This is a genomic window from Xenorhabdus sp. TH1 (genome assembly GCF_037260955.1).
Classification (GTDB): Bacteria; Pseudomonadota; Gammaproteobacteria; order Enterobacterales; family Enterobacteriaceae; genus Xenorhabdus; species Xenorhabdus griffiniae.
Genome location: NZ_CP147734.1, coordinates 1,246,544 through 1,304,214 on the forward strand (window position 1 = coordinate 1,246,544; position 57,671 = coordinate 1,304,214).

The 57,671-nt window shown below is 43.7% G+C and carries 45 protein-coding genes and 2 tRNA genes (2 of these 47 running past the window's edge); 27 read left to right on the forward strand and 20 right to left on the reverse strand.

Annotated features, from left to right (window positions below; translation table 11 throughout):
- Nucleotides 1–364 carry the 5' portion of a phosphate acetyltransferase gene (pta, locus tag WDV74_RS05470; RefSeq protein ID WP_338885050.1) on the reverse strand. It extends 1,781 nt beyond the left edge of the window, so 364 of the gene's 2,145 nt are visible here — the first part of the coding sequence; it begins with the start codon at nucleotides 362–364; the stop codon falls past the left edge of the window.
- A gap of 101 nt (nucleotides 365–465) precedes the next feature.
- Nucleotides 466–1,668: an acetate kinase gene (gene ackA / locus WDV74_RS05475; RefSeq protein WP_338885051.1), complete on the reverse strand. Its 1,203-nt coding sequence runs from the start codon at nucleotides 1,666–1,668 to the stop codon at nucleotides 466–468.
- A gap of 263 nt (nucleotides 1,669–1,931) precedes the next feature.
- Here ackA and yfbV point away from each other — a divergent pair, with 263 nt between their 5' ends.
- The 3 genes from yfbV to WDV74_RS05490 all read left to right on the forward strand — a co-directional run bounded on the left by yfbV (nucleotide 1,932) and on the right by WDV74_RS05490 (nucleotide 5,190).
- Nucleotides 1,932–2,387 (forward strand): terminus macrodomain insulation protein YfbV, encoded by a 456-nt coding sequence (yfbV, locus tag WDV74_RS05480; protein ID WP_338885544.1) that lies wholly within the window; start codon nucleotides 1,932–1,934, stop codon nucleotides 2,385–2,387.
- A gap of 137 nt (nucleotides 2,388–2,524) precedes the next feature.
- A complete protein-coding gene (locus WDV74_RS05485) occupies nucleotides 2,525–3,184 on the forward strand; it encodes a sugar phosphatase (protein ID WP_338885052.1) in 660 nt (219 codons plus the stop codon).
- A 176-nt stretch (nucleotides 3,185–3,360) separates the two neighbouring features.
- Nucleotides 3,361–5,190, forward strand: coding sequence for an SLC13 family permease (locus WDV74_RS05490; protein ID WP_338885053.1), 1,830 nt, complete (start codon nucleotides 3,361–3,363; stop codon nucleotides 5,188–5,190).
- Nucleotides 5,191–5,348: 158 nt separating this feature from the next.
- Here the strand turns inward: WDV74_RS05490 and yfbR are convergent, their stop codons facing one another.
- The gene (gene yfbR, locus WDV74_RS05495; protein WP_338885054.1) at nucleotides 5,349–5,930 is read right to left on the reverse strand and encodes a 5'-deoxynucleotidase; all 582 of its coding nucleotides are present in this window, start codon (nucleotides 5,928–5,930) and stop codon (nucleotides 5,349–5,351) included.
- 228 nt (nucleotides 5,931–6,158) lie between these two features.
- Nucleotides 6,159–7,373 (reverse strand): pyridoxal phosphate-dependent aminotransferase, encoded by a 1,215-nt coding sequence (locus WDV74_RS05500; protein ID WP_338885055.1) that lies wholly within the window; start codon nucleotides 7,371–7,373, stop codon nucleotides 6,159–6,161.
- An 802-nt stretch (nucleotides 7,374–8,175) separates the two neighbouring features.
- On the opposite strand from WDV74_RS05500, the gene hexA reads away from it, so the two are divergent.
- The 14 genes from hexA to nuoN all read left to right on the forward strand — a co-directional run bounded on the left by hexA (nucleotide 8,176) and on the right by nuoN (nucleotide 24,844).
- The gene (hexA, locus tag WDV74_RS05505) at nucleotides 8,176–9,168 is read left to right on the forward strand and encodes a transcriptional regulator HexA (RefSeq protein WP_338885056.1); all 993 of its coding nucleotides are present in this window, start codon (nucleotides 8,176–8,178) and stop codon (nucleotides 9,166–9,168) included.
- Between the two features lie 708 nt (nucleotides 9,169–9,876).
- Nucleotides 9,877–10,341: an NADH-quinone oxidoreductase subunit A gene (locus tag WDV74_RS05510; RefSeq protein ID WP_047769421.1), complete on the forward strand. Its 465-nt coding sequence runs from the start codon at nucleotides 9,877–9,879 to the stop codon at nucleotides 10,339–10,341.
- A 15-nt stretch (nucleotides 10,342–10,356) separates the two neighbouring features.
- Nucleotides 10,357–11,031, forward strand: a complete 675-nt coding sequence (locus tag WDV74_RS05515; protein ID WP_047769419.1) for an NADH-quinone oxidoreductase subunit B — start codon at nucleotides 10,357–10,359, stop codon at nucleotides 11,029–11,031.
- 75 nt (nucleotides 11,032–11,106) lie between these two features.
- Complete coding sequence (nuoC, locus tag WDV74_RS05520; RefSeq protein ID WP_338885057.1) at nucleotides 11,107–12,906, forward strand: NADH-quinone oxidoreductase subunit C/D; 1,800 nt, start codon at nucleotides 11,107–11,109, stop codon at nucleotides 12,904–12,906.
- A 2-nt stretch (nucleotides 12,907–12,908) separates the two neighbouring features.
- Nucleotides 12,909–13,454, forward strand: coding sequence for an NADH-quinone oxidoreductase subunit NuoE (gene nuoE / locus WDV74_RS05525; RefSeq protein ID WP_338885058.1), 546 nt, complete (start codon nucleotides 12,909–12,911; stop codon nucleotides 13,452–13,454).
- The gene (gene nuoF, locus WDV74_RS05530; protein WP_338804919.1) at nucleotides 13,451–14,815 is read left to right on the forward strand and encodes an NADH-quinone oxidoreductase subunit NuoF; all 1,365 of its coding nucleotides are present in this window, start codon (nucleotides 13,451–13,453) and stop codon (nucleotides 14,813–14,815) included. The genes nuoE and nuoF overlap by 4 nt, the downstream gene beginning before the upstream one ends.
- 61 nt (nucleotides 14,816–14,876) lie before the next feature.
- A complete protein-coding gene (gene nuoG, locus WDV74_RS05535; RefSeq protein WP_338885059.1) occupies nucleotides 14,877–17,600 on the forward strand; it encodes an NADH-quinone oxidoreductase subunit NuoG in 2,724 nt (907 codons plus the stop codon).
- Complete coding sequence (gene nuoH / locus WDV74_RS05540; protein ID WP_189759297.1) at nucleotides 17,600–18,577, forward strand: NADH-quinone oxidoreductase subunit NuoH; 978 nt, start codon at nucleotides 17,600–17,602, stop codon at nucleotides 18,575–18,577. The genes nuoG and nuoH overlap by 1 nt, the downstream gene beginning before the upstream one ends.
- 16 nt (nucleotides 18,578–18,593) lie before the next feature.
- On the forward strand, nucleotides 18,594–19,136 hold the full coding sequence (gene nuoI, locus WDV74_RS05545) for an NADH-quinone oxidoreductase subunit NuoI (protein ID WP_189759296.1): 543 nt from the start codon (nucleotides 18,594–18,596) through the stop codon (nucleotides 19,134–19,136).
- A 12-nt stretch (nucleotides 19,137–19,148) separates the two neighbouring features.
- Nucleotides 19,149–19,679, forward strand: a complete 531-nt coding sequence (gene nuoJ / locus WDV74_RS05550) for an NADH-quinone oxidoreductase subunit J (protein ID WP_189759295.1) — start codon at nucleotides 19,149–19,151, stop codon at nucleotides 19,677–19,679.
- Nucleotides 19,679–19,981: an NADH-quinone oxidoreductase subunit NuoK gene (gene nuoK, locus WDV74_RS05555; RefSeq protein ID WP_189759294.1), complete on the forward strand. Its 303-nt coding sequence runs from the start codon at nucleotides 19,679–19,681 to the stop codon at nucleotides 19,979–19,981. Before nuoJ ends, nuoK begins: the two co-directional genes overlap by 1 nt.
- Nucleotides 19,978–21,840, forward strand: a complete 1,863-nt coding sequence (gene nuoL / locus WDV74_RS05560) for an NADH-quinone oxidoreductase subunit L (protein WP_338885060.1) — start codon at nucleotides 19,978–19,980, stop codon at nucleotides 21,838–21,840. Before nuoK ends, nuoL begins: the two co-directional genes overlap by 4 nt.
- 19 nt (nucleotides 21,841–21,859) lie before the next feature.
- A complete protein-coding gene (gene nuoM / locus WDV74_RS05565) occupies nucleotides 21,860–23,380 on the forward strand; it encodes an NADH-quinone oxidoreductase subunit M (protein WP_189759292.1) in 1,521 nt (506 codons plus the stop codon).
- Between the two features lie 6 nt (nucleotides 23,381–23,386).
- A complete protein-coding gene (gene nuoN / locus WDV74_RS05570; protein WP_189759291.1) occupies nucleotides 23,387–24,844 on the forward strand; it encodes an NADH-quinone oxidoreductase subunit NuoN in 1,458 nt (485 codons plus the stop codon).
- Between the two features lie 237 nt (nucleotides 24,845–25,081).
- Here the strand turns inward: nuoN and WDV74_RS05575 are convergent, their stop codons facing one another.
- The 3 genes from WDV74_RS05575 to WDV74_RS05585 are packed head-to-tail and all read right to left on the reverse strand — an operon-like array spanning nucleotide 25,082 to nucleotide 26,284.
- Complete coding sequence (locus WDV74_RS05575; protein WP_338885061.1) at nucleotides 25,082–25,513, reverse strand: YeeE/YedE family protein; 432 nt, start codon at nucleotides 25,511–25,513, stop codon at nucleotides 25,082–25,084.
- Nucleotides 25,514–25,521: 8 nt separating this feature from the next.
- Entirely contained in the window at nucleotides 25,522–25,953 is a 432-nt protein-coding gene (locus tag WDV74_RS05580; protein WP_338885062.1) for a YeeE/YedE family protein, read from the reverse strand.
- 1 nt (nucleotide 25,954) lies between these two features.
- Complete coding sequence (locus WDV74_RS05585; protein ID WP_338885063.1) at nucleotides 25,955–26,284, reverse strand: metalloregulator ArsR/SmtB family transcription factor; 330 nt, start codon at nucleotides 26,282–26,284, stop codon at nucleotides 25,955–25,957.
- Nucleotides 26,285–26,897: 613 nt separating this feature from the next.
- Here WDV74_RS05585 and WDV74_RS05590 point away from each other — a divergent pair.
- Nucleotides 26,898–27,647 carry a glucose 1-dehydrogenase gene (locus WDV74_RS05590; RefSeq protein WP_338885064.1) on the forward strand — a complete coding sequence of 250 codons (750 nt, stop codon included), beginning with the start codon at nucleotides 26,898–26,900 and terminating at the stop codon, nucleotides 27,645–27,647.
- Nucleotides 27,648–27,880: 233 nt separating this feature from the next.
- On the opposite strand, the gene WDV74_RS05595 is transcribed toward WDV74_RS05590, so the two are convergent.
- From WDV74_RS05595 to pgaA, 8 genes are all read right to left on the reverse strand, one after another.
- The gene (locus tag WDV74_RS05595; protein ID WP_338885065.1) at nucleotides 27,881–28,804 is read right to left on the reverse strand and encodes an EAL domain-containing protein; all 924 of its coding nucleotides are present in this window, start codon (nucleotides 28,802–28,804) and stop codon (nucleotides 27,881–27,883) included.
- Nucleotides 28,805–29,192: 388 nt separating this feature from the next.
- Nucleotides 29,193–29,678, reverse strand: a complete 486-nt coding sequence (locus WDV74_RS05600; protein ID WP_338885066.1) for an OmpA family protein — start codon at nucleotides 29,676–29,678, stop codon at nucleotides 29,193–29,195.
- A complete protein-coding gene (locus WDV74_RS05605) occupies nucleotides 29,675–30,937 on the reverse strand; it encodes a diguanylate cyclase (protein WP_338885067.1) in 1,263 nt (420 codons plus the stop codon). Before WDV74_RS05605 ends, WDV74_RS05600 begins: the two co-directional genes overlap by 4 nt.
- Nucleotides 30,938–30,942: 5 nt before the next feature.
- A complete protein-coding gene (locus WDV74_RS05610; protein ID WP_338885068.1) occupies nucleotides 30,943–31,557 on the reverse strand; it encodes a YfiR family protein in 615 nt (204 codons plus the stop codon).
- Nucleotides 31,558–31,793: 236 nt separating this feature from the next.
- Nucleotides 31,794–32,216: a poly-beta-1,6-N-acetyl-D-glucosamine biosynthesis protein PgaD gene (gene pgaD, locus WDV74_RS05615; protein ID WP_338885069.1), complete on the reverse strand. Its 423-nt coding sequence runs from the start codon at nucleotides 32,214–32,216 to the stop codon at nucleotides 31,794–31,796.
- Complete coding sequence (gene pgaC / locus WDV74_RS05620) at nucleotides 32,213–33,544, reverse strand: poly-beta-1,6-N-acetyl-D-glucosamine synthase (protein ID WP_338885070.1); 1,332 nt, start codon at nucleotides 33,542–33,544, stop codon at nucleotides 32,213–32,215. Before pgaC ends, pgaD begins: the two co-directional genes overlap by 4 nt.
- Complete coding sequence (gene pgaB, locus WDV74_RS05625) at nucleotides 33,537–35,573, reverse strand: poly-beta-1,6-N-acetyl-D-glucosamine N-deacetylase PgaB (protein WP_338885071.1); 2,037 nt, start codon at nucleotides 35,571–35,573, stop codon at nucleotides 33,537–33,539. Before pgaB ends, pgaC begins: the two co-directional genes overlap by 8 nt.
- 10 nt (nucleotides 35,574–35,583) lie before the next feature.
- Nucleotides 35,584–38,067 (reverse strand): poly-beta-1,6 N-acetyl-D-glucosamine export porin PgaA, encoded by a 2,484-nt coding sequence (gene pgaA, locus WDV74_RS05630; protein WP_338885072.1) that lies wholly within the window; start codon nucleotides 38,065–38,067, stop codon nucleotides 35,584–35,586.
- A gap of 879 nt (nucleotides 38,068–38,946) precedes the next feature.
- Here pgaA and menD point away from each other — a divergent pair.
- From menD to WDV74_RS05660, 6 genes are all read left to right on the forward strand, one after another.
- Nucleotides 38,947–40,620 carry a 2-succinyl-5-enolpyruvyl-6-hydroxy-3-cyclohexene-1-carboxylic-acid synthase gene (gene menD, locus WDV74_RS05635; RefSeq protein ID WP_338885073.1) on the forward strand — a complete coding sequence of 558 codons (1,674 nt, stop codon included), beginning with the start codon at nucleotides 38,947–38,949 and terminating at the stop codon, nucleotides 40,618–40,620.
- The gene (gene menH / locus WDV74_RS05640) at nucleotides 40,581–41,387 is read left to right on the forward strand and encodes a 2-succinyl-6-hydroxy-2,4-cyclohexadiene-1-carboxylate synthase (RefSeq protein WP_338885074.1); all 807 of its coding nucleotides are present in this window, start codon (nucleotides 40,581–40,583) and stop codon (nucleotides 41,385–41,387) included. Before menD ends, menH begins: the two co-directional genes overlap by 40 nt.
- A 12-nt stretch (nucleotides 41,388–41,399) precedes the next feature.
- Entirely contained in the window at nucleotides 41,400–42,257 is an 858-nt protein-coding gene (menB, locus tag WDV74_RS05645) for a 1,4-dihydroxy-2-naphthoyl-CoA synthase (RefSeq protein ID WP_338885075.1), read from the forward strand.
- A 16-nt stretch (nucleotides 42,258–42,273) separates the two neighbouring features.
- A complete protein-coding gene (gene menC, locus WDV74_RS05650; protein ID WP_338885545.1) occupies nucleotides 42,274–43,254 on the forward strand; it encodes an o-succinylbenzoate synthase in 981 nt (326 codons plus the stop codon).
- On the forward strand, nucleotides 43,245–44,684 hold the full coding sequence (menE, locus tag WDV74_RS05655; protein ID WP_338885076.1) for an o-succinylbenzoate--CoA ligase: 1,440 nt from the start codon (nucleotides 43,245–43,247) through the stop codon (nucleotides 44,682–44,684). Before menC ends, menE begins: the two co-directional genes overlap by 10 nt.
- Nucleotides 44,685–44,809: 125 nt before the next feature.
- Nucleotides 44,810–45,352 (forward strand): YfaZ family outer membrane protein, encoded by a 543-nt coding sequence (locus WDV74_RS05660; protein ID WP_338885077.1) that lies wholly within the window; start codon nucleotides 44,810–44,812, stop codon nucleotides 45,350–45,352.
- A 65-nt stretch (nucleotides 45,353–45,417) separates the two neighbouring features.
- On the opposite strand, the gene tyrP is transcribed toward WDV74_RS05660, so the two are convergent.
- The gene (gene tyrP, locus WDV74_RS05665) at nucleotides 45,418–46,623 is read right to left on the reverse strand and encodes a tyrosine transporter TyrP (protein WP_338885078.1); all 1,206 of its coding nucleotides are present in this window, start codon (nucleotides 46,621–46,623) and stop codon (nucleotides 45,418–45,420) included.
- 452 nt (nucleotides 46,624–47,075) lie between these two features.
- Here tyrP and WDV74_RS05670 point away from each other — a divergent pair, with 452 nt between their 5' ends.
- On the forward strand, nucleotides 47,076–48,173 hold the full coding sequence (locus WDV74_RS05670; protein WP_338885079.1) for an acyltransferase: 1,098 nt from the start codon (nucleotides 47,076–47,078) through the stop codon (nucleotides 48,171–48,173).
- Between the two features lie 179 nt (nucleotides 48,174–48,352).
- Here WDV74_RS05670 and WDV74_RS05675 read toward each other — a convergent pair.
- A tRNA-Thr gene (locus WDV74_RS05675) sits at nucleotides 48,353–48,428 on the reverse strand.
- A 6-nt stretch (nucleotides 48,429–48,434) separates the two neighbouring features.
- Nucleotides 48,435–48,522, reverse strand: a tRNA-Ser gene (locus tag WDV74_RS05680).
- Nucleotides 48,523–48,735: 213 nt separating this feature from the next.
- On the opposite strand from WDV74_RS05680, the gene rcsD reads away from it, so the two are divergent.
- Nucleotides 48,736–51,477 (forward strand): phosphotransferase RcsD, encoded by a 2,742-nt coding sequence (gene rcsD / locus WDV74_RS05685; protein WP_338885080.1) that lies wholly within the window; start codon nucleotides 48,736–48,738, stop codon nucleotides 51,475–51,477.
- 1 nt (nucleotide 51,478) lies between these two features.
- Nucleotides 51,479–52,129, forward strand: a complete 651-nt coding sequence (gene rcsB, locus WDV74_RS05690) for a response regulator transcription factor RcsB (protein WP_338885081.1) — start codon at nucleotides 51,479–51,481, stop codon at nucleotides 52,127–52,129.
- Between the two features lie 87 nt (nucleotides 52,130–52,216).
- Here rcsB and rcsC read toward each other — a convergent pair whose 3' ends face one another.
- Nucleotides 52,217–55,108, reverse strand: coding sequence for a two-component system sensor histidine kinase RcsC (rcsC, locus tag WDV74_RS05695; RefSeq protein WP_338885082.1), 2,892 nt, complete (start codon nucleotides 55,106–55,108; stop codon nucleotides 52,217–52,219).
- Between the two features lie 165 nt (nucleotides 55,109–55,273).
- Nucleotides 55,274–57,671, reverse strand: partial view of a DNA topoisomerase (ATP-hydrolyzing) subunit A gene (gyrA, locus tag WDV74_RS05700; protein WP_338885083.1) — the 3' portion only. It continues 221 nt past the right edge of the window; the window shows 2,398 of its 2,619 coding nt (coding positions 222–2,619); its start codon lies beyond the right edge, outside the window — the gene reads right to left on this strand; its stop codon occupies nucleotides 55,274–55,276.

Sequence of the window (57,671 nt, forward strand, 5' to 3'; positions counted from 1 at the left end):
AGTTCAGGGACTGGGCAAACGGATGTTTGCGAGTCGGAACCAAACCTTCGAGCAGAACCACTTCCGCATCTTTGGTGTTTTCGTGGTAACGCGCCACGATCTCTTCCATTAATACGTCTTTTTTGTTAGTACTTAACAGTGACTCCACATACGCCATATCCAGAGGTTCAGCAGCATGGATGCTGGAGTGTGAACGGATAATGGAAGTGATTTGATCCTGAGAACCAGTGTGACGTGGTTGTGCGATAGGTTTAAAAACGCTCAGGCGAACGCCTTTTTGCTCCATAGAGCGAATAACACCTAGGCTGACACTGGTTAAACCAACGCTAGTGTCAGTAGGGATTAACATAATTGTACGGGACACGGAAACCTCTTTAACGGTTGCTCGTCAGTCAATAAATGTGACTCAGTTCGATATCTTCGTGAAAACCGCCAGCATTGCTGGCGGTTATAAAATCATGCTGATTATGCGGTCAGACGTGCTGAATCCTGAGCAATAACCAATTCTTCATTGGTTGGAATAACCAGAGCTGGGCGGCTATTATCTGTCGTGATAACGCCTGATTTGCCGAAGCGAGCAGCAAGGTTACGCTCATGATCATATTCAAAGCCCAGCAGAGCCACTTTCTTCATGGTCAGTTCACGAACCAGGGCGGAATTTTCACCAATGCCACCAGTGAAAATAATGGCGTCCAGACGGCCTTCCATCAATGCGCTGTATGCGCCGATGTATTTAGCCAGACGGTGGCAGTAAACATCCATAGCCCGTTTAGCGTCAGCTTTAGTTTCGTAGTTGTCTTCTACATAACGGCAATCGCTGGTGACTTCGGTCAAACCTAAGAAACCAGACTCTTTAGTCAGCAGGGTGTTGATCTGAGCAATGCTCATACCCATTGCATCGTGCAGATGGAATACGATAGCGGGATCGATATCACCACTGCGGGTTCCCATGACCAGGCCTTCCAGTGGAGTCAGACCCATGGAAGTATCAACACACTGACCGTTGACAATGGCAGAAACAGAACCACCGTTGCCCAGGTGGCAAGTGATGACATTCAGTTCTTCAACGGATTTGTTCAGCATCTTGGCTGCTTCACGGGAAACATAGAAATGGCTGGTACCATGTGCACCATAACGACGGATGCCATGCTCTTTGTACAGGTTGTAAGGCAGTGCGTACAGGTATGCTTCTTCAGGCATAGTCTGGTGGAATGCGGTGTCAAATACGGCAATGTTTTTCTCAAGCAGATGAGGGAAGGCTTTTTTCGCTTCAGCAATACCGATCAGGTGAGCCGGGTTGTGCAGAGGGGCGAATGGAATAGCCGCTTCAATGCCTGCGATAACTTCATCGGTGATAACCACGGAAGAAGTGAACTTCTCACCACCATGAACAATGCGGTGACCGATGGCTGAGATTTGTGCAGAAAGTTCTGGCTTTTCAGCTAGGATAGTATTAACAATGAAGTTCAGTGCTTCGCTGTGTGCTGCGCCGGCACCTAAAGCAGCTTCGTTTTTCGCGCCATCCATTTTCCATTTAATACGGGCTTCTGGCAGGCCAAAGCACTCTGCTAAACCAGAAAGATATTCTTCACCATTGGCAGGATCGATGATAGCGAATTTCAGGGAGGAGCTACCGCAATTAAGAACCAGTACCAGCTTACTTGACATGGAAATACCTATTATCTTGTTGTGATCTAATCTTAAATAAGAATAATGTTAAAAATAAAACAATTTATTAACAAACCGAACCCAATTGTTGCGAAAAAGGGCAAAATTCCTGTTTTGCTACTGCAACAACATAAAAGTCTGTGTAGGATACCGTTTGCTAGCAATAAAGACAAAATATACTTAATAGCATTAATACTACAAAAAAGATTTTATCTTTTGTAGAGATTTTTTAAAAACTATACCTTTAATTGATTGAGGTCATGATGAACACGACACCGCCTGTTAGCCAAGGTTGGTTCAAGCGTATGCAATTAGGACAGCAATATTTGAAAACCTGGCCACTGGAAAAGCAACTTGCGCCTGTTTTTCCTGAAAATCGTGTAATTAAGGCGACTCGCTTTGGTATTCGGTTTATGCCGCCATTGGCCATTTTCACTTTGACATGGCAAATCGCGCTGGGTGGTCAATTGGGGCCATCGGTAGCAACAGCACTGTTTGCCTGTAGTTTGCCGTTGCAGGGATTATGGTGGTTGGGAAAACGTGCGGCGACGCCATTACCGGAAAAATTATTGCATTGGTTTTATGACATTCGGGAAAAATTTGCCCAGGCCGGCATTGCAATGGCACCAGTAGAAAATGTCCCGACCTACTTTTCATTGGCTGAATTGCTTAAACGGGCTTTTAAGCAATTAGACGATGCTTTTCTTGATGATATTTAATCCCAGGTGTTATACCAATCTAACTTCAAGATGCGTCTCCCCACGAAGAGGGGGAGATAGAAGACGCATCTTGAAAGGCGATTGGTATAGGGAATAAGTATCTGATTAACACATAATGACATTTGAAGGAGTCGGGTTTGGTTTTGAAATGTAGAGGTTTTTTATTCGATTTGGATGGTACGCTAATTGATTCATTGCCTGCGGTTGAGCGAGCATGGATTCAGTTTGCCGATAAGATGGGTATCGATAGGGATGAAGTTCTGAACTATGTTCATGGCACGCCGGCGATATTATCGCTCCGGCATTTTATGCCAGATGCGAGTGAAGAAGAGATCGCCGATACTTTCAAATGGATTGAAAAAATTGAAACAGAAGATACGGAAGGCATTACAGCTTTGCCTGGTGCCATCGCCTTGATTGATAAGTTGAATGCACTGGATATTCCGTGGGCCATTGTGACATCAGGAACGGTTCCTCTCGCTTCTGCACGTCATAAAGTGGCGGAATTACCGGAACCTGCTCATTGGGTGACGGCCGAGTCGGTAACAAATGGAAAACCAAACCCTGAACCCTATTTATTGGGGGCTAAAAAGCTGGGATTATTGCCGGAGGAGTGTGTCGTGTTTGAAGATGCTGCTGCGGGAATAAATGCTGGCTTGGATGCGGGTTGTCAGGTTATTGTTGTCCACGATTCACCGGATATTCCACGCCGCAATGAGATTCATTTGACGATTAATAATCTGGAAGATATTGAGATTGTCAAATCTGGCAGTTACGTATCGATTTATACCGATTGACGCATCCCAAATCAGAAGGTTCCTTGATCATAACGAGGGATTTTCTCTAAGAAACATGGTCTACTGACTTTGTTAACGTATGTACCTGTAGGCTTTTGATATATAGCCAATCTGCTAATTGGCAGATTGGTCGTGCGGATAGTCATATTTGAAAGGTATCGTTGATAGAGGCCAAATTGAGTAGCGAACTGTTGTGGGTATTAACCCTGCTATTGATAGCCATTGTGCTTTTCACCACCAATAAAGTCAGAATGGATGTTGTGGCTTTATTGCTGATCATCGCATTTGTCTTGAGTGGTACACTGACGTTAAGTGAAGCCACTGTCGGTTTTAGTGATCCCAATGTGTTGTTGATTGCCGCCCTATTTGTCATTGGCGAAGGGTTGGTGAGAACTGGGGTTGCTTATCAGATGGGAGACTGGTTGGTCCGTGTCGCGGGTAATAATGAAACCAAGATGTTGGTTTGGTTAATGTTATCTGTTGCCGGATTGGGGGCTTTCATGAGTTCTACGGGAGTCGTGGCAATCTTTATACCTGTTGTCCTGAGCGTGGCTGCCAGAATGAAAACCTCTCCGGGGCGATTGATGATGCCATTAGGATTTGCCGGTTTGATCAGCGGCATGATGACCTTGGTCGCAACGCCACCTAATATGGTCGTCAATAGTGAGCTGGTGCGCGAAGGTCTGCGGGGTTTTAATTTCTTCTCCATTACACCGATCGGCATATTAGTGTTGATGGCGGGCGTAATTTACATGCTCGTTGCTCGTCGTTGGCTAGGGGGAATAAACCATCAGACAGCGGACGAGCGTTATCATCGAACATTTCGTGGTTTGATACGCGATTATAAATTGTCGGGCCGTGCTCGCCGTCTGACTATCCGTCCAGGTTCACCTTTGGTTGGGCACACGTTGGATGAATTAGGGCTGCGCGCCCGTTATGGTGCCAATGTCATTGGTATTGAGCGTTGGCGTAAATTCCGTCGAGTGATGGTGGCTGCCACTGGGGATATGGAATTGCAGAGGCAGGATGTCTTGCTGGTGGATATGTCGGATAGTGATATTGATTTGCGGGAGTTTTGCCGTGAGCAGCAGCTAGAACCGATGGTATTGCGTGGGGAATATTTTTCCGATCACTCGCGTAATGTGGGTATGGCTGAGGTTTCGGTGCTCCCTGAATCTGAACTTTTGGGGCAATCATTACGTGATATGAAATTTCGTACACGCTATGGTCTCAATGTAGTAGGGATACGTCGCGGGGGAAAAGCGTTAGAAGGGAAGTTAGTGGATGAACCTGTGTTGCTTGGTGATACCCTGCTGTTGATTGGCGATTGGAAATTGATCCACGCGTTAAAAACAAAAACGCCGGATTTTATTGTACTAAATCTGCCTGTTGAGGTGGAAAGCGCGGCTCCTGCTGCCTCACAAGCTCCCCATGCCTTATTCTGCCTTGCCCTGATGGTTGCTATGATGCTGACCAATGAAATTCCCAATTTTATTGCCGCGTTAATCGCCTGCCTGTTAATGGGGAAGTTCCGCTGTATTGATATGGAAAGTGCTTATCGTTCCATTCACTGGCCAAGCATTATTTTGATTGTTGGTATGATGCCTTTTGCGCTGGCATTGCAGAAGACGGGAGGCATTGATCTCATTGTCAAGGGATTGATGGATATCGCAGGTAATATGGGGCCACGGGTGATGTTGGTGTGCCTGTTTGTGCTTTGCGCCATGATAGGATTGTTTATTTCCAACACGGCGACGGCTGTGCTAATGGCTCCGATTGCGATTGCGGCGGCGAATGAGATGGCTGTTTCTCCTTTGCCCTTTGCGATGATTATTGGTGTGGCGGCTTCGGCAGCATTTATGACACCCGTTTCATCTCCTGTTAATACATTAGTACTGGGGCCGGGGGGATATCAGTTTGCCGATTTCGTGAAACTTGGCGTACCTTTTACGTTAATTGTGATGGGGATTAGTGTCGCGGTGATCCCAATACTTTTCCCATTCTAATATTTTTATCAGGCAGCTCCGTATGAAAGGGAGCTGCGTTATGATTATAGTTTAATATTATTGAATAATTTTATAAAAAATAGTTACAAATCTTAATGATTATAACCGGATAATTGCGATCAGATATCAGTAATCGAATAGCTGTAGTAGTGCATTATCTATAAGCTGATTTCATCGAGCGAGAGATTGAAACTCGGTACAAATACATCCATAAAATACGCCATTTCTTCACTACGACGTTCTGCCAGTGTCTTATCCAATCGATTTTTAGCTTGATTGAATTCAGTATTGCCTGCTGAGAGTTCTTCCAGGCATTTCAAGTAAGCGCATAATGCATCAGCTTGCTTGATAATACTGATTTCTTCTTCACTATGGTGATGCTCATCCAGGATGGTGCGAAAATCATCCTGTAATTCAGTCGGCAACATAGCCAATAATTTTTGTTGGGCTATTTTTTCTATTTTCTTATATTCATGGGCAATTTGGGGATTGTAGTACTTAATGGGTGTTGGCAAATCACCGGTAATGACTTCGCTGGCATCGTGATACATTGCCAACAGGGCGATCCGTTCAGGATTGACATTGCCGTTAAATTTACGGTTTTTGATGATTGCCAAAGCGTGAGCGACAAAAGCAACCTGTAAACTGTGCTCTGAAACATTTTCTGTACGCACATTTCGCATAAGAGGCCAACGGCTAATTAATTTTAGGCGGGATAATTGGGCGAAAAAATGACTCATAATTTCCTCTGGTAGCCGATTAATTTGTAGCAAAATTGTAGCGGAATAACATGATTAATTGTGAGCGGGGTATCGATAACTTGAAAAATGGCGGGAATATTTACGTGCGGAAAATTCATTTATGGAAAAAATAGCGGTAAGTAAGAAACAAATATTTACCTCAGCGAAGAGCCATCCCATTAATTTATTAATATTTAATGGGATTGGCCTTAATGACAAAGATTATGGTTATTGGCGATAGTTACCGATAAACCGGGCAAATTTTTCAATTGCCATTTGTAAGTCAGTGACATGTGGCAATGTAACAATGCGGAAATGGTCAGGATCTGGCCAGTTAAATGCGGTGCCTTGAACCAGTAAGACTTTTTCCTGTAGTAAGAGATCGAGTACCATTTTTTGGTCATCGTAAACATTGAAACGTTTGGTGTCTATTTTCGGGAACATATAGAGGGCACCCATCGGTTTCACACAGGAAACTCCAGGGATCTGGTTAATCAGTTCCCATGCATGGTTGCGTTGTTCATAGAGCCTGCCACCTGGGAAAATGAATTCACTGATGCTTTGATAACCACCTAATGCTGTTTGGATTGCGTGTTGCATTGGCACATTGGCACAAAGGCGCATTGATGCCAGCATTTCTAATCCTTCAATATAATCCTTAGCCTGTTTTTTAGGGCCGTTGAGGACCATCCAGCCTTGACGGAAACCAGCAACGCGATAGGTTTTGGACAGCCCATTAAAAGTTATAGTAAAGAGATCAGGCGCTAATGCTGCAATGGAGTGGTGCTGGGCATCATCGTACAGGATCTTGTCATAGATTTCGTCAGCAAAGATAATCAGATTATGTTGGCGGGCGATTTCTACGATTTCCAGCAACAACTCTTTGCTATATACCGCGCCGGTTGGGTTATTCGGGTTGATAATAACGATACCACGGGTACGTGGGGTAATTTTACGGCGTATGTCATCTAAGTCAGGAAACCAACCTTGTTGCTCATCACATAGGTAGTGGACGGCATTGCCGCTGGAAAGTGATACTGCCGCAGTCCAAAGAGGATAATCAGGCGCAGGAACCAACATTTCGTCCCCGGTATTCAACAGAGCCTGCATGGATTGAACGATAAGTTCAGAAACACCATTCCCAATAAAGATATCTTCAACGGTAACATCCAGCATATTTCTGGCCTGATAATGCTGCATGATTGCCTTACGTGCTGAATACAACCCTTTTGAATCAGAGTAACCCTGGGCTGTTGGCAGATTTCGGATAACATCGACTAAAATTTCATCAGGCGCTTCAAATCCGAATGGTGCCGGATTACCAATGTTTAATTTCAGTATCTTATTACCTTCTTCTTCGAGTCGCTTGGCTTCTTTGAGGGTATTCCCTCGAATGTCATAGCAGACATTATCTAATTTACTGGATTTATTAATGGAAAACATAGGGTGCCTTGACCTCTTTGGCAAAATGGATACTACCCGGCATAAAAAGTGTGATGATCAATGTACTCTTCTCAATCTGTATTTTGAAGAGGCTTTGATATCTTTGGTTAAAATGGTTGTTTTAAGAATAAATGAACAAGGTTGCTCTCTGAATTATTGCCTTTTGTTGGCGTATTGTTTTGAATGTATTTGATAAATTGGAATTTAATTTTGCATAATGGCGGGTTTTTAGTTGGCAGGAGAGGCAGGAGATGAGATTTTGACGAGGTTTTTGGGTTCATTTGTCGTTTTTTTCAGGGATCCCAAATTGTCAATAAAAGTAAGAAGATTTGTATAATGTATTCTTATAATTTATCTTTACCGACCTAAAGTTAATTTAGGTTTTTATCACATATACTTTGACAATTTTTTTGAGTTTTTACCCATGATATTTTCAGGACTATTCAATAAGAAGGTTAATTTATTAAAAATGCTAATACTATCTGATAATGTTAAGTGTTCCTAATTCAGATTAGGTTATTCTTTGAAGCAAGTCAGAAAAAGGGTATTTGTACTGGAAATTGGCGATTATGTGATGTAAATAGGATTTTATCTCTGACTTATTTTGGGATTGCATAAATTTTGTTAAGAAAGGAGAAAATAAACCTCATGATGATTTAATTAGTAAAAAAATGCAGTAAACCTTTGCCCTATTTAATAGAGTAGAGTAATGTCACAATCGGTATTATTTTATTTGATACTGCTGAAGTAAAAACACCAGGTTAGTTAGTAATTAAAATCAAAAAAAAGTGATGAATAAACAATGATAAATGCAAATCGTCAGATAATAAACCTCGATCTCGATCTGCTAAGAACTTTTGTTGCTGTTGCTGACTTAAATACTTTTGCAGCAGCAGCGGCAGCTGTTTCTAGAACGCAGTCAGCTGTGAGTCAGCAAATGCAGCGGTTGGAACACCTCGTGGGGAGAGAGTTGTTTGCTCGTCACGGTCGCAATAAGCTTCTGACCGAACATGGGCTTCAACTTCTTGGTTATGCACGCCAAATTTTGCGTGCCAATGACGATGCAACAGCATCGTTAACCTACAATGATGCAGACGGTGAATTGAGAATAGGTGTATCAGACGACGCTGTTGATACACTGCTTCCTTTCTTATTGAACCGTATTGCCTCTGTCTATCCACGTGTGGCTGTTGATGTACGCATTAAGCGCGCTCAGTTTATCGAAAGCATGTTGGATAACCATGAGATTGATTTGGCCGTCACCACAGCGAAAATCAACCATCATCCTAAAACGCTCTTACGTTCTTCACCTGTTTTATGGCATTGTGCACCTGATTTCCAATTGCAGACAAATGAGCCTGTGCCGTTGGTTGTGATGGATGAAACTAATCCTTTTCGCCAGATAGCTCAGGAAACGCTGGATATGGCAGGCATTTCATGGCGTATTGCGTATGAAGCTGCCTCCTTGTCCGCCGTTCGTGCAGCGGTGAATGCGGAAGTTGGTATTACTGCTCGCCCTCTGGAAATGCAGAATGCGGATCTGAGAATTTTAGGTGAAATTGAAGGATTACCACGTCTGCCGGAAATCCAATTCTTCTTATATCGTAATAGTAACGAACAGAACGAATCTGTTTTGACTGTTTTTGATGCAATAGAAAATAAGAAAACACCTTATACTGTAACAACTGTTGAATCTGATGAATCCGATGAGATGGATGAATCTATCGACGTTATTGAACCCATCAAATCAACTGAAACAGTTGATGAAAATTACGTTGAAAATATAGACGAATAAGTATTATGTGTTTTATAGGCTAATATTTCCATTTTATTTATGGAAGTATTAGCCTGTTGTTAATTACTTATTAATAATCCTCCCAAGTTTTCATTTCCATTTCTGATATTTCTAATAAGAAATATACTCTACTAATTTTCCTATACCTTTCGAATTTTAGTTAAAAGAATGTTGCTTTGTTAACAAATTTCATTTTTCTAACTTGATAAAATAAAACCGTCTTCAGAAATAGTTCGCTTATCACACTTTAATCGTGCTTTTTAGAAACAATTTATTAAGAGTTGAATAAATTACATTCAAGTATTGAATGTTTTTCAATGAAACTGTGCACTTGATCATAAAAATACCCCAATCAGTGCAGTGGAAAGACAGGTTTTTCCTGCGATAATGATGTAGTAAAGTCGAGTTATCGGTTAAACTAGTCATGTTGAAGGATGCTTTTTTGTACGACTGACACGTTTTAGCGATATCGCAGCACAATCCGTTAATTAATGGTTTGTGATTTGTAAATAAATGTGCAGATGTTTTTGCCGTTAGGGCAAATTTTGTTGAGAGGAATAAAAACCAAGACGATTCAAGCTATAAGATACATTGATTAGCGTTGTTTCAGATTTGGTTGTTATCCCTTCCCGTGAATCGATGTGGTGCAACACTGCCGGCAAAAAGAGCAGACACTTTGACACCACTTTTGATGAGTAAGCAACGAGTATGTCTACATCCACTGGAATTTTAGCCCATCACTGGGCATTCGCGGTTTTTCTAATAGGTGCTCTTGGTTTGTGCGCATTCATGCTACTGGGTGGGTACTTCATGGGGGGCAGGGCGAAAGCCAGGGCAAAACACGTCCCTTATGAATCAGGTATCGATTCTGTCGGCAGTGCACGTTTGCGTCTGTCGGCGAAGTTTTATCTGGTTGCCATGTTCTTTGTTATCTTCGACATTGAAGTCCTTTACCTGTATGCATGGGCCGTCTCAATCAAAGAGAGCGGTTGGCTAGGCTTTGCCGAAGCAAGCATTTTCATTTTGGTGTTATTGGCAGGTTTGGTTTATCTGGCGCGTATTGGGGCATTGGATTGGACACCAGCGCGTTCAAAACGTCAGGTTAGTAAACCGAGTGCTGATACTTATATCAACACTACTGGCAATCATACCAACAACAGTCACATGCAGTAATAGCGAGGCATAAAGATGGATTATACGCTCACCCGCATAGATCCTAACGGTGAGAATGACCGTTATCCCCTGCAAAAACAGGAAACTGTCAGCGACCCCTTGGAGCAACATGTTCACCGAAGTGTCTATATGGGGAAACTGGAACATGCTCTGCATAATATGGTGAATTGGGGACGGAAAAACTCCCTGTGGCCTTATAACTTCGGGCTTTCTTGCTGCTACGTGGAAATGGTGACGTCATTTACCGCTGTCCACGATGTTGCACGTTTTGGTGCCGAAGTATTGCGAGCATCTCCCCGTCAGGCTGATTTCATGGTGATTTCCGGGACCTGTTTCGTCAAAATGGCACCCGTCATTCAACGCCTGTACGACCAATTACTGGAGCCGAAATGGGTTATCTCAATGGGAGCCTGCGCAAATTCTGGTGGTATGTACGACATTTACTCCGTAGTTCAAGGGGTTGATAAATTTATCCCTGTCGATGTTTATATTCCTGGCTGCCCTCCTCGCCCTGAAGCCTATATGCAGGCTCTGCTGCTGTTGCAAGAGTCCATAGGTAAAGAACGACGCCCACTGTCATGGGTGGTTGGCGATCAAGGGGTTTACCGCGCCAATATGCAATCAGAAAGAGAAAGGAAACGCGGTGAACGTATTGCAGTGAAAAATCTGCGTACGCCAGACGAAATTTAAGGCTTTTAGCCATATAGCGTAACCAGAGCAATGTGTTGCGATCACAAAAACCCTGATCAAGCGTTGTGGTGAAGAATGATGACAGATCAGATAGCGCAAGAAAGCGCCCGGCCTGCTTGGGCAACACGAGATCATCTTGATGATCCAGTTGTCAGCGAGCTTAATCGTCAATTTGGCTCGGATGCCTTTACCATCCAGCCGACCCGCACGGGTATGCCAGTTGTTTGGGTCAAGCGGGAACAGTTCCTGAAGGTAATAACGTTCCTGAAAAAATTGCCCAAACCTTATGTTATGTTGTTTGACTTGCATGGTGTCGATGAGCGTCAGCGCTCTCACCGAGAAGGCTTGCCGGCAGCTGACTTTTCGGTGTTTTATCATCTCCTTTCTATTGAGCGTAATCGCGACATCATGCTGAAAGTCGCGCTCGCTGAACAAGACCTGAATATTCCGACTATCACGTCAATTTTTCCAAATGCCAACTGGTATGAACGTGAAACGTGGGAAATGTTTGGCATCACCTTCAATGGCCATCCCAATTTGCGTCGTATCTTGATGCCTCCGACATGGGAAGGTCACCCGTTGCGCAAGGAATATTCTGCCCGCGCCACGGAATTTGATCCTTTCGTCTTGACTAAGCAGAAAGAAGATCTGGAAATGGAAGCGCTGACTTTCAAACCCGAAGAGTGGGGTATGAAGCGCGGTACAGATAATGAAGACTTCATGTTCCTTAATCTCGGTCCTAACCATCCTTCTGCCCACGGTGCATTCCGCATTATTCTGCAACTTGACGGCGAAGAAATCGTCGATTGTGTTCCCGATATCGGCTACCACCATCGGGGTGCCGAAAAAATGGGAGAACGTCAGTCATGGCACAGCTATATCCCTTATACCGATCGCATCGAATATTTGGGAGGATGCGTTAACGAAATGCCGTATGTGCTGGCGGTTGAAAAGCTGGCCGGTATTGAAGTTCCCGATCGGGTGAAAACAATTCGTGTCATGTTGTCCGAACTGTTCCGCATTAATAGCCATCTGCTTTATATCAGTACATTTATCCAGGACGTTGGTGCGATGACGCCCGTCTTCTTTGCCTTTACTGACCGACAGAAAGTTTACGATGTCGTCGAGGCGATTACGGGATTCCGTATGCATCCGGCATGGTTCCGCATCGGTGGTGTTGCGCATGATTTACCGCGTGGTTGGGACAAACTCTTGCGTGAATTGCTGGACTGGTTACCGAAACGTTTGGATTCTTATGTCAAAGCCGCGTTGAAAAACAGTGTCCTGAAAGGGCGCTCTGTTGGGGTTGCGGCTTACAATGCCAAACAGGCTTTGGACTGGGGGGTTACCGGTGCAGGGCTGCGTGCCACTGGCATTGGTTTTGATGTACGTAAATGGCGCCCTTATTCTGGCTATGAAAATTTCGATTTTGAAGTACCAACAGGCTACAACGGTGATTGCTATGACCGGGTAATGCTGAAAGTGGAAGAAATCCGTCAGAGTATACGCATCCTTGAGCAGTGCCTGAAAAATATGCCGGAAGGACCATTCAAGGCTGATCATCCACTGACCACTCCGCCACCGAGAGAACGGACTTTGCAGCACATCGAAACCATGATTAACCACTTCCTACAAGTGTCATGGGGGCCGGTCATGCCTGCCAATGAATCATTCCAGATGATCGAAGCGACTAAGGGTATCAACAGTTATTACTTGACCAGCGATGGTAGCACCATGAGCTACCGTACCCGTATCCGTACACCAAGTTTTGCTCACTTGCAGCAAATTCCATCGGTGATCCGCGGTAGTCTGGTTTCTGACCTTATCGTCTATCTGGGCAGTATCGATTTTGTTATGTCTGATGTGGATCGCTAACGATGCAAAGTGAATTTAACGTAAACAAGCAAGCACGCCTTGATGTAGTTAACGTAACGGACGCTCAGACCCCGGATGAGTTTGTATTGAGTGCTGACGAACGTAATGCCATTGAGCAGGAAAAACACCACTACGAAGATCCGCGCGCTGCGTCAATCGAAGCACTGAAAATTGTGCAAAAAAAGCGTGGTTGGGTGCCGGATGGTGCCATTTATGCCATTGCTGAGGTATTAGGTATTCCGGCCAGTGACGTGGAAGGGGTGGCGACGTTTTACAGCCAGATTTACCGGCAACCAGTGGGGCGTCACATTATCCGCTACTGTGACAGTGTCGTATGTCACATTACGGGCTATCAGGGTGTTCAGGCAGCGATAGAATCGTGTCTGAACATTCGTCCGGGGCAAACCACGGCTGATGGACGTTTCACACTGTTGCCAACTTGCTGCTTGGGTAACTGTGACAAGGGACCCACGATGATGATTGATGAGGACACCCACAGTTACGTAAAACCCGAAGAAATTGAAAAATTACTGGAGCAATATCCATGACAACGCATTCAGGAGTGAAAGAAATTATCCGCACAGCGGAAACTCATCCCCTGACATGGCGGTTGCGTGATGACCAACAACCTGTCTGGCTGGATGAATACCGAAGCCAAAATGGTTATAAAGGGGCCGAAAAAGCACTGAAGGGCATGGCTCCTGATGAAATTACCGCACTGGTTAAAGATGCTGGCTTAAAAGGTCGTGGCGGTGCAGGCTTCTCAACCGGCTTGAAATGGAGCCTGATGCCAAAAGACGAAAGCATGAATATCCGCTATTTATTGTGTAATGCGGATGAGATGGAGCCGGGTACTTATAAAGACCGCCTATTGATGGAGCAATTGCCTCATCTGTTGGTGGAAGGCATGTTAATCAGTGCCTTTGCATTGAAAGCCTATCGCGGTTACATCTTCCTGCGCGGTGAATATGTCGAAGCGGCTGTCCATTTACGCAAAGCCATAGAGGAAGCCAAAGCAGCTGGATTGCTTGGCAAAAACATTTTGGGCAGTGGTTTTGATTTTGAACTGTTTGTTCATACTGGCGCGGGGCGTTATATCTGTGGTGAAGAAACCGCTTTGATTAACTCCCTTGAAGGGCGCCGGGCAAACCCACGTTCAAAACCGCCATTTCCTGCGACGGCTGGCGTATGGGGTAAACCTACCTGCGTCAACAATGTCGAAACATTGTGTAACGTTCCTGCCATTCTTGAACATGGGAAAGAGTGGTATATCGGTTTGAGTGCCGGCAAAAGTAAAGATGCCGGTACTAAACTCATGGGCTTTTCTGGCCGAGTCAAAAATCCAGGTCTTTGGGAATTACCTTTTGGCACAACTGCCCGTGAAATTCTTGAAGATTATGCGGGCGGAATGCGTGATGGCTTGAAATTCAAGGCATGGCAACCCGGAGGGGCAGGAACTGATTTTCTGACCGCGGACCATTTAGATTTGCCGATGGATTTTGAGCATATCGCTAAAGCGGGTAGTCGATTGGGAACCGCATTGGCAATGGCGGTGGATCATGAAATCAATATGGTTTCCCTGACTCGCAATCTTGAAGAATTCTTCGCACGTGAATCTTGTGGTTGGTGCACACCATGCCGTGATGGCTTGCCGTGGAGTGTCAAAATCCTCCGGGCCATTGAGAGTGGCAAAGGCCAGCCAGGTGATATTGAAACTTTAGAACAACTCTGTCGTTTCCTTGGCCCAGGCAAAACGTTTTGCGCCCATGCACCAGGTGCTGTGGAACCTTTGCAGAGTGCCATCAAGTATTTCCGTGAAGAGTTTGAAGCGGGAATTGTCACCAAAGATTATGGCAATACCAATCTGATTGCGGGTATTCAACCAAACCTGCTCAACCAGCGTTGGTAACAAACAGTGCTAATTTTTGATTAACGCCTGCCACGGCAGGCCATTGGGAAGCATGCTGACTATGGCTACGATACATGTAGACGGCAAAGAATATGATGTAAACGGGGCTGATAACCTGTTACAAGCCTGCCTCTCATTGGGGCTTGATATACCTTATTTTTGCTGGCATCCAGCGCTGGGAAGCGTTGGCGCTTGCCGCCAGTGTGCGGTGAAGCAATATCAAAATGCGGAAGATACACGCGGGCGTTTGGTGATGTCTTGCATGACACCAGCGTCAGATGGCACGTATATTTCCATTGATGATGAAGAAGCTAAACAGTTCCGTGCCAGTGTTGTGGAATGGTTAATGACCAACCATCCCCACGACTGTCCAGTTTGTGAGGAAGGGGGTAACTGTCATTTACAGGATATGACAGTGATGACGGGGCATTCATTCCGAAAATACCGTTTTACCAAACGTACTCACAAAAATCAGGAATTGGGGCCATTCATTGCTCATGAAATGAACCGTTGCATCGCCTGTTACCGTTGTGTCCGTTACTACAAAGATTATGCGGATGGAACGGATTTTGGTGTTTATGGTGCCCATGACAACGTCTATTTTGGTCGTCCTGAAAGTGGCACATTGGAAAGTGAATTTTCCGGTAACCTGGTTGAAATTTGCCCAACCGGGGTATTTACCGACAAAACACATTCAGAACGCTACAACCGTAAATGGGACATGCAGTTTGCGCCAAGCATCTGCCAACAGTGCAGTATTGGTTGTAATACTAGCCCAGGGGAACGCTACGGTGAATTGCGCCGGATAGAAAATCGTTATAACGGCACAGTCAACCACTACTTTATGTGTGACCGCGGGCGTTTCGGTTATGGTTATGTTAACCGTGACGATCGTCCTCGCCAGCCACAACAATTGCGTGGCGATCAGTGGATTTCATTGAATGCTGAGCAAGTTATGCAAGGAGGCGCAGATATTTTGCGTCAGGCGAAAAATGCTATTGGCATCGGTTCACCGCGTGCCAGCATTGAAAGTAACTTTGCCTTGCGTGAATTGGTTGGTGCGGAAAACTTTTACAGTGGTATTTCAGCGGAAGAACAACATCGCCTTGATACGATGTTAGAAATTCTGCAGCAAGGTGGGGTTTATACGCCATCGCTGCGTGAAATTGAAGATTATGATGCGGTGCTGGTGTTAGGGGAAGACCTGACCCAAACAGCTGCCCGTATGGCGTTATCTGTGCGTCAGGCAGTGAAAGGCAAAGCGCGTGAAATGGCGGCTGCTCAGAAAGTGGCAGACTGGCAGATTGCAGCTGTGATGAATATTGGCCAACATGCCAAATATCCTCTTTTCTTGACCAGTGTCGATGAAACCCGACTGGATGATATTGCCGCATGGAGCTACCGTGCACCTACTGATGATCAGGCTCGCCTGGGTTTTGCCGTGGCACATGCCCTGAACAATATCGCTCCTGCCGTTAATGATCTGCCGGATGAGCTGAAATCGAAAGTGGAAATCATTGCACATGCATTGCGTGATGCGAAAAAACCCTTGATCATCAGTGGCAGTAATCCAGGCAGTGATGCCTTGATTCAGGCTGCGGCCAATATCGCATGGGCCTTGAAAGATAAAGGTGCGGATGTGGGGCTTTCCTATGTTGCCGCATATGCGAATAGCTTGGGATTGGCGATGATGGAGGCGCAGCCATTAGATGCTGCTTTACAGCGTATCGCTAAAGGGGATTCAGATACCGCTATCGTCATGGAAAACGATCTCTATCGTCATGCACCGGCGGATAAAATTGATCGGGCACTGGATAGTTTGAAAAATCTGATTGTCGTGGATCACCAACGCACCGCCATTATGGATAAGGCGCATTTGATTCTGTCAGCTTCCAGTTTTGCTGAAAGCGATGGTACGTTGGTGAATCAAGAAGGCCGTGCTCAACGCTATTTCCAGGTTTACGAACCTGCATTTTATGATAAATCCATCGTTATGTTAGAAAGCTGGCGCTGGATGCATTCCCTGTATACCACCTATACACAGTGTCAAACCGATTGGACACAGCTTGATCACGTGATTGCAGCTTGTGTCAAAGTGATGCCGCAATTCAAAGGCATCGTAGATGCGGCACCAGATGCGACATTCCGTATTCGTGGGCAAAAATTGGCGCGTTCACCTCATCGTTATAGTGGCCGTACCGCGATGTTGGCTGATGTCAGTGTCCATGAGCAGCGTCAGCCACAGGATATCGATACTGCATTTGCTTTCTCAATGGAAGGGAACAACAGCCCATATGCACCACGTCAGCAAATTCCATTTGCATGGGCACCAGGCTGGAACTCACCGCAAGCGTGGAATAAATTCCAGGCTGAAGTGGGGGGCAAGCTGCGCTTTGGTGATCCAGGGGTTCGTTTGATTGAAACGGTTGATGGTGGGTTGAACTATTTTGACGCTATCCCGACCGCATTTACTGCGCAAAAAGATCAATGGCATGTTGCGCCCTATTTCCACTTGTTTGGCAGTGAAGAGCTGTCACAACGTTCTGATGTAGTACAGGAACGTATGCCTGAGCCGTATGTGATGATTAATCATAAAGATGCGGAGCATTTGAAGGTGAAAGAAGGCGCTGTGATGACATTTGATTGTGAAGGGCAGCAACTGCGTTTGGCCGTGCGCTTGAGTGGTAATCTGGCCCAAGGGCAAATTGGCTTGCCTCTGGGAATGTCAGGTATACCGCCAGTTCTGGCAGGCAAATCAGTCCATAACTTACGGGAGGTTGCATAATGAGCTGGTTGACTCCCGATGTCATTGAAATCCTGATTACTGTACTGAAAGCGGTTGTCATCCTACTGGTCGTGGTGATCTGCGGGGCATTCATGAGTTTCTTTGAACGCCGTATCCTTGGCCTGTTTCAAAATCGTTATGGGCCAAACCGAGTCGGTTGGGGCGGTTCATTGCAGCTTGTCGCAGACATGATCAAAATGTTCTTTAAGGAAGACTGGGCACCACGTTTTTCTGACAGAGCCATTTTCACTTTGGCTCCTGTCATTGCATTCAGCTCAATGCTCTTGGCCTTTGCGATCGTGCCAGTCAGCCCGACATGGATGGTCGCAGATCTGAATATTGGTATCTTATTCTTCATGATGATGGCGGGCTTGGCGGTTTATTCCGTGCTGTTTGCGGGGTGGGCGAGTAACAACAAATATGCCTTGCTGGGTGCGATGCGTGCATCAGCACAGACATTGAGTTATGAAGTTTTCCTCGGTATGTCCATGATGGGCGTTGTGGCACAAGCTGGCTCCTTTAACATGGTGGATATCGTCAACTCACAGCAACATGTATGGAATGTCATTCCTCAATTCTTTGGCTTCTTGACTTTTGCTATTGCGGGTGTCGCGGTATGCCACCGCCATCCCTTTGACCAACCGGAAGCCGAGCAAGAACTGGCCGATGGCTATCACATCGAATATTCCGGCATGAAATTCGGTCTGTTTTTTGTCGGAGAATATATCGCGATTGTGACGGTATCTGCTTTGATCGTCACGCTGTTCTTTGGTGGCTGGAATGGACCTCTCTTGCCTCCATTCGTCTGGTTTGCGCTGAAAACAGCATTTTTCATGATGATGTTCATTTTGATCCGCGCTGCCTTGCCACGTCCTCGTTATGACCAGGTGATGTCGTTTGGCTGGAAAGTTTGTCTGCCGTTAACGTTACTGAATATGCTAGCGACAGCCGCAGTTATTTTATACAACGCTCAATAAAGGGGGTGATTGAACCATGACATTGAAAGAATTAGTGGTCGGTTTTGCCACCCAGGTACGCAGTATTTGGATGATAGGGCTTCATGCCTTCCATAAACGCGAAACAAAAATGTATCCGGAAGAGCCGGTTTATCTGCCACCCCGTTACCGTGGGCGCATCGTTCTGACGCGTGATCCTGACGGTGAAGAGCGTTGTGTTGCGTGTAACTTGTGTGCAGCGGTGTGTCCGGTGGGATGTATTTCACTGCAAAAAGCAGAGCATAAGGATGGGCGCTGGTATCCTGAATTTTTCCGCGTCAATTTTTCGCGTTGCATTTTCTGCGGCCTGTGTGAAGAAGCGTGCCCAACTACCGCTATTCAGTTGACACCGGATTTTGAACTGGGTGAATACAAGCGTCAGGATCTGGTATACGAGAAAGAAGATCTGCTGATTTCAGGGCCAGGTAAATATCCTGACTATAACTTTTACCGTAAGACAGGTATGGCAATTGACGGCAAGGATAAAGGTGAAGCCGACAATGAGGCTAAGCCTATCGACGTTAAAAGCCTGTTGCCGTAAGGAGCGATATTCATGGAATTTACATTTTATGTCGCAGGGCTGGTTGCGATTCTCGCAACACTCAGGGTAGTAACCCATACGCATCCGGTACATGCACTGTTGTATCTGATTATTTCCTTATTAGCCCTGTCCGTTGTGTTTTTTTCAATGGGCGCCTATTTTGCTGGTGCTTTGGAGATCATCGTTTACGCGGGCGCAATTATGGTGTTGTTCGTCTTCGTCGTGATGATGCTGAATCTGGGAAAATCAGTTGTCGAGCAGGAACGGCGCTGGTTACAACCCCGTGCCTGGATTGGCCCGTCACTCCTGTCTATCGTGCTGTTGATTGTGTTGGTTTACGCCATCAGTACCCTGTCATCTGCTGAAATCAGTGGTGAAGTCGTCAGTGCCAAAGAAGTGGGGATTAGCTTGTTTGGCCCTTATGTATTGGTGGTCGAGCTGGCCTCTTTGCTGTTATTGGCAGGATTGGTAGTGGCTTACCACATCGGCCGTGAAAATCGGCAAGGGGAAGTGATCAGCAATCGTGCGGAGGACCAACAATAATGATAGCGTTACACCATGGCCTCATCTTGGCGGCTATTTTGTTTACATTAGGCTTTACCTGCCTGGTTATTCGCCGCAATCTGTTATTTATGCTGATCGGGTTGGAAATCATGATCAATGCTTCAGCGCTAGCGTTTGTCGTTGCTGGCAGCTATTGGCTCCAGCCTGATGGTCAGGTGATGTACATTCTGGCCATTACGCTGGCAGCCGCCGAGGCGAGTATCGGTTTGGCACTGTTACTACAGTTGCACCGTCGTCGCCAAAACCTGAATATTGATACAGTCAGTGAGATGCGCGGATGAACTTACTCTATTTAACAATTCTGCTGCCACTGCTGGGATTTTTGCTATTGGCATTTTCCCGTGGCCGCTGGTCTGAAAATTTGTCAGCTACCGTTGGGAGTGGTTCTGTTGGGCTGGCAGCATTGGTTACCTTCTGGGTAGCGATTGATTTTCTTACCCAGAATGGGGCAGGGGGGCTGGTTTACAGCCAGACGCTGTGGAACTGGATGGCAGTGGATAATTTCAGCATCCCGATTAATCTGGTGCTGGATGGTCTGTCACTGACAATGCTGAGTGTTGTGACTGGCGTTGGTTTCCTGATCCACATTTACGCTTCCTGGTACATGCGCGGTGAAGAGGGATACTCCCGATTCTTCGCCTATACCAACCTGTTTATCGCCAGTATGGTGGTATTGGTACTGGCAGATAACATACTACTGATGTATCTCGGTTGGGAAGGCGTCGGCCTGTGCAGTTACCTGTTGATCGGCTTCTACTACAAAAACCCTGCCAATGGCGCGGCGGCAATGAAAGCCTTTATTGTGACCCGTGTTGGTGACGTATTCCTTGCCATTGGTATGTTTATCCTTTACGACCAGCTTGGTACGTTGAGTTTCCGCGAATTGGCGGTATTGGCGCCACAACATATTGAAGTAGGCTCTAGCGCGATCACCTGGGCAACCTTGATGATTCTGGGTGGTGCTGTCGGTAAATCCGCTCAGTTACCATTGCAAACCTGGTTAGCAGATGCGATGGCCGGTCCGACACCTGTTTCTGCGTTGATCCACGCCGCTACAATGGTTACTGCTGGGGTTTATCTGATTGCCCGTAGCCATGCATTGTTTTTGATGGCGCCTGATATCTTACATTTGGTCGGTATTATTGGTGCGATCACCTTGCTGCTGGCAGGTTTCGCCGCATTGGTACAGACAGATATCAAACGGGTGCTAGCTTATTCCACCATGAGCCAGATTGGCTACATGTTTTTGGCATTAGGTGTACAGGCGTGGGATGCCGCGATTTTTCACCTGATGACCCATGCATTCTTCAAAGCATTACTGTTCCTGGCTTCTGGTTCGGTGATTCTGGCCTGCCATCATGAGCAAAATATCTTCAAAATGGGCGGGCTGAGCAAGCGTATCCCATTTGTTTATCTCTGCTTCTTGGTGGGTGGCTCTGCGTTGTCGGCACTGCCATTACTGACGGCCGGTTTCTACAGTAAGGATGAAATCCTGTGGGGTGCGTTGGCAAATGGTCATATGAACCTGATGCTGGCGGGGCTGATTGGGGCATTGATGACATCACTGTATACCTTCCGCATGATCTTTATCGTGTTCCACGGTGAAGAAAATACCCATGCTCATCCAGTCAAGGGCATTACACACACTTTGCCATTGTCAATATTGTTGGTGTTGTCCACTTTTGTGGGCGCGCTAATTGTGCCACCGCTGGCGGGAGTCTTACCTGAGAGTGTTCTATCAGGAAACAGCGCGACAGGGCATGATGGCAAAATGACATTGGAAATTATTTCTGGTGTGGTTGCTATTGTCGGTATCTTGCTGGCGGCTGCGTTGTATCTGGGCAAACGTGGTGTGGTTAATGCCACGGCGAACAGCGCCCCAGGGCGTTTCTTCTCCACATGGTGGTTCCATGCCTGGGGATTTGACGCGCTATATGACTGGGTATTTGTGAAACCATTCAAGGGCATCACTCGCCTGTTGCAAAGTGATCCTTTGAACTCACTGATGAACATTCCAGCCATATTGTCACGTTGGGGCAATAAAGGGCTACGTTGGAGTGAGAACGGACAAGTCCGTTGGTATGCTACCTCTATGGGGTTGGGTGCAGTGCTGGTTTTAGCTCTGCTGCTTTTGGTTTAATTAAGGGACACATTGCGCCATGCTACTACCTTGGCTAATTCTTCTGCCCTTCATCGGAGGCCTGTTGTGTTGGCAGGCCGAGCGCTTCGGCACCCGTATGCCGCGTTGGATAGCGCTTCTGGCGATGGGTCTGACGCTGTTACTCTCCCTGTACCTGTGGTTACAGGGCGGTTATACACTCACCAACCCACAGGGCATACCACAGTGGCAATCCGAATTCTTGCTTCAGTGGATCCCACGTTTCGGCATTAGCATTCATCTGGCACTGGATGGTTTATCCTTGCTGATGGTCGTGTTGACTGCATTACTGGGTTTGATGGCAATCCTCTGTTCGTGGAATGAAAACCAGCCATACCAAGGCTTCTTCCACCTGAACCTGCTGTGGATATTGGGTGGTGTGATGGGGGTTTTCCTTGCCATCGACCTGTTCTTGTTCTTTTTCTTCTGGGAAGTGATGTTAGTACCGATGTACTTCCTGATTGCCCTGTGGGGGCACAGAGGCTCAGAAGGTAAAACCCGTATCACTGCGGCAACGAAATTCTTCATCTATACCCAAGCCAGCGGTTTGGTGATGCTGATTTCGATTCTGGCACTGGCTTTCATTCACCATGATGCAACTGGCGAATGGACATTCAACTATGAAAAACTGTTGGATACGCCGATGTCACACACCGTTCAATACCTGCTAATGCTGGGTTTCTTCATTGCATTCGCGGTGAAAATGCCGGTTGTTCCTTTACATGGCTGGTTGCCGGATGCTCATAGCCAGGCTCCAACGGCAGGTTCAGTTGACCTTGCAGGGATTTTGCTGAAGACGGCGGCTTATGGTTTGTTGCGTTTCAGTTTGCCTCTGTTCCCGCAAGCTTCTGCGGAATTTGCCCCGATTGCCATGTGGCTGGGCGTTATTGGTATTTTCTACGGTGCCTGGATGGCATTCAGTCAGACTGATATCAAACGTTTGATTGCCTATACCAGTGTTTCCCATATGGGTTTTGTGCTTATCGCCATTTACACAGGTAGCCAATTGGCTTATCAGGGAGCGGTGATCCAAATGATTGCACATGGCCTGTCAGCCGCGGGTTTGTTCATTCTGTGTGGTCAGCTTTATGAACGCTTGCATACCAGGGACATGCGCCAAATGGGTGGATTGTGGGGAAGAATTCAGCTTTTGCCGGCGATATCCCTATTTTTTGCCGTAGCCACATTAGGTATGCCAGGAACCGGTAACTTTGTTGGGGAATTTATGATCCTGTTCGGCAGCTTCAGTCAATTTACCCTGGTGACTACGGTATCCGTGTTCGGTTTAGTTTTTGCCTCCGTTTACGCACTGTACTTGATGCAGAAAGCTTATTACGGTACGGCAAAAACTGATAAACCCTTACAGAGAATGGATGTGCGTGAAATTTCCATTTTGCTGCTGTTGGTTGTCTTGCTGGTGATTTTAGGGGTTTACCCGCAGCCAATTCTTGATACCTCAGCCGCAGCAATGGGTAACATCCAGAATTGGTATTCAGCTTCACTTTTAACTACAAGGCCGTAATTCGCCATGACAATAACTTCTGAACAATTGATCGCACTGTTGCCGCTATTGATCGTCGGATTGACGGTAGTGGTTGTGATGTTGTCCATTGCGTGGCGACGCGATCATTTCACCAATGTCACCTTGACGGTGATTGGTCTAAACCTGGCCCTGTTCTCACTCTATTTTGTGGGGCAGCAGGAGCCAATGGATGTCACGCCATTGATTCATGTAGATCGTTTTGCAATGTTCTATACTGCGCTTGTGCTGATTGCGAGCCTTGCAACAACGACATTTGCCTACTCATGGTTGGAAAATTATCCCGATAATAAAGAAGAGTTTTATCTGTTGGTGTTGATTGCGGCGGCTGGGGGAATTCTGCTTTCTTCTGCCAACCATATGGCATCACTGTTTATCGGAATTGAATTGATCACCTTGCCGCTGTTTGGCTTAGTGGGTTATGCCTATCGCCAGAAACGTTCGTTGGAAGCGGGCATTAAATATATGTTGTTGTCTGCGGCCGCATCTTCATTCCTGTTGTTTGGTATTGCGTTACTGTATGCAGAATCCGGTGATTTGTCTTTCGCATCACTTGGAAAAAGTTTGAGCGATAGCAAACTGCATGAACCGTTAGTTCTGGCTGGCTTGGGGATGATGATCGTAGGGCTGGGCTTTAAACTTTCCCTTGTGCCTTTCCAACTATGGACACCGGATGTTTATCAAGGCGCACCGGCACCGGTATCGACCTTTCTGGCAACGGCAAGTAAGGTTGCGATCTTCGCAGTGATCATGCGTTTATTCATTGAAGCACCCGTGGCTGAAAGCACAACCTTACGTATTCTGCTAACAGTGATTGCTATTGCATCTATCCTGTTTGGTAACTTATTGGCCTTGACACAAAGCAATATCAAACGACTGCTGGGCTATTCATCCATTGCTCATTTGGGATATTTGCTGGTGGTATTGGTTGCCATCAAAGATCATACGTTGGCAGAAGAGACGGCAGGTATTTATCTGGTCGGTTATTTGTTCGCCAGTATCGGGGCATTTGGTGTGGTCAGCTTGATGTCCAGCCCATACAGAGGGCCAGATGCGGATTCACTGTTCTCATATCGTGGCTTGTTCTGGCATAAACCGATTCTGTCAGCGGTAATGACAGTGATGATGCTGTCATTGGCGGGAATACCATTAACATTTGGCTTCATTGGCAAATTTTATGTCATCGCGACAGGTGTTGAAGCAAAATTGTGGTGGCTGACTGGTGCTGTTGTTGTGGGTAGTGCCATCGGTCTTTACTACTATCTACGCGTGATGGTGAGCTTGTACTTGCCAGCACCGAAAGCACTGAACCGTGATACACCACGCAATTGGGCGTTTACTTCTGGCGGGATTGTAGTGTTGCTCAGTGCATTACTGGTATTGATCCTTGGTGTTTGGCCACAACCGCTAATTGATATTGTCCAGTTGGCGAAAACTGCTCTATAAATAATAAGCTATACCAATCGCCTTTCAAGATGTGTCTTATATCTCCCCGCGTAGCGGGGGAGATATAAATAATCACATTGATTTTCAAGCTGCAACTTGAAGTTAGATTGGTATAAAGAGATGATTTTAAAGACCCAGTCATTGTTGGTTGGGTCTTTCTTTATTGAATTGTGCTTTTTATTTATCTATAAAAAACAATTTTCCTACGAATTAGTTAGTTCGCACATATCTTTTCCTTTAAATTGGTAATCCTTTATCAGGAGTGTTATTTTTACGCTCCACTAACCACATTCCGACACTCATTGCCAGCATAAAGGCGAATCCTTTTGCATGGCCTGCACCCAGCAGGACTAACCCTGGTCCAGGACAAATTCCTGCAATTCCCCATCCTAGGCCAAAAAGTGCGCTTCCCCCTATCAAACGCCAGTCTATTTGACGCCGGTCAGGTAATATCATCGGTGTGCCACAAAGTGCATTCTGACGACGTTTAGCCAGCATGAAACCTATCAGACCGACAAGAATAGCTCCCATCATCACAAATGCCAGAGATGGATCCCACGGATGTGCCAGATCCAGAAAGCCCAAAACTTTAGCTGGGTTTGCCATGCCACTAATAATTAACCCTAGGCCAAAAATAACACCAGACAGAAAAGAAAATATTCCCATCATTTTTCACCTCACAAGAACCAGTAATTCAACACTGTCGTTGTCACAAATCCCACAACCATAAAGATCAGGGTGGCAACTAACGAACGTAAGGAGAGGCGAGAGATCCCACATACGCCATGTCCGCTGGTACAACCGGAACCAATATGTGTTCCCATTCCTACCAAAAGGCCAGCGATAATGATGGCAGGCCAGGATGCTGTAACTGTGATTTCAGGTAATGGATGTAGTAAGTCATAGAGCACGGGAGCAATAATTATGCCTGCGAGAAATGCCACCCGCCATGAGCGATCATTTTTTTTACGTTGCAATAATCCGCCGAGAATACCGCTGATGCCAGCAATGCGACCACAAAACAACACCAGCATAATTGCCGCTAGGCCAATTAGTATTCCCCCACTAAAGCTCAGCCCTGGTGTAAACTGGGCAAAATTAAGGCTCATCCTAATCTCCTGTCATTTTCGGTTTCGGACAATACAAGGTATAGAGAGTATGAAGTAACGTCAGAATGCGTTCGTCTTCAATACGATAGAAGATCTGTTTTCCTTCCCGTCGCGTCTGCACCAGATTCAACCGCCGCATAACACCAAGCTGTTGAGACAGCGTTGGCTGGCGGATACCTACGGCTTCTTCAAGTTGTCCGACAGAAGTTTCTCCTTGACTGATTTGGCACATCAATAACAAGCGGTCATCGTTGGAAAGAACGCGTAACACATCTGCCGCTCCTGCGGCAGCTTCACGCATTGCTTGTTGTGAAGGGTAATTTGCTTTCATTATGACACTCACCTTAACATTTTATTTTTTTATATAATATAATTTTGTAAATTAAATGCAAGTCGGGTGGGGAATTTTCATTTCAAGGCTATCAGACATAATAGGCACTAGAGTGCAAGAGTGTATGTAACGGATCCACTGACTCACATCAATGGTGTGGGCAAGTTATACGCATTAAACTTCAAGTTGCCATTTACAATACGATATGAAACCTGATATCTCCCCGCTTCGCGGGGAGATATCACTCGCATCTTGAAGTTAGATTGGTATAAAATTTTAATTTAGCCTAATAGTTTTTAGGATTGCAGAATTGATTTTTATTTGTATTAAAATACGAAATTTAACCTGTTTAAGTAAAAATAAGTCACGAAAAAGATTAAAGAAATCATTGAAAATAATATTGATAGTATCTGTTTTTATGAATTAAATATATTTTTAGTTATTATTATTTTTAATATTTAAAATATATGCCTTTAGGCATAACATCCAAAATGTTTATCATAAGATCAGGCAAAAATTTTATTATTGGAAAGAGCATTATAGTTGTGGAGTATAGTAATTTGAAGAGACGAGGAGAGATTAATTATTTATTGACTTAAAGGAGATATATGTCATGGGCTCATTTGAGAATAAAGTAGTATTGATCACTGGGGGAACAGCGGGAATAGGATTGGCTACTGCTATTGAATTTGCGAAAAAGGATGCAAGTGTCCTTTTGGTGGGGCGAAATGTTGATAAAGGTAGTAAAGCAATAGCACAAATGCCACACAATTCTAATTGTGCGTTTTATTCTGCTGATATGAGTAAACGTTCAGACATTAAGCAGCTCTTCTCATATATTAAAGAGCATTATGGTTGTTTGGACATTGCTGTTAACAATGCTGGAATGTTCGGTGCTTCATTTACCAAAATAACCGAATATCCGGATGAAGTCTGGGATGACGTCATTGCGACGAATGTGACAGGCGTGTATCAATGTATGAAATATGAGATACCGTTAATGGAGCAATCAGGTGGAGCAATAGTAAATGTCGCATCAGTTTCAGGGTTAAAGGCAAATTATGCAGGAGGGTGTGCCTATACTGCCAGTAAACATGCGGTGGTTGGGTTGACAAAATCTGCTGCTTTAGAGATGGCAAAGTTAAATATTAGGGTTAATGCTGTGTGTCCAGGATTAATCAGGACAGATATGTCAGTCAGTGTGTTTGGTGATAATTTAGATGCGTATAGTGACATCCACCCAATTGGAAGAATTGGGGAAGCAGAAGAAGTCGCGAATGCTATCGTGTGGTTATCGAGTAACAAAGCGGAATTCATTACAGGTTGTTGTTTGCCTGTTGATGGCGGTTTAATGGTAAAATAGATTTTAAATACCAATCTCTTGAATTGATGCATAATAAGATCCATGACGGACAGGTACATGGTTGTACTCAATCCGTCATTTTAGTTTCTGATATTTAAAAATCAGTATTGACTTTTAATGGAACGATATAATTAATGGAGATTCCTATATACCAATCTAATTTTAAGGTGAATGTGATTTCTTACTGCTTTGCGGGGAGAAATCAGGTTTCATATTTGTAGGAAGAATTCTTATCATAACCATTTCTTGACAAATTCTTCCAACGGTATTGGGCGGTCAAAGTAATATCCCTGCAAATAATCGACAGAATAGTTTGCTAACTGATTAGCTTGTTTTTGGTTTTCAATTCCTTCAGCCACAATTTCCAGATGTAACCGCAGGGCAAGGTCAATGATATTTTCCACAATATTTTTTGAAACCATATCGGTATTCATTTTGCTAATAAAGTTATGTCCAATTTTCACTAAGTTAACATTAATTTTTTGTAAGTAATTGTAATTAGAGAAACCGGTGCCAAAGTCGTCTAGTGCAATTAATACGCCTAATTCATCCAATTTATTGAATAAATGAATAGTATGATTATCGAGTTCCAATAATTCTCGTTCGGTAATCTCCAAAATCAATTTAATAGAATTTTCTGGAAATGATTTCAGAAAATAATCACAATCATCAATTAACCTGACGTCGTTATAATGTTTTGCACTAATATTGAAATTAAAATGGAAATTTGCGGGTAATTGATGAGCAATAGGTGCAAAATAGTCTCTCACTTGGGTGATTAGGTTATGCGTTAACGGAATAATCAAATCTGATTTTTCAATGTGTGCGATAAATTTATTTGGTGACAATAACCCATGGGTTGGGTGTTGCCAGCGAACAAGAATTTCACATCCAGCAATTTCATTGTTTTTACTACAAATAATGGGTTGTATGTAGGGAATGAATTGCTTATTTCTAATCGCTTTTTTCAAACGATATTCTGGGATAATAATGGTTTTGGTATGCTTATAAAAAAACATCGCAGATATGAGCGTAAGCAGAGACAATAAAATAAATGTATATACTAACTCTACATCTGGTTGGATATTATCCTGATAATTGGAAAATAATCGCCAGAATATAAAACTTGTGCTGGCAGTGATGGTGATGAATAACATCACAAACATCCGATACAGGGATCGGTATGATTTCAGATCCAGCCCCATCATATCTCCTTTCTTGATAAAGCCCATTTCTTAACAGTAGGCTTGTTATCCAAACTATGCAAAATTTTATTAACTTACCGGTTACAAAAAAGAGTTTCTTTTTTTGCGAAAACAACGTCGGTTATACTACAGGAAGAATTTAAAGACAGGAAATAGCTATATGGCTATACGGTAAAATTGGGAGGAATTTTTTTCTCGTTGCTAAGGATGAGCAAGATAAACCAATATTGCTGCCATCCGTGGCTAAATTATTATTTGATTTATATCAATACATTATTAGGTTTTTCCTATTAAATAAGGCGGTTTTAAAACCCATATTGTCTGCTTTATGGTATGGCTATTACGGTGTTGTTATCACAATGGCAACCCGACGATTTTCTGCCCGACCTTTTGCGCTTCGGTTATCGGCGATAGGTTGGCTTGCCCCTAATCCACGGGTTGTCAGATTAGCACGCTGCATACCTCCCTGTGTTAGTGCATCTGCCACAGTGTTGGCGCGTTTCAACGATAATTGGTGGTTGTAACTCACTTCTCCGTAGTTGTCAGTGTGGCCATCAAGGCGTGCATGGTGGATACCCACTTTGGATAACACACTGGCGAGTTGTTTTAATTTTGCTTCGCCTTCTGGACGCAAGTGAAATTGGTTATTACCAAACAATACCTTTTCGGATATACCAAATAACCAGCCTTCATCAGTTTGTTGAAATCCTTGTTGTTTAAGTGCGGCGATTTGTGCGATTGTCAAAGCCCCTTTATTTTGGCAGGCACTGAGGAAAAGCGCGCTAATAAACATAAAGATAAATACACAATAACGATTTCTGTTCATAGAGGATCCCTTGATAGATAGTTTAGTTTTGTTGTATCAGCGGAATACCAGCCACCGCCTCGTTGTTTAATGTGATACATCGCCGCATCGGCTTCAGAAAGTAGTTGTTCTGCCGTTAGTTCTCCATTGGATAATGCGATACCGATGCTGAGTGTGATACGTAGATGTTGTCCGTTGGGAAGGAGAATGGGGGTATCCATGGCATGAATGATATTTTTAGCAACGCGTTCTGCATCTTCTGGATTGGCGGAAGGCAACAGGATAGCAAATTCGTCCCCGCCAAGTCGGGCAACGGTATCTGTTTTTCTTACTCTTCGTTTTAAGGTGGCGGCGATAGCGACAAGCACGTGATCACCAGCAGCATGTCCATAGACATCGTTGACATATTTCAGCCGGTTACCATCAATAAATAATATCGCGGCACTTTCACGCATAAATTTATCGCTCATGACGGTGGAAAGAACGCGCTCAAAAGTTGCCCGATTTGGTAAACCTGTCAGGGAATCATGTTGTGCTTGCCAGGTTAAAGCGGCTTTTTCTGTTTGCAGATGATGTTGCCACTCTTCCAGTTCTTCTAGCAGGTGATTGAAAACCTGGCTTAGCTCATGCAGCTCAGCAATATGGGCAGAGGGCACGCGCCGTGAAAATGTCCGCCGTTGCCGTACATCATGGGCAACCGCCGTAATGTTTTGCAGCGCCCTGACGATACCATCATGCATACGCAACGAGAGGTAGAGTGAAATGACGGCGCTGAACAGCAGGCAGGCAAATAGCACCAGTAGAGCCTGATAAATAAATTTGATGATGTGGCCGCTGTTGCCAATTAACCAGACTGAGCCCACTTTTTGCTGATGGTGGTAAATTGGCAGGGTAAAAGGTTCAGGAAAAAGCCAGTGCTCGATCAATTTCTTGAAATTGCCAGTATGAGTCTCCTGATTGGCTTGCCAACTGGCTAATACCTGTTGTTTAGCATCAAAAATTTTGGCTTCTGTAAAACCATCGTGAATGGCAATCATTTCCAATATTTCTTTTGCTGCGGTTTTATCCTGAAAAACCACGGCGGCTTGTGTGGTATGGGCAATGGTTGTAGCAATCAGTTTTAAACTGTTTTCGGCATATTTCTGCATGGCAAGCAATGCCAGTAACGATAAAAACAAGCCAACTACGGATAATATGATAAATGTAATGACCAAATGGATCCGGTGGAAAGCATGACGTAAAGTAGGGCGCGATGGCATCAGTGAATAACGTTTTTTCATATAGATTATTCCACCTTACGAGCCAATTGCAGGACATTCGGCTGTACGCGAACACCACTGCGCGTCAGAATATCAAGATTGAGGCTAAATGTTGCTGGCGTGCTGTTAATGTTGAGGCAAAATGCGCTGCCAATTTCACAGTTCGGATTATTTTCAGCAATGGTAAGCAATGGCTTGTCATTTTTCAGGTTGATTACCTGGTGTTGAAGTTGTGGATCGACTTGACCATAGTAAATGACATCACATCTTTCTATAAGTTGTTCTACGTTGAAATTGAGTGTTTCAACGTGCAGTTGTGTGTGATCAGAAACCATATCAATGTGGGTTAGAGCGCTAATGTAATTGGATGGAGGAACCAGACATAAACGCAGGATAGTAGGCGTAATAGGCCAGTGGGTATAACTAATAATTCCAGAAACAACCCGCGCCACATTTTCGTTTCGTGCTGTTTTTTCATTGCTTATTCGTTTTTCATTGGTGTCAGGCATAGCCATTACTGCTGAATTACATGTGACGGTGATTAAGCATAAGGTCATCAATATCCGTAGAAATAACCTAGAGACACAACGTTTAAAAATAGTGCGCTTACAAAGATGATGAATCCGTTCAATTACTTTCATATCGGGTTCCAGTATATATTTTTCATCCAGTATTTGTTTTTCATATTGTAAATGGTTGTGTTAATGATCGTGTTAACGTTATTGATAGAATCTGTTATTAGCCAGAACCTATCTCATTAAAGAAATGAAACTGAATGAGATAGGTTGAACAGTTATTACCTGCCAAATAAGAATATTAGCAATCTAATTGATACCTTTAAGGTATAATTGCATTTTTAGTGAATAAAGGGTTATTTCTATATTGATACATCTTCATCGACTCCTATTATATGTCCATGATTGTCATAAGTGATACTGGAAACTTTGCTTTGCCTTAAGGTATCAAACAATTTTTGTTCCAAAGTAAAACTTTGCGCCACCTCAGTATGGGTTAACGCAGGTCGGTGACGACGACGTTCGATCCTAAATCGACGTTGGTTGTATTTCGCCCAGCCAATGAGCAAAAATGCATTAAATATGGCAACGGCAATATAAAGGATGATGGTTCCCAATTCTGAAGTAAATAATGTCGCAGTAAAAGGCTTGGGATCATTATGGGAGACGTAAAATAATCCCACCATGAATAAATAGATAAACCCTACCCAAGCCAGGATGGTCAACAGAATATCAATTAAACGCGGCCATAACCTTTGTTCGGTAAAAATCAATGGTTCTTTCATGATTCGATTCTCTCTATCCCCCTGTCAGGGCTTTCCCAGCGAGCACGTTTTCTGTGTACTTTAAGCATCACTTTGGGAAAAGATACCAGCGTCGTAAATAGGTTTAGCATCCAATAAACCATCGGATACCAAATCACCCAGAACAGCGATGAAGCAACGTGTTTTTCATAGCGTCGTTCAATCACTAAACTGACGGTAAACTGGAGCAGGCAGGTAGCCGCCAGAACCAACCCCGTATACCCAGGTGGAAATAGCGTATAGACGCGAATGTTTTCCGGTAATGTGACGAACATACCAAGTAAAAATAAAATGATGGAAAGGGCAAATGTAAATGACCAGATAACGGAGCAGCAAAATTCAGCAAATAACCCCCACATGCGGCGATATTGCCATGACCACAATTGACGCAGGTTTTTCAGGAAAACTTCGGCTCCACCTTGTGCCCAGCGTAATCGTTGCTTCCATAATCCCCGTAGGGTTTCAGGCATTAAGATCCAGCAGATAGCACGGGGTTCGAAAAAAATGGACCAATGGTGTAGTTGAAGTTTCCAACTCACATCAATATCTTCGGTGATCATGTCATTACTCCAATACCCTACGTCGGCCAGAGCCCGGCGATTAAAGGCTGCAACAACCCCTGAAACGGTAAAAACTTGGCCATAAATCCGCTGGGTACGTTTGATTAGACCAATGATGGAGGAAAACTCCCCAACCTGAATACGCCCAACTAAAGTGGATCGTGTACGAACGCGGGGATTGCCTGTAACAGCACCAACACGGGGATGATCAATCATGGGCTTGACCAGCCAAACAGCGGCATCGCGATCTAACAGGGCATCGCCATCAATGCAAACCAGATAATCGCTTTTCGCGGCGGCAGCACCCGCTTGAAGTGCGGTCGCTTTGCCTTGATTCTGTTTCAGGTGTATCACTCTTAAGGCTTGATGCTGTTTCGCCATCGCATTGAGTTCATCTGCGGTGCTGTCGGTTGAACCATCATTGATAGCGATCACTTCAATATTGGGATAGCGCTGGTTCAAGGCGGCCAGCAATGTCTCACGAACATTTGGCCCTTCGTTATAGCAAGGGATCAAAATTGAAATCAGAGGAGCACCTTCAAGATGCGGGGCTTCTTCGCCAACAATTTTCCAATGCCTTTCCCGATAGAGCCAGAAATAGATCCCTCCTGAGATCCAGATGGCCGACATGAACAAAGGCCAGAAGAAGACAAAGTTCAGCATGACTTCCCCGGTAAAGGTGATAGCGATACCGAGAGGGATGCTCAATACCAAGCAGAGCACTGCAAAAGCAATAATACGATCAATCATTAAGCGGATACCATTCAGGAGAAAGAACGGGGCGGATCTCATTCATTTCTGGTTGATTGTTAAGAAAGTCATCAGGGTAGTAACCGAAGCTCTGAGCGCCATTGAGCTGCAATTGACGCATCCATTCTGCTAATTGGTGCCCTGAAATTGCGCTTTTATCCAGTGGATTGCGCCAATCTACGGATTGCAGTTCGAAGACCGTTTTGTCCAGTGCTTGTGGGCGTTGGGCAATGGTTTTCACCAATTGGGATAACCATTGATTGCTTTTTGCTAGTGGCACATTTTCCATCAATGGCATTGCCATTGGGGCAACCCAATCGTAATGAGCGAGGAAATCATCCAGATTTTGGGCAAACCACTCTTCGCTGTCCGGTTCCAGAATGGGTAGGGCAAAAATATTGCGCGCAGTTTTGATCTGATAACCCCGTATTGACTTAAGTTCTCTGGTTAACTCATGAGTGAAATCAATCAGGTATTGGCTTTTAAAGCGTGTCCAACGAGCGAATTGTTCCGGATTTTGCCGAATTTCTGCAATAGAAGCAGATAAACCTGCGGCCTGATAAGCGTTGATGGCCTCTGCGCCAGCATCTTCAAAATCGGACATAACGGCGTCATCGTGATACAGAATGCCCTGAAAAATGGCATGAGAGGCCAAATCTTGATAAATCTCTTTGATCCGTCGACGGTTTTCTGGGTTATAAGGCGATAAACGACGATATTGTGTCGGGTTGACAAACAGCTTGTTATGATTTGTGTCATAACTCATCACCCGCGGAAGTGAAGACTCCAGTTCAAAGGCCAGAACAGGCATCCACGCATAAACTTCAATGTTCAGGCGGCTGTGCAATTGCCAAGCGACACGGTTAAAGAGATCAGCTCGCATCGGTAGCCAGCGATTAGGAAAGTAGAGTTCACGTACATTGCCATCGCCTTTGGGATCAGCAAAGGCTTGCAGGAAAACGGTATTGACGCGCAGATCGGCAACGCGCTGAACCAGTTTATCGAGATTATCGGCTTGTTGAGCGGGATCTGGATCATAAACATAGTCCAGATCAATATGGGCAATCCGTAAGAACGGTTTATTCTGTACCTGAATGACTTGCTCGGCGAACTCTTTCAGGGAAGGATTATGTGTGAGCAAAATACGTGGAACATTATCAAGATTGTTGACGTTTGCCAGCCCATTATCCAGAGTCAATGCCATTTTGTAGCCGTAACGTTTGGCTATTTCCAGGGTAACACCGTTATCGATGCCATAAGGCCAAATCCAGACTCGTGGCTGCTTGCCTGTGGCTGCGATAATTCTTTGGGTGATCGTGGCGATATCCTTTTCCATCCGCTGACGAAACGCCTGCTCACTTTCATAGATTCCTGTTTTCTTATCGTAAATGCGAATGGCCGCGGCCGGCTCGGTATTGCCTTGTGGATTAGCGATGGCACCGTAATGATGCTGATAAGTATGGGAGCCTATTTCCACTAAACCAGAACGAGACATCTCAGCCACCTGTTCCCAGGTAGTGAATCGCTCCCGTGCTACCATCAACCCACCAAAATCAACGGGTTTTTTGGCTGGTGCATCAACCCAGATCCCAACAGGTGCCAGAATGGCTGGCCAGTTATAGGCTTTCAGCAGCGGAAATACGCGATGGTAAAAGCTGCTATAGCCATCGTCGAAAGTCAGCAATACAGCTTTGGGCGGCAATGGCGTACCGCCTTGATTGGCAGTGAGAATTTGGTCGACTGTAATCGGTTGGTAGCCATTTTCCCGCAGCCAGGCAAACTGATCGTTCAATGCGCTGGTACGGACTGACATAAAACGCTGATCTGCACCATCATCTTCAACATCATGGTAAGCCAGAACGACAAAGCCATTTTTAGGCCAGGGGCGTTCATTCATAGGAAGCGGCCGTTGGGCTGGTGGAACGAAATCAGGTTTTTCTGCATATGCCAACATGCTAAGCTGGGGAACCAGCAAGCTAACCAATAGTGCCGATATCATCAACCAATGACGAAAAACATTGTATGTCATAAAAAATCCTTTAGAACCGATAGATTAAATCAAAAGCCGCTTGCAAATTACTTTCGCGTTTACCGTCATAAGGACGTTTATCCAACGTGAGCCTTACCCCTGCGTCAATAACATCATTCCATTTGATACGTTGACCATATCCAATCCTTGTGATCAGGCCACTGCCGTACCCTTGCTGCCAATATTGCCCAATGCCAGCCACAACTTGCTGGCTCCAGACTGTTTGATAGTGCCGATATATGGTGTGGTCTGCTTCCAGTTCAGGCAGGAAGGTAAAGTCGCTTTTGGGATTGAAATAGGGGGTATTTTGCCGAGTATTGTGAGTTGTACTCAGTTCCAACTGCCCATCAAGCTTCAGGTAAGGGGCGGTATATAGGCGTTGAAGGCCATCAATGCCATATTCAAAGCGATGGTTGCCATCTGAAAAGAATGCAGGAGCAAAGCGAGCGCTCCATTGGCTGCGTTCGCTGTATCTCCAGCGAGCATAAATTTGTCCACCATTGGCGTGAATATTATTGCTCAACGCACGCAAGGGAGTATTACGGGCAAGACGTTCTGTGGAGCCACCCAGTCGCCATTGATCATTGAAGTCATACCAGGCTGCGATCCGTAATCCCACTTTACTGCCATGACGATAATGACGCGCAGAAACTTCACTTTCCAGCCAAAGATCCCGTGAACGCCACTCTACACCACCGCGTAAATCACGGTTTAGCCCCCGGCCTTCTGAAAATTGGCCGCGATTGTAAGCACCACCGGCAAATAAGCGCCAATTATCCTCAAAGGGAGGGCTATAAAGTACGGCATCAATATCTGAACTGTGTTTGCCACTTTCTGGATTATCTGAATTAATGCCTTGATTGACCCTAATTTGCAGTTCTGACATATGATGTACATTGCGTAGACGGTTAAGGCGTTTTGCGAGCATGTCTTCTGGTGCGCGGGTAATAACATCATCGGCCAGCAAATCCATCTGTTGCCATTCTTGCAAGGCAAGGGCGGTATAGCCTTGCTGGATTTCCAATGCCAGATTACGGTGATCGAGTCCTTCAATTTGCTTTAACTCACTTTCCGCACGGTGTGGCCAACCACGATCCAGCCAGATAGCCGCCAGATCAATCCGCAATTTCTGGTTGCCAGGTGCTGTGCGCGCTAAATGGGTGAAGCGTTTTTCTGCTTCAGGAAGGTCTTCACGTAATTGTGCAGATTCTGCTAAAAACTGCTGCCCTTGTAGCCAGTCATCATTCGGAACGCGGATGGGAGAGCCAAAGACATTAAGCATATAAGGATTGCGTTGTTTGAGATCGGTGGCAAGCTGTTGGGCTGCATCCAGATGCTCACTTTCCACATTCGCATAAAAAAGGACGATATCGTCTTCAAGGGGAATATTAGACGATGATATTTTCCCTGATGGGGAGATATTTTCATCAGGGTAATTCAAAGCGTGCAAAATATTTCGTGCTTTTTCTGGCTGGCGCAGATTCAGGTAGGCTGCTGCTGCCCATTTCTGTGCATATCCTGGGATAGGTAGGCCTTGTTTTCGCAAGAGCAGATATTCATCAATGACTTCTTGCATCCGATGGCGGGAAAGAAGGGCACCAAGCCGATCAATGCGCGCCTGTTGGTAGTCTTGCTGTGCATCGGATAGATTGTGCCATTGGTTAAGCATATTCTCGTAGCGTGCAAGTGCTTTGTCAGCAATGTCAAAGCGCTCTGTTTCACTGCGGTTAGGGAGCATTGACAAGCGAACCAATTCTGCTGCGGCGTCAGCTTCCAGCCTGCGCAGTTGCGTCGTGGTGAATTGTGTGGCGTGTTGTTGTCCTAAACGCCATGCAGGATCACTGATTCGATGGTTTTTTAGGCTGAACAGATAGTCTTGGGTGACTTCTTTATTACCAGGAAACCGTTTATACGCGATAGAAAGCATTTGCAGGGCATCCCATGTCCGGCCGGCAGCCTGATCAACATAGGCCAGTAAACGGTAATTAGCAGCATTAGGTTGATGAGCCAATAACTCTTTTGCCAAACGACGGGCTTCTGCGTCTTGTTTGGCATCGGCGAGTGTCATGATAAGACCCGCCTTGATATCGCTGCTCTGTTTATCCAGGGTCAAGGCTGTTCGCCACATCTGTATTGCCTGTGACCATTGGCGTTGGTTGCGATAGGCGCGGGCAATAGCCGCGATCCCTCTGGCGGGCATAGCCATTGAGCGATAGCGTTGCCAGAGAGAAATGACCTCATCATCATGCCCAGCCCAACTTGCAACTTGTAACCAATCAGCAACTTGTGAGGAAGAGAGACGATATCGTTTTTCTTCCTGACGAATATATTCGAGCATAGGGCGGGTATTCCCCTTTCTGGCTTGCTGAATTAATGCATCGTAATCTGCCTGAGCGGATTCCGTTGTTATTAAACAACCTAGTGATATAAATAATGATAACAGCTTATACCGATATCTATGAAAGCCCATCGGACGGAAATAAAGATATGACACGCTATCCCCTTTTTATACTGCCTATTGATTTTACAAATAGCAGAACCAGACGGAATTAAATTTAATTTAGATTAAGATGAGTTTTTACATTCTTCATTTTTGAAGAGGCAGAATAATACGTACTGCGTGAATTTATATCAATGGGAAAATTTCATGAAATAATTACGGGCGTTTGGTTTTTTATTGGTATTATATTTCATTGAAATAATACAAAAGAGTTATGTTTATGTTTTAATGTTATTTAATTTGTTTTAAATCAATAATTTGCGTATTTTACACCCTGTTGTAAAAATGCTTATTAGAAAATAAGGGATAATGTTGGAGTTGAATTCAATGAAAAAAATTTAAACTGAGCGTAAATATTTTTTATTACCAAAGAGTGAATATTATTGATTTTTGAGATTTTTATTTGAAATAAATTGGCTCAACTGAGGTTGATTTATTTTTTCAGTATAAAAATATGGTTTATTAATCGTAATATGACTATATTTCAAAATTAAATATTATTTTTAATTCACATGCCAAAAATATTAGCGAAATTGGCATTCGATTATTCTCTTTTGTGTGTGAATTTCAAACAATATTGTACGAGTGATTTACATTGGTAATTATATGGATATTGTTATCACTTACAGATAACGTGAGATGATCATATTAAGATTTATCTGAGGAAATATTAGCTCAATCACTAATTAATTTTCAGTTTTGTTATCAATGGATTTTATATTTCTCATTTATCGCTGAAATATCACCCGTTAAATGGCAATTCCTTGAACTAAGATAAGGAAATCGTTTTTATCCGCATTAAGATCAAGGACGTCTTATATAATTATTTCTCATTCTTTGGCATCATTTTTTAAAGAATTTTTTGGGCATGATATGTCAAATAGCGCACTTAACCGCCGTTGGGCGGAACTTTTATTGGAAGCATTAACTCGCCACGGGTTGCGTCATATCTGTATTGCTCCCGGATCTCGTTCAACACCATTGACATTGGCTGCTGCAAAAAACCGCAAGTTGATCTGTCATACTCATTTTGATGAGCGCGGGTTAGGTTATTTGGCTTTAGGATTGGCAAAAGCGGGCAAAGAACCGATTGCGGTTATTGTGACGTCTGGAACGGCAGTTGCCAATTTGTATCCTTCTTTAATTGAAGCAGGCTTGACGGGAGAACGATTGGTCTTTCTCACCGCGGACAGACCGCCTGAGTTAATCGATTGTGGTGCCAATCAGGCCATTCGTCAGGTAGGTATTTTTGCTTCCCATCCCGCGCAAACTTTAGCACTGCCACGACCAACCACAGAGATCCCTGCCAGCTGGTTAGTTTCTTCCATCGATAATGCAATGTCAAACCTGAAACACGGTGCGCTACATATTAATTGCCCGTTTGCGGAGCCTTTGTATGGTAATGAAATGACAGGGCATCAAGATTGGTTGCAAACATTGGGAGCGTGGTGGCAAGGGCATGAGCCGTGGTTGGCCGAGCCAGAAGTACATACCACCCTCAAGGCAGTCGATTGGGATATCTGGCAGAAAAAACGGGGAATTGTACTGGCAGGGAGAATGAGTGCAGAAGAGGGCAAATATGTTGCCCAATGGGCAAAAGAGATGGGATGGCCGCTTATTGGTGATGTGTTGTCCCAAACGGGGCAGCCTTTGCCATGTGCAGACTTATGGCTGACTCATTCCCGCACTCAGGATATTCTGGCACAAGGGCAATTGGTGATCCAATTTGGCGCGAGCCTAACAGGCAAGCGATTGTTGCAATGGCAGGATAAATGCCAGCCTGAGCAGTATTGGATTGTCGATCCCATTGCCGGCAGACTTGATCCTGCAAACCATAGAGGGCGCAAATTCACTTGCAGTGTAACTGATTGGTTACGGGAGCATCCCGCATATTCGCGAGTACCTTGGGCAGAGGAATTGAATTCATGGTCAAAAAGCGCGTTTAAGTGTGTTGAAACAAAGTTGACGGGAGAATTCAGCGAGGCCGCGGTTGCGCATCAATTGCACCAATTGTTGCCAGAGCAAGGGCAATTGTTTGTTGGCAATAGCTTGGTTGTGCGTTTGGTTGATGCGTTGGGGCGACTTCCTGTGGGTTATCCGGTTTACAGTAACCGAGGTGCCAGTGGTATAGATGGCTTGATCGCCACCGCCGCAGGCGTACAGCGGGCAACCAATAAACCGACACTCACGATTATAGGTGATATCTCTGCCCTTTATGACCTGAATAGCCTGGCTTTATTACGCCATCTTTCCGCTCCCATGTTATTGATCATAGTGAATAATAATGGTGGGCAGGTTTTTTCTCTGTTACCAACGCCACAGGAAGAACGCCAGCGTTTTTACTGTATGCCGCAAGATGTCAATTTTGATCATGTTGCTGCCATGTTCGGCCTAAACTATGCAGCACCGCAAAATTGGCCGGAATTAAAACGCTGCGCCCAACAAGTATGGGATCGTAAGGAGACGACATTGATTGAGTTAAAGGTTTCAGGCAATGCAGGGGCGATATGCCTGCAAGAGTTACTGGAACAGGTGGCGGCGCTGTGAAACTAAACTGTCGGACATTTCATACCGATAACCAAGGGACATGGTTAGTTTGGTTGCATGGATTATTAGGAAGCGGTGGCGATTGGTTTCCAGTCGTGGATGCTTGTGATCGATATCCTTCACTGGTTGTCGATTTACCGGGACACGGTGATTCCGTCAATGTGAATGTAACTGGCGGTTTTGCCGAGATGAGTGAATTGCTGACGGCAACCCTAATCGGGCATTCAATCAATGATTATTGTTTAATTGGCTATTCACTGGGTGGACGAATAGCTATGTACCATGCGCTCTATGGCAAACAAAATGGCCTGCGCGGGTTGCTAGTGGAAGGAGGTAATCCGGGGCTGTTTTCCCAGCAGGAACGTGATGTGCGATTGCGCAATGATCAGCATTGGGCGCAACGTTTTCGCCAGGAGCCTATGGTGTCAGTCTTGCCTGATTGGTATCAACAACCGATATTTGCTGACTTAACGGCGGCACAACGTGAGCAAATTATTCATCTGCGCAGCCAAAACAGAGGAGATCGTATCGCAGATATGCTGGAAAATACCTCGTTAGGCCGCCAACCCTGGCTAGTTCCTGCTTTACAGCAAATATCTATTCCTTTCTCTTACTTATGTGGGGAAAATGATCGTAAATTCCAGAGCATAGCGCAGCAATATAGGTTGCCATTAACAACCATTCCTCAAGTTGGACATAATGCTCATTCTGGCAATCCTGTGGCTTTTTCCAGCACAGTGAACTGTTTTTTATCACTTTTTGGTTAAGGAAACACAATAATGCATTACCCAAGCGAAGAAAAATTATATGCCCCTATTGAGTGGCAAGATTGTTCCCAAGGGTTTGAGGATATTCTCTACCATAAATCCACAGATGGCATTGCCAAGATTACGATTAATCGCCCACAAGTGCGTAATGCATTCCGCCCCCTGACCGTCAAAGAGATGATCCAGGCATTGGCAGATGCCCGTTATGACGAAGCAATTGGAACGATTATTCTGACAGGAATGGGAGAAAAAGCGTTTTGTGCTGGAGGCGACCAAAAAATCCGTGGTGATTATGGTGGTTATAAAGATGACAGCGGAATACATCATCTGAATGTATTAGATTTTCAGCGGCAGATCCGTACCTGTCCAAAACCTGTCGTTGCCATGGTTGCGGGGTATGCCATTGGCGGCGGGCATGTCCTGCATTTGATGTGTGATTTGACCATTGCGGCGGATAATGCCATTTTTGGTCAAACTGGTCCTAAAGTCGGTTCTTTTGATGGTGGCTGGGGGGCATCGTATATGGCGCGGATAGTAGGACAGAAAAAGGCGCGCGAGATCTGGTTCCTGTGCCGCCAATACAATGCTAAAGAGGCACTGGATATGGGACTGGTGAACACCGTCGTACCTTATGCCGAATTGGAAAAAGAGACGGTACGCTGGTGTCGTGAAATGCTGGAAAACAGCCCAATGGCGTTGCGTTGCCTGAAAGCGGCATTGAACGCAGATTGCGATGGTCAAGCGGGTTTACAGGAATTGGCGGGTAATGCCACTATGCTGTTCTACATGACCGAAGAAGGGCAGGAAGGGCGCAATGCGTTCAACGAAAAACGCCATCCTGATTTCAGTAAGTTTAAGCGTAATCCGTAATAAGTTGTCATCCATTATGCGTAAAGCAACTTTGTACCAATTCAGCCTGCCTATGGAGGCAGGTATTATTTTGCGTTATCAGCGCCTGAAAACCCGTGACGGGTTTTTGGTGCACTTGCAGGAAAATGGACAAGACGGTTGGGGAGAAATTTCCCCATTGCCTGAATTTAGCCATGAAAGGCCTGAACAAGCTAAAGCATCGGCGGTGGAATGGCTGCAACACTGGTGCCTGGGGACACAGCCAGAAGAGAGCGATCTGCCTTCCGTTGCGTTTGGCCTAAGCTGTGCACTGGCTGAATTACGGGGAGAGTTACCTGAAACAGCTAATTATTGCAAGGCGCCGTTATGTACCGGCGATCCTGATGATGTGATCCGGCGTTTGGGGAATATGGCAGGTCAGAAGATTGCTAAAGTGAAAGTGGGGCTGTATGAAGCTGTACGGGATGGCATGGTAGTCAATGTGATGCTTGAAGCGGTGCCTGATCTCCGATTGCGATTAGATGCTAACCGCAGTTGGACACGTACAAAAGCAGAAGGTTTCGCTAAGTATGTCAATCCAGATTATCGGCACCGAATTGCTTTTATCGAAGAACCCTGCAAAACCAAGGATGAATCTCTGGCGTTTGCTCGTGAAACGGGTATCGCTATTGCATGGGATGAAAGTGTCCGTGAAGCCGGTTTTACCGTAGAAGCTCAGGAGGGTGTTTCTGCCATTATCATCAAACCAACATTGACAGGCAGTATTGACCGTTGCCGTCAATTAATTACTGAAGCTCATCAGTTAGGGTTAGAGGCAGTCATTAGCTCCAGTATTGAAACTAGCTTTGGTTTGACACAATTGGCGCGTCTTGCGCAATGGCTCACACCTGATTCACTTCCGGGTTTGGATACTTTGGATCTTATCCAGTCACAACTTGTCCGTTGTTGGCCAGAAAGTCATATTCCGTGTGTCATGCTGGAGAAGCTGGCTATGGTGTGGAGTCATGGATGCCAGTAATAGAGTGGACTCAATGGCCGTGGCAGCATTGGGCTGCATCCTTGCCTGAAAAACAGGCTATTCAGTTAGATGATGAGCAACTAACCTGGCATCAATTAACGCAACGTATCAATGCTATTGCTGTCCATTTCCACCAACAGGGTGTTGTGGAAGGTAGTGGTGTGATCCTGAGAGGTAAAAACAGCGCGGAACTTCTGTTATGTTACCTGGCTGCCCTGCGATGTGGTGCCAGAGCGTTACTTCTTAATCCTCAGTTACCTGATCGGTTGCTGGCGGAGCTATTGCCCCATCTCAATATGGATTATGGGGTGGATTTCACGAACTCGCCTTCGCCTGTTATGCCAGTTAAGAGACTTGACTGGCAACAAAAGTTTCCGGTGAAATACGATGGGCACGCAAAAAACAACCTGTTGGTGACGTGGGAAAGTCAACGCCCTGCCAGCATGATCCTGACCTCTGGCTCTTCTGGGTTACCCAAGGCTGCGGTACACTCCATTGGTGCTCATCTTGCCAGCGCTCAAGGTATTCTTTCCTGCATGGATTTTCAGCCAGATGATAGTTGGTTACTGTCATTGCCCTTGTTTCATGTTTCAGGCCAGGGGATCCTTTGGCGTTGGTTACAAACAGGCGCAACATTAGTGCTGCGGGACTTACACCCGCTGGATCGTGCGTTGTCTGGTTGTACCCATGCATCACTTGTACCTACTCAACTGTGGCGTTTGTTGGAACAATCCCATAACTCTCCATTGACATTAAACTATCCATTGACATTAAAAGAAGTGTTATTGGGAGGCGCCATGATACCGACGTCACTGTCCCAACGGGCTGAAGAACTGGGTATTCGTTGTTGGTGTGGCTATGGGTTGACAGAAATGGCATCCACTGTTTGCGTAAAACGCGCTGATGGGTTGCCAGGGGTAGGCAATCCACTCCCCGGAAAATCCATTCGCTTAGTCGATGAGGAAATTCAGATCCGGGCTGATAGTATCGCGATGGGTTATTGGGTTAATGGAGAATTGCAGCCATTGGCAGATAACGAAGGATGGTTCTCGACCCGTGATCGAGGCGTATTTGAACAAGGAGAGTTGCGGATTTTAGGACGTCTCGACAACCAATTTTTTAGTGGTGGGGAAGGTATTCAGCCAGAAGATATTGAGCGGATCATTAATCAACATCCTCTAATTGAACAGAGTTTTGTTGTTCCCATTCCTGATATTGAATTCGGTCATCGGCCAGTAGCGGTAATTGAAACTCAGTATCCTGCGCTAGCAGAGACAATGATTGATTGGCTTGCGGATAAAACCGCAGCTTTCCAGCGGCCTGTTGCTTGCTATGTGTTACCTGCACAACTGAAAAATGGCGGAATAAAGGTTTCTCGCCAACACGTGAAGCAATGGATAACAGAGATAAATAGTAAATATAATAAATGATAACGTTATTTACGTATCTTTATAAATCTAAACATTTCCTTGCTTTTTTGTCGTCTATGTCTCCGCGTCGGTTTAAGTACAATACCTTAGCCCATATAGGCATTGATTCATTAAAGGACAAGATTATGAAAGGCTTTATTGCTATTGGCGCCGCTAGTTTGCTCTTTATAGCTGGTTCAGCAAATGCTTTCTCTATAGATGCTCAAGTGGGAAAACATAGCACCAGCACCTCCGTGGGGATTGGTGATAAATATGCCGGTTTGTCTCTGACGGGTAACTGGACTCGTAGTGACCATAATGGCCAGCTTGGCAGTTTAGGTTTAGGCTTCGGTCTGCCATTGGGGCCATTAGCTGCAAACGTTGGCGCGAAAGGGCTTTATTTGTCCCCCAAAGATGGGAAAGATGGTGCTGCATTGGCTATCGGTGCTGGCCTTAGTTGGGCTGTGACTTCTTCTTTATCCCTGTATGGTGAGGCCTATGGTTCACCATCAGGCTTAACGTCAGGAATGGATTCTTATACTGAAGCTACAGGGGGAGCACGTTATACGTTTTTCAAGCCCCTAAGCGTAGCTGTTGGCTACCGTGTCATTGACATACGGGGTAGTCATGGTAATCGTAGTAACAAGGTTTCCGATGGTTTTTATGTTGGGGCTGGTTTGAGTTTTTAATTAGGCGAAAATGCTGAAAGGTTATCCGCATTAACATTGATGCGAATAACCTCAGACAGATAAACCTACCCTACGTTTGGCAATACACCTGTAACAATGCCAATCTGGATGGTAATAACGGCAAGCCCACACAGGAAAACAAAGAGTAATGCAATCTTTCCCCCTTTGACACGATAGCCTTCCTTGTTTTCTTCACGACTACGCCAAACCAGCAGGCAAGGCAGCAACAGCGCGAGAATAGAGAGGGCAACCGCTGCAAATGTTAATGCCATAACAAAATTGGGGTAATACAGTGCACAGAGCAATGGTGGAACAAAGGTCATTAACCCTGTTTGTAAACGCCCCTTGGCATGGTTGCGGCGTTTAAAAAGGTCAGCAAGGTAATCAAACAATCCTAAAGCAACACCGAGAAATGAGGTAGCTAGCGCAAGATCGGCAAACAGATGAACGGCAAACTCCACTTTAGGTGAAGCGACAACTTCTCTTACCGCTTTCAATAATCCATTCAGGCCAGACTCTTGTGCAAGAATGCCAACAAATGTATTTGAAGAAATCGCGCCGAGCGTCACCAATTGCCACAGAATATAGGCTAACAGGGGAATGGCACTACCGATAACAAAGATTTTCCGTAGTTTGTTGGTATCGCCTCCCATATAGGCAACGATACTTGGCACACTCCCGTGAAACCCAAATGAAGTAAAAATGACCGGGATAGCAGAGAGTGCTAATCCTTGCTCAATGGGCATGGAGATCAGGTTGATTTTATCAACATGAGGCATCATGACGCCGAGTACGATCACCAGAAAAATAATTTTAGCAGTAAACAGCAGGCGGTTAATCAAATCGACAGATTGGGTGCCAATACAGACTACCCCACCACCAATAATAGTAAAAATGATGATCCCGGCAGAGACAGAAATGGGTTTATCCAACCAAGAAGAGAGGGAAGCCGCCAGTAACTCACCTGCGCCACTAATATAAGCTGTTGTCAGGGCATACATAAGGAAAAGCATACTAAAGCCAGTCAACACCTGCCCACCTAACCCAAGGTAGCGTTTCGCGATAGTTCCTAATCCAGTATTAAACTCATTATGTTGATACACTTCCACGAGCAAGAGTGCTGTATAGCTCATCAAAGCCCACAGGGCGACTAACATAGCAAATGTAGTTCCAAATCCCACACCCGCCGTTGCCAATGGCATTGCTAACATTCCTGCGCCAATCGTCGTTCCAGCAACGATAAAAATACTGCCAATAGTGCGATTTTTCACGCGATCCTCATTTCTGAATATGTTGAGAAATAGTTATAAGACTTGCAGGTTAAATGATTGATTTATGCCTGTCAAATCTATAGTACACAATGTGTAAATAATTAATTACACTTTTGGCGGCATTAAATAATTCGTTACCAAGCTATGTGATTCGGAGAAAATCACTAAGAAAGCGGAAGTATATTAAGTTAAAAAATAACCAGAAACTTCTTAGTTGAGTAACATAATTTATTCGTGTTCTAAATGATGTTATAGCTTGGATGCGGGAATATAGCTAACAAGGACAATGAAGTAGCAAATTGAAAGAGTAAATTGATAGGATACCAGAGCTGGAATGATATCCTCCCGTTTGTTGATTATTTTGGTGAGATAAGGGACATAGCCGTGATGATTTGAGTGATACAATACTTTCCTTTGCATTTTTTAATGCATATTTTTCAAGAGGTTATAGTATGAAATTTAGGCCTGACATTAATGGGTTAAGAGCTATCGCGGTATTGTTGGTTGTTTTTTACCATGTACATTTCCCAGTCCCGGGAGGATTTGTAGGCGTAGATGTTTTTTTCGTTATATCTGGATTTTTGATAACTTCAATAATCGAGAAAGAAATAAGAACGGGTGTATTTTCTTTTGGTCATTTTTATAACAGAAGGGCAAAAAGATTATTACCAGCATTTATTTTTATGTTAATACCTTTATTTATATATTGTTGGTATAATTTATTAGCGGATGACCTGGTTTCATTTTCAAAAAGTGCATTATTTTCTATCATTGGAGCTAGCAATTTTTATTTCTACAGCATTCCTAACTATATTATCTTATCTGGCAGAGAGCCTCTTATTCACACGTGGTCATTATCAATAGAAGAACAATTTTACTTGATCTGGCCTGTCATGCTCTTTCTTCTTTATAAGAAAAAAGATCTCCGTATAAATTTTGTTATTTTATCGGTAGTTTTATTTTTATCCCTATTTTCAGCACAGTATTATGTCATTCATGATAAGCACTTGGCCTATATGATGTTGCCTTTTCGGTTTTTTGAGCTAATGTCAGGTGCAGTATTGGCCATTAACTATAGAAGAATCAAAGTAAAGGATGAATGGATTCATGTGACATCGGTTTTAGGATTTTTTCTGATATTATCAAGTGCTTTTCTTATTAATAAAAATAGTCAATTTCCCGGATTTTTATCTTTACCCGTTGTTATAGGGGCGACATTATTTATAGTATCATATAATGGAAATAAGTTTGTGATTTTCAACAGAATACTTTCAAACTCAATAATTTCATATATAGGGAAGGTATCATATTCTTTTTATCTTTGGCATTGGCCTATAATCATGTTTTCAAGATACAGAGGAATAGAGTTAAATAAAATAAATTCAAGTGTTATGATCGTTCTTTCATTTTCCGTAGCATGCTTAAGCTATCACTTTGTTGAAAAACCATTCAGAAGGTTTAATTATAGAAAATACACACTGCCATCTTTTTATCTCTTGTCAGTTTTATTATTAACTGTTATTTCCATTGCAATGACTAAAAATAATTGAGGCGAAAGTGCATAACGAGTCATGGTGAGCTGGGAGCCAATCGAGATGCTCAATTTGTCGTCAATAATTTCGCTGGGGACGCCAAAAAGAGCAACGCCCTGATAATCTATCATGACTCATTTCTGTCATAATCAACTATCAGGGCGTGCGCTTCAACATCATAGCATGTTGATTTTATATGGTGCCGGCTACCGGAGTCGAACTGGTGACCTACTGATTACAAGTCAGTTGCTCTACCAACTGAGCTAAGCCGGCGAAATTTGGCGGAAGGATAGAGATTCGAACTCTAGGATGGTTTCCCATCGGCGGTTTTCAAGACCGCTGCCTTCGACCGCTCGGCCATCCTTCCATGGCGCGAGATTATGCCTATATCATTTTGATGTGTCTAGCCCCTAAAGAAAAAAAATTGTGTTTTTTTTTGCTGTTTGCTCAATCTTCGATCTGTAATGGCCTTTTCATTGGCTAACCTGCTAATATTAAGCACAGTACACCGGCTTATTTAGCGACGATTCGATATCTTATTGAACAAAATATATTCATACTAAAGGCAACCATCCAAAGAATGTATAAACAACCACCTATCAAGCCATCTGCTATTCCTCGTTTTTACGCGTTATTTGTTATCTTACTTTTTACGTCTCTATTTTTATTCGGGTATAACTATTTTGATATTTGGCTGATGGAGAAAAAATATGCTATCAGTAGTGTCACCGCTAAGATGAGATTGCAGATTAAAGATTATCGTTACCATGCCAGTCATATTTTTGAGCAGTCAAATACTCTGCCAATCTCCTCTCAGGAGAATACACCATTGTTTAGATTGCGTTCCGATGTCTATTGGTTAGAAAATCGTTATCAATCTGTTGATGCCATTATTTTTGGTCAATATAACGATTCGAGTGTCCAACTTGCTGAATATTTATCTGGCTATCTGGATATTCTCTGGGGGGCTCATAATGAATACTTATCTATGTACTATCTCAATGGACAGGATAATAATTTATTATTGGTAACAACCCATCCGATTCTAAAACCAGAAATCAGGTTCAAAGAGAGCTATCTGACGCTAAATCCTGAAACCAAACGCACAGGGATGCTGGATCAATCTTCCACATTAGAAGAAAAAGAGAGCATTTCTCCCATTAGTGTATTACGTGGTGAAAATATTTATTTCTATACCTATAAAGCCGCATTTAATGCAACAGGGCAATTAACCACCATTATTGCTTTTGATTTACCCATTAACAATCTTTTGCCGGTTGATATGCCTCCAGCAAATTTCCGTTTGAATGCAGTCAACTTGCATGAACCGGAGGTTTCCGATCAAGTAGAGGTTTCATTGAACGGTTTTTGGCTAGAATTTTCCCAGCCTCTTAATGTCGTGCCGTATAAATTGATTTACCAAGTCCCATTGAAGGCATTAATTGTAGATTTATTATTCAGAAATGTTTGGCTTTTGCTTTCTATATTGCTTTTCTTTCTGTTTTCTTTAAGTGGGTTATTTTATGTCCGCAAGCGATATATTGCACCGAATGCTTTCATGGATCATGAATTGAAAATTAAGGATGCCTTAAATAGGGATATTATCTTCAATATTTCTATTGGAGTCATCGTTTATGATTTTGAATCAAATCAGGTAATAATGATTAATAAAATTGCGGAGCAGTTAATACCTCATTTGGATTTGAATAAAGTTAGGGCAATGGCACAACAACATCATGGTGTAATTCAGGCTTCTATTGATGAAGCGGTTTATGAAGTAAAGATGCTTAACAATAGCCTCTTACCAGAAACTTACCTGTTTTTACTGCAAGACAAAGATCAGGAAGTTATGGCAAATAAGCGATTGCAATTTGCCCATCAGGAATATGATAAAAGCATTCAGATCAGGCGATCCATGCTTTTAAATATTAATAATGAAATGAAATATCCTATTAATACTATTAATGATATTGCCAACCAATTGAAGCAATTATCTCAAGATGAAAATGAGAAAAAGTTATTAGATAAATTATTGGATAAATCAAAATATATCACTGAATGGATTGAAAATATTTCATTGCTCAATGAGTTGCAGTTAGGGGATTGGCAGCCGGAAAATAAAATATTTTCCTTATCTTCACAGTTGGAAGATATTTTGAAATCTTATTTTCCGATATTAAATGCTAAAGGTTTGAGGGTTTATTATCATTTTAATATTTCTCGTGAATCTTTATTTATAGGGGATAGGATAGCATTAGGTAAAATTGTTACATTGTTATTTAATTATGCAATAACGACGACCAGCTATGGTAAAATATCATTGGTTGTTAATGGATCAGGCAAATATGATAACCAGATTCAGATTGAATTGATGGACAGTGGCGCTGGTTTAAGCGAAAGAGATCTAAGCAGCTTAAATTATCCTTTTCTAAACCAATCAGTGGAAGATAAGTACTCTATCAATTCTAGCATGACTTTTTATTTATGTAATCAATTAAGTAAAAGAGTGGGAGGAAGCCTTGATATTAAAAGTAAGTTGGGATTGGGAACACATTATATTATCAATCTGCCTTTATCACAATATGACGAAAATAGCGAGACTCCTCAGCTTTTGGAAGGGATCACGGTCTTAATTGATATCAACAACCCTGAGATCAGCAAAATCGTCCATACTTATCTCAATAATTATGGTGCAGCATACTTTGATAAAGGGAAAGAGGGCATTACGGAAGAGTACGATATTATCCTTACGGATAGGCTGTACAAAGAAGAAAAGCAGTTAAAACAGGAAAAACCAACTATATTATTAGTAGGGAATTTAGCAGGACTCAAGCAGTTGAAGCCAGGAGTGATTCAATGCAATTACAATCTTGCTGATGATATGATCAATGCAATATCGTTTCTGGTCGAAGAGAATTTCAGTTTAGATGAACCCAAAGAAATTTTTGAAATCTCTAAACCAGCAAGTAAGTTAGTTGAAGATATTGATTTAGTTGGGAATGTTGATAGCAGTATTTGCAATATCCTCAAAAGTTATCAAACTCAGTTAGCAGACAGTGATTACAGGAAATTGTTTATAGAGACAGTGCCTATGGACATTAGCAGACTGTATACTGATGTAGAACGACATGATTTGATATCACTTTCGCAAACGGTACACCGCCTTAAGGGTGCGTTTGCTATGTTGGATTTAAAATTTCTTAGGTCATCATGTGAGGCGTTGGAAAAACACATAGCAGACAATAATGAAGTAGAAATCAAAAATAGCATCAGCTTCATTGATTCCTTTGTCACAAAGCTGTTGCAGCAAGGTAACCAATAATATGAATAACCTTAATATCATTATTGCCGATGACCATCCCATTGTTCTGTTTGGCATCCGCAAGTCACTTGAACAAATTGAGTGGATTAATGTAGTTGGTGAATTTGAAAATTCAACGACGCTCATTAATAGCTTGCCACATATAGAAGCAGATGTGCTCATAACCGACTTGTCAATGCCTGGGGATAAATATGGTGATGGTATCACTCTGATAAAATATATTAAACGTCATTATCCAACATTGGCAATCATTGTTCTTACAATGAACAATAATCCGGCTATTTTAAGCGCTATACTTGAGCTTGATATTGAGGGAATTGTGTTAAAGCAAGGAGCACCAACAGATTTACCTAAAGCACTTTCTGCTTTGCAAAAAGGTAAGCAATTTACACCTGAAAGTGTTTCTAAGTTACTTGAAAAGGTTAATGCTAATGGCTATGGGGATAAACGTTTATCTCCTAAAGAGAGTGAAGTCCTGCGTTTATTTGCTGAAGGCTTTCTTGTTACTGATATTGCCAAAAAACTCAATCGCAGTATTAAGACAATAAGCAGCCAGAAGAAATCAGCCATGATAAAACTGGGAGTCGATAACGATATCGCATTGCTTAACTATTTATCTTCCGTCACTATCGACAAAGATATTGGTAACTAACCAATGTGTTATCTTTTTTAATGGAAAGTCGGTAGCAGTGAGTGGTTGCCGATTTTCCATCATTCATAGCTCAATATGTATTGAGTTTTAAATATCACTGTATTTTATTAATGTTTCTTTTAATATAGCTAGTGATACAGGTTTTGATAGGCAGTCATTCATGCCCATATTAACGCAACGCTGTTTTTCTTCTGCAAGTGCATTGGCTGTGATGCCGATAATCGGTTTAGTATAACCTTTGCCTCTCAAGTATTGGGCAAGTTCATATCCATCCATATTTGGCATGTTAACATCCGTTAGAATAATATCTGGGGAGTTGTTTTGCAGGTATTCAATGGCTTCAACACCATCATTAGCCATTGATGCGCTAAATCCTATTGAGTTCAATTGATTGACCAATAAATTCTGATTGATAGGATGGTCATCAACGACCAATACTTTAACCGTATTTAAGAAAATATCCGTTTGGATCGTTTTATTTGGAGCAGAGGTTGTTGATACAAAAATAGCTGGTAAGTCAGCATGCTCCACCAACAATTTATCCAGCATACTATCCAGCATACTATCCAGCATACTATCCAGCATACTATCCAGCATACTATCCAGCTCATTCAGTTCATAAGTATTATAGAGCCAATAATTTTCTCGGATCTGTTTTGGCGAGCCAATATGTTTTTCTGATATTTCTATAAAGTAACATATAGAAATGTTGGGATTATTAGCTCTATCGCTAATTAGTATTTCTGTGCCATCTAGTTGGCTTTCGTCATAGAGGGCAACTTGGAAATGATTTTGTGTAAGAAAATTTTGCAAATATTTTTCCAGAAAGTCATTATGAATATTTAACAAAATCCTCTTTTGTGCCCTTTGGTTGGATAGTTGTTTGGTATGATATTGAGTGCCATACAAAGGAAGACGGATAGAAAAGATACTGCCAACATATTTTTGTGAGACGAATTCAATATCACCATCCATCAAATTAATCAGTTTTTCACAAATAGCCAATCCTAATCCTGTACCTTGTGAGGAATTTTCTTTATTGGCACTGACTTGGAAGAAGGGTTCGAATAATTGAAATTGTAATTTATCCTCGATCCCAAGCCCGGTATCTTTAATGCTGACATACAAATAACCATGCCTTGAACTAACTTCTATGACAACATACCCAGATGCTGTGAATTTAATCGCATTGTTCAGTAAATTAGAGATAATTTGTTGTAGCCTTACAGGATCATTACGCATGATATCGGGGATATCGGGTTGAATATAGCAGTATAAGCTTAAGCCTTTTTTAGCAATTAGGGGAAGGTAGTTTGAAATCACATGTGACAATATTTCTTTGCAACTAAAATCTTTGGGTTCAATTTTTAATTGCTTAGATTCTATCTTCGAAAAGTCGAGAATATCACTGATGATTTTCAACAATAGTGATGATGAATTATTCATTGTTGCCAGTAATCGGGTAGGTTCTGGTGGTAATGTATGGGATTGCATTAACTCTAGATTACCAATAATGCCATATAGCGGTGTCCTTAATTCATGGCTGACTGTAGCAAGGAACATCGATTTTGCTTGGTTGGCTTGTTCTGCTGCTGAGGCCATTTCTTGCAATGATTTTTCCATTTTTACACGGGCGCTGACATCGATCAGTACACAGATGGCAACTTCTTCATTACGATAACGTGAGTGTACGAAACTAATTTGTAGGTGATTATTATTACTGGTGACGACATCAATATAGCTGCTGGTTTTATCACAAATAATATCGACAATGCGTTTTTGATCCTCGTACGTTAACATTCGGGTATAATTATGAGCTAATTCATTACTTAAGATGCTAACGCCATCACTGATCCTTAAGATACTTATTCCCACAGGGGCAGAGGCGACAATTTTATGGTTAAACTGTTCATGCTCTTCAAGGCGAATAGCATTTTCCTCAGCTGGAGAAAACATTTTACGTTCAAACAGCCAAATGAAAAAGATAATCGCAATTGCAGAAATAATATTCAGGATGATACCATTAATTGCGCTGGCTTTTAGTTCGTCGTAAATATGTTTTAGTGGCAATGAGTAAACAATACGTAATGAAGAAGGCGATAAATTCCGCATTAATACCAGGCTAGTAAAATTTTCATCATAACCAAAATACATTGGCTGCGAGTTGGAGTTGGGGTTTATAACGAGGGGTTTATTATTAGTTTTTATAGAAAATTGCAATTCGGGGTGGCTTGATTCGTTTAGCATCATGACTGTAACAGGGCGTTCCCTTTTTTGCAAAAAAGATTCTAGCCTGATAAATTTTTCGATACCTATGATCCCTGTCATGTGCCCATTAATATAAATAGGTGTAAAAACATAAAGATTACCGCTATCCGCTTTGGGGCTAGGTTGGATCCAAAAGAGCGCTCTTTCATTGTTTTGTTCTCTCATGTTGATCAACCTGCGAGTATTCTCGTAGATCATTTTTTTTAATGCATCAGGCTCTGTGATATTGTTATGAGGGAAAAAATTCACCATGCATTTGCTTTTTACTCCAATGAAAAAAGTTTGATTTATACTGCGTATAGCAGCAATATTATCTTTCCAAAGTGCAATCAACTGCTCTAATGAATATAAATTATTATGAGTGGTTCTACGTAATAGTTCACAATCGGAATTCTCATCCAACGGAATATACGAAAGAATATCGTTATTATGCGGTACGATTGTTTGATTTTTATCATTATCTTGTGATAAATGCTTTTCCGCCATAAATTGAATATCTCGCAAGATATTGGCGATATGTCGTATATGAGAAAAAGCGATATCGTAGTTGGCATTATATTCTTGACGAATATCTGATTTGAGTGCATTAAAAAGACTTGTCAAATAAAAGCTGGTTAATAAGGCTCCAAGCGCCCATAGCATAAATCCAAGCACCCGAAAAAGATAACGTGATATCTTTAATGACGTCCGAAAAGAAGATAGATATCTCAAGAGATCGCCTGATGAAATATATGATTAATATTAACTGTTCACAGCATATACTAGTGTAGCAGGGAATACAAAGCAGCATTTACATCTTGCTCATTCTTCGTCAAAAAATTGAACAAAAAAAAGCAGGCACTTAAATGCCTGCTTCTCTTTTAACTCACGATCTTTTTATTCGCTATTTCCTTCATCAGAAGGCGCCGCTACATTTTCATCATCGTCATCTGGCTCAGCTACGCGCTGCAAGCCAACGACTTGTTCGTTTTCGGCTGTGCGGATCAGGGTGACACCTTGCGTATTGCGGCCAACAACACTGACCTCAGAAACACGGGTACGTACTAATGTGCCTCCATTAGTAATCATCATGATCTGATCCGCCGGTTCTACCTGAATTGCGCCGATCACATTGCCATTACGTTCGCTGACTTTGATGGAAATAACCCCTTGGGTAGCCCTCGATTTCGTCGGATATTCGCCTTCGGCAGTGCGCTTGCCATAACCATTTTCAGTGACGGTCAGGATTTCTCCTTGCCCACGAGGAATGATCAGGGAAACAACTTTATCGCCTTCACTGAGTTTGATACCGCGAACCCCAGTTGCAGTGCGTCCCATTGCACGTACACCTTTTACGCGAACAGTACCATCTTCCAGTGTTTCTTCCTCTTCTTCCAGAAAACGAACAACTTTACCTTGTGCAGAGAACAGCATGACCTCATTGCTGCCGTCTGTCAGGTCAACGCCGATTAGCTCATCTCCTTCGTTCAGATTCACGGCAATGATACCGGCACTGCGTGGACGGCTGAATTCGCTAAGCTTGGTTTTCTTAACAATACCACTGGCTGTTGCCATGAAGATATTTAGCCCATCTTCATATTCACGCACCGGTAAAATAGCGGTAATACGTTCGTTCTGATCCAATGGCAGAAGGTTGACAATTGGGCGACCGCGAGCACCACGGCTCGCTTCCGGTAATTGATAGACTTTCATCCAGTACATTTTGCCCTTGTTTGAGAAACAAAGGATAGTGTCGTGGGTATTGGCTACCAGTAAGCGCTCAATGAAATCTTCTTCTTTGGTACGTGCGGCTGATTTGCCTTTGCCGCCACGACGCTGAGCTTCATAATCGGACAGTGGCTGATATTTGACATACCCTTGATGGGACAAGGTAACGACAACATCTTCCTGATTGATCAGGTCTTCAATGTTAATATCGGCTGAATTCTCAGTCAGCTCAGTCCGGCGGGCATCGTTATATTGCCCTTTGATAAGTAGCAATTCTTCACGAATGACTTCCATCAAACGTTCTGGGCTTTCCAAAATGAACAACAGTTCTGCAATGGCTTTCAGCAGATCACGGTATTCATCTAACAGTTTTTCATGCTCAAGGCCGGTCAGTTTTTGCAGACGCAAATCCAAAATAGCCTGTGCTTGCTGTTCAGTCAGGTAATATTTACCGTCATGGATACCGTATTCGGGTTCCAGCCATTCCGGGCGAGCCGCATCATCACCCGCTTGTTCCAGCATCGAGGCAACATTACCCAATTCCCACGCCTGGGAAACCAAGCTGGCTTTTGCTTCAGCAGGCGTGGAGGCTCTGCGGATTAATTCGATAACAGGATCGATATTCGCCAGGGCAACAGCCAATGCTTCAAGGATATGGGCGCGTTCGCGCGCTTTGCGCAGTTCGAAAATTGTCCGGCGTGTAACGACTTCACGGCGGTGGCAAACAAAAGCAGAAAGAATATCTTTCAGGTTAAGTAACTTGGGCTGTCCTTGATGCAGGGCAACCATATTGATACCAAATGAAACCTGTAATTGCGTCAGTGAATACAGGTTATTCAGGACAACTTCACCAACAGCATCACGTTTTACTTCGATAACAATGCGCATGCCATCTTTATCGGACTCGTCACGCAGTGCACTGATCCCCTCAATGCGCTTCTCTTTGACCAGTTCAGCTATCTTTTCGATCAGGCGGGCTTTGTTGACCTGATAAGGGATTTCATTGACGATGATGGTTTCGCGGCCATTTTTCTCATCAGTTTCAATTTCTGCGCGGGCGCGGATATAAATTTTACCACGGCCTGTACGGTAGGCTTCCTGAATACCACGGCGCCCGTTGATAATAGCAGCCGTTGGGAAGTCTGGGCCTGGGATATGCTCCATCAAGCCTTCGATGCTGATATTTTCATCATCAATATAAGCCAGGCACCCGTCGATCACCTCAGATAAGTTATGAGGTGGAATGTTGGTTGCCATACCGACTGCAATTCCTGATGAACCATTCACCAATAAATTGGGGATACGGGTTGGCATTACCTCGGGAATGTGCTCTGTACCATCATAGTTGGGCACAAAGTCGACAGTTTCTTTCTCCAAGTCTGCCAGCAATTCATGGGCAATTTTTGCCATGCGTACTTCGGTATAACGCATCGCTGCTGCAGAATCACCATCTACTGATCCAAAGTTCCCCTGACCGTCAACCAGCATATAGCGCATGGAGAATGGTTGTGCCAGACGAACAATCGTGTCATAAACAGCGTTGTCACCATGTGGATGGTATTTACCG

Excerpts from the sequence above, each read along its gene's own strand:
- menH (WP_338885074.1), top strand. The coding sequence starts at position 40,581 with ATGCCTGCAAGAGTTACTGGAACAGGTGGCGGCGCTGTGAAACTAAAC.
- nuoG (WP_338885059.1), top strand. The coding sequence starts at position 14,877 with ATGGCTACGATACATGTAGACGGCAAAGAATATGATGTAAACGGGGCT.
- WDV74_RS05610 (WP_338885068.1), bottom strand. The coding sequence starts at position 31,557 with ATGAAAGTAATTGAACGGATTCATCATCTTTGTAAGCGCACTATTTTT.
- menE (WP_338885076.1), top strand. The coding sequence starts at position 43,245 with ATGCCAGTAATAGAGTGGACTCAATGGCCGTGGCAGCATTGGGCTGCA.
- nuoF (WP_338804919.1), top strand. The coding sequence starts at position 13,451 with ATGACAACGCATTCAGGAGTGAAAGAAATTATCCGCACAGCGGAAACT.
- pgaD (WP_338885069.1), bottom strand. The coding sequence starts at position 32,216 with ATGAAAGAACCATTGATTTTTACCGAACAAAGGTTATGGCCGCGTTTA.
- nuoM (WP_189759292.1), top strand. The coding sequence starts at position 21,860 with ATGCTACTACCTTGGCTAATTCTTCTGCCCTTCATCGGAGGCCTGTTG.
- nuoH (WP_189759297.1), top strand. The coding sequence starts at position 17,600 with ATGAGCTGGTTGACTCCCGATGTCATTGAAATCCTGATTACTGTACTG.
- hexA (WP_338885056.1), top strand. The coding sequence starts at position 8,176 with ATGATAAATGCAAATCGTCAGATAATAAACCTCGATCTCGATCTGCTA.
- rcsD (WP_338885080.1), top strand. The coding sequence starts at position 48,736 with ATGTATAAACAACCACCTATCAAGCCATCTGCTATTCCTCGTTTTTAC.
- WDV74_RS05590 (WP_338885064.1), top strand. The coding sequence starts at position 26,898 with ATGGGCTCATTTGAGAATAAAGTAGTATTGATCACTGGGGGAACAGCG.
- WDV74_RS05500 (WP_338885055.1), bottom strand. The coding sequence starts at position 7,373 with ATGTTTTCCATTAATAAATCCAGTAAATTAGATAATGTCTGCTATGAC.
- nuoN (WP_189759291.1), top strand. The coding sequence starts at position 23,387 with ATGACAATAACTTCTGAACAATTGATCGCACTGTTGCCGCTATTGATC.
- WDV74_RS05510 (WP_047769421.1), top strand. The coding sequence starts at position 9,877 with ATGTCTACATCCACTGGAATTTTAGCCCATCACTGGGCATTCGCGGTT.
- WDV74_RS05660 (WP_338885077.1), top strand. The coding sequence starts at position 44,810 with ATGAAAGGCTTTATTGCTATTGGCGCCGCTAGTTTGCTCTTTATAGCT.
- yfbR (WP_338885054.1), bottom strand. The coding sequence starts at position 5,930 with ATGAGTCATTTTTTCGCCCAATTATCCCGCCTAAAATTAATTAGCCGT.
- nuoK (WP_189759294.1), top strand. The coding sequence starts at position 19,679 with ATGATAGCGTTACACCATGGCCTCATCTTGGCGGCTATTTTGTTTACA.
- menD (WP_338885073.1), top strand. The coding sequence starts at position 38,947 with ATGTCAAATAGCGCACTTAACCGCCGTTGGGCGGAACTTTTATTGGAA.
- nuoJ (WP_189759295.1), top strand. The coding sequence starts at position 19,149 with ATGGAATTTACATTTTATGTCGCAGGGCTGGTTGCGATTCTCGCAACA.
- pgaB (WP_338885071.1), bottom strand. The coding sequence starts at position 35,573 with ATGACATACAATGTTTTTCGTCATTGGTTGATGATATCGGCACTATTG.
- yfbV (WP_338885544.1), top strand. The coding sequence starts at position 1,932 with ATGAACACGACACCGCCTGTTAGCCAAGGTTGGTTCAAGCGTATGCAA.
- ackA (WP_338885051.1), bottom strand. The coding sequence starts at position 1,668 with ATGTCAAGTAAGCTGGTACTGGTTCTTAATTGCGGTAGCTCCTCCCTG.
- nuoC (WP_338885057.1), top strand. The coding sequence starts at position 11,107 with ATGATGACAGATCAGATAGCGCAAGAAAGCGCCCGGCCTGCTTGGGCA.
- WDV74_RS05575 (WP_338885061.1), bottom strand. The coding sequence starts at position 25,513 with ATGATGGGAATATTTTCTTTTCTGTCTGGTGTTATTTTTGGCCTAGGG.
- menB (WP_338885075.1), top strand. The coding sequence starts at position 41,400 with ATGCATTACCCAAGCGAAGAAAAATTATATGCCCCTATTGAGTGGCAA.
- WDV74_RS05595 (WP_338885065.1), bottom strand. The coding sequence starts at position 28,804 with ATGTTATTCATCACCATCACTGCCAGCACAAGTTTTATATTCTGGCGA.
- WDV74_RS05670 (WP_338885079.1), top strand. The coding sequence starts at position 47,076 with ATGAAATTTAGGCCTGACATTAATGGGTTAAGAGCTATCGCGGTATTG.
- WDV74_RS05585 (WP_338885063.1), bottom strand. The coding sequence starts at position 26,284 with ATGAAAGCAAATTACCCTTCACAACAAGCAATGCGTGAAGCTGCCGCA.
- rcsB (WP_338885081.1), top strand. The coding sequence starts at position 51,479 with ATGAATAACCTTAATATCATTATTGCCGATGACCATCCCATTGTTCTG.
- WDV74_RS05515 (WP_047769419.1), top strand. The coding sequence starts at position 10,357 with ATGGATTATACGCTCACCCGCATAGATCCTAACGGTGAGAATGACCGT.
- WDV74_RS05580 (WP_338885062.1), bottom strand. The coding sequence starts at position 25,953 with ATGAGCCTTAATTTTGCCCAGTTTACACCAGGGCTGAGCTTTAGTGGG.
- nuoE (WP_338885058.1), top strand. The coding sequence starts at position 12,909 with ATGCAAAGTGAATTTAACGTAAACAAGCAAGCACGCCTTGATGTAGTT.
- nuoL (WP_338885060.1), top strand. The coding sequence starts at position 19,978 with ATGAACTTACTCTATTTAACAATTCTGCTGCCACTGCTGGGATTTTTG.
- menC (WP_338885545.1), top strand. The coding sequence starts at position 42,274 with ATGCGTAAAGCAACTTTGTACCAATTCAGCCTGCCTATGGAGGCAGGT.
- WDV74_RS05600 (WP_338885066.1), bottom strand. The coding sequence starts at position 29,678 with ATGAACAGAAATCGTTATTGTGTATTTATCTTTATGTTTATTAGCGCG.
- WDV74_RS05605 (WP_338885067.1), bottom strand. The coding sequence starts at position 30,937 with ATGAAAAAACGTTATTCACTGATGCCATCGCGCCCTACTTTACGTCAT.
- pgaC (WP_338885070.1), bottom strand. The coding sequence starts at position 33,544 with ATGATTGATCGTATTATTGCTTTTGCAGTGCTCTGCTTGGTATTGAGC.
- nuoI (WP_189759296.1), top strand. The coding sequence starts at position 18,594 with ATGACATTGAAAGAATTAGTGGTCGGTTTTGCCACCCAGGTACGCAGT.